Source organism: Kaistella treverensis (assembly GCF_900114045.1).
Classification (GTDB): domain Bacteria; phylum Bacteroidota; class Bacteroidia; order Flavobacteriales; family Weeksellaceae; genus Kaistella; species Kaistella treverensis.
On sequence record NZ_FORQ01000002.1, the window covers coordinates 173,015 to 230,545 of the forward strand.

Sequence of the window (57,531 nt, forward strand, 5' to 3'; positions counted from 1 at the left end):
ATTGAAAATCAATCTTACGTTCTTGGCGTAAACCGAATTGGAATTGATGGAAATAATCTGGAATATCCCGAAAGCAGCTATTGCTTTTTCGCGGATGGTGAAGAAATTTCTTCCGGCAAAAACGGCATTTTTTCTGCAAATTTAGACTCGGAAAAACTGCAAAAAAACCGGCAAAAATTTCCCTTTCTTTCGGATCGCGACGAATTTAAAATCCTGTAAATCAGGAGTATTGTTTAAGCAAATTGGTGAGCGTGTTCACATCGTGCACGCCACTTTCCTTCCAAAGCAGCTGACCATTTTTGAAAACCGCTAAAGTCGGAACCCCGCGTACACCGTATTGCGAGGCGATTGCCGGAAACTGGTCCACATCAATTTTCACGATTCTGGCATCGTTGCCAATGTTTTCTTTCACCGTTGTAAGCACCGAGGACTGTACTTTACACGGCCCGCACCATGTTGCAAAAAAATCAATGAGAACCGGGCGTTCAGAATTGATGAGTTCTTGAAATTTCTGTGACATAATTTTAAGTTTTATTTGGTCAAAAAAGGAAATAAAAATTACCCTTTATTTCACCTCTTTTTTTAAAGGAATCTCGCATGCTCCGCCGGCGCATCCTAATTTAAATAGTGCCATTACAGCAAAATACACTCCAAAAGGTATCATCCACCAAACTCTGTCATTCACCGCAATCAGGACAAAAAATAATCCCGCGCAGAAATAAAGCACTCTGCTCAGTGACCAGTTTTTGAAAATGTTATTCTTCATTTTAAAATTGAAAATTCATTTTTTGAAGCATTGAGAATTTCGGAAAATTTGCCCGAAAAGCGGCTAAAAAATTTATTTAAAAAATATCAGGCTTTGATGTCCTTTTTTTTCGATTTATCAAAAGTTGAAAACATCAGATACCCCATCAGCATTCCGTATGCCGAGGAATTAAATGGCTTTGAAGTTATCGCGCAAGTGCCCGTGTTGCAACCAATAAAATGATAGTACGCATAACCCAAAATTCCTCCTACAAAAATGCCGATAATGCCGAGTTTATATTTGTTAAAAAATTCCATTATCATTACAATTCCTGTGCGACGGTGAATAAATTTTCCTCGGAAAGGCCGGTAACTTCGTGTTCTACACCAACCGGAATTTCGTACACATCAAACTGGCGAAAATGAAACTGCTCATTTTCCATCACGAAATTTATTTCACCTTTTAATACCACCAAAGTTGACGGCACCGGAGCTGTATGCTTTTTCAAAACGCCGTTTTGACCTAAAGCAACCGCAAAATATTTCAGTTTGTCGGTCTTTTTTATCGAAAAAACATTTGCTTTTTCGCTGCTGTAAGTGATATTTTCTGATATATTCGTCATTTCTTTTCGTCTTTAATGGCTTCTACGTTGTTTAATGTTTTCGCGTTGTACACGGTGTTCACGCCGTTTTTCTTCAAAATTTCTACCGCTTCACCGGCTTGTCTCCCGGAATTGCAAAAAACCACCACGTTTTTACCTTTCAGCAAACCAAGGTTGTTTTGAAGTTCAGCTAAGGGAATATTTATTGCGCCCTCTGCGGTTTTCTTCTCGAACTGTTCCGGAACTCTTACATCTACCAAAACGGTTTCGGAGTCCAAAACCATTGGTTTAATTTCAGTTCTGTCGGCATTTGACACTACTGCTTTTTGAGTTTGACATGATGCCACAAATGCGGATATCATCATCAATAACACTAACTTTTTCATCTTCATTAAATTTTAGATTGGCAGACAAAATTGCTTTTCGGAACTTTGGTTTCTTTAATCTTGGAAAAACCACCTTCAATCTCGGTAAAATTGCGGATTCCGCGGAAATTTAAGATACTTGCGGCAATCATGCTCCGGTATCCGCCCGCGCAGTGAACGTAGAAATGTTCATTTGGATTAATGGTAAGCGCCCAGTCATTAATTTCAACCAATGGTTTACTGAAGGCTTCATTTACATGTTCCGCTTCATATTCCGATGGTTTTCTCACGTCTAAAACGACCGATTTTTCCGAAAATTCTTCTGCAAAAGTTTCTGCTGAAATCCTTTTAACCTTGTCTATTTCTTTCCCGGATTTCTCCCAGGATTCAAAACCACCTTGCAGATAACCAATTACATGATCAAAACCTACCCGCGCTAATCTGGTGATTGATTCTTCTTCGGCACCAACTTCGGTAACCAAAAGAATTGGCTGCGCAACATCAACGATCATGGCACCAACCCACGGCGCAAAATCGCCTTTTAAACCGATATTTATTGAGTTTGGCACATAACCTTTGTGGAAGTCTGCAGCACTTCTTGTATCCAAAATTAGAGCTCCGGAATCTTCAGCAACATTCTCAAATTCTTCCGGTGAAAGCGGCTGTTTTCCTTTTTCTAAAATGGAATCGAAATCTTCGTAACCACCTTTATTCATGGCGACATTCATCCCGAAATATTTTGGTGGCGCCGCCAGACCGTCTAAAACTTCGGCAATAAAAGCTTCTTTATTTGGCTGATTGAGCGCGTAGTTTGTTTTTTTCTGATTTCCCAGCGTGTCTACAGTTTCTTTCTGCATATTTTTTCCGCATGCAGAACCCGCACCATGCGCCGGATACACCAAAATATCGTCCGGAAGCGGAATAATTTTTTGCTGCAGACTTTCGTATAAAATTCCGGCTAAATCTTCCTGCGTGATGCTGCCGGCTTTTTGCGCCAGATCCGGTCTGCCTACATCGCCCAAAAACAACGTGTCACCACTGAAAATCGCGGTTTCTTTTCCATTTTCATCGATGAGCAGAAAAGTGGAACTTTCCATGGTGTGACCCGGAGTGTGCAAAACTTTAATTTTCACCTTTCCAACTTCAAAAATCTGTCCGTCGGTTGCAATTATAGCCTCGAAATCCGGTGTTGCGGTCGGTCCATAGATAATTGGCGCGCCAGTTTTCCTTGAAAGATCCACGTGACCGGAGACAAAATCTGCATGAAAATGCGTTTCAAAAATATATTTCAATTTCACTCCGTCTTTTTCCAAACGGTCAAGATATGGTTTCGTTTCGCGCAGCGGATCGAAGATCACCGCCTCTTTTTCGGAAACGATATAATATGCGCCCTGCGCCAGACAGCCTGTATAAATTTGTTCTACCTTCATCATTTTTGTTTTTAAAATTTGAGATTTTTACCCGAAATAATCGGTAATTTTTTAGTCGGTTTTCGGGATTTCAAGATATTCAATGCTGTTTCCTTCAGCATCAGACAATTTTCCACCTGTCCCGATCTTGCCTTCCCACATCCATTTCTCGTTGGTGAAAACAGGTTCACCTTTGCTGGATATTTTTTTCGCAACCAAAATCTGCTCCGGTTCACCTTCCTTTTCCATTTTCATGGCAACGTCGTTTCCTTGCGCAAAATACGTTACTTTCAATGTTTCGCCTTTGGAATTTTTCAACTCTACCGCGTCCTGCATAAGACTTTCCTCTTTCGGATCGCTGGCTGCAACGGTGGAATTATTTTCCGTGTTAATCTGCTCTTTTTTCTGGCACGCCGTGAAAAGTGTGAAAGCAACTACTGCAATTATTAGTTTTTTCATTTTAATATTTTAAAAAAATCATTTTTGGTTTAAAAGCAACAGAAAAAATTCGGCCTTAAAAGCAGGTTTTTTTTGATTTTTTTCCGTTTTAATGTTTTAGCTTTAATTTTTACAAATTTACTTAAAATTTGCCGCAATACTTTATGACCTTGCGCAGCTAAAGACTGAAGTTTAAATTCAAATAAAAGTTTCGTCCGGGGCGCGGCAAATGGTTCCAGTCCGCGTAAGAAGTGTAATATCGGTTGAGTAAATTTTCAACACCGGCTTTCGCAAATAATTTGGTTTTACCAAAGCTGAAATTGTAGCCCGCGTTTAGATTTACAATAAAATACGCCGGAGTTTCGCTTTCACCATAATTTGCGGCAAAATTTCTGTGTTTTGAGTTTCCAGAAACTGAAGCTTCGGTAGAAAATTTGTTTTGAGCAAACCTCAGCGAACTCTGATAACTGAGCGGGCTCATAAACGGAAGATTTTGCCCGTCGCTGTCTTTTCCGCGCAGATATACGATTTGCGAATTCCATCTTAAAAGTTCCAAAAGCTGAAAATCAGCGTTTAAACTGATATTAAAAACGTCCGCGCTTTCTAAAGCGGAATATTTTTTCAGACCGCGTGCACCAATTGTCATCGGAACCAAACCTTGCACAATATTTCCCACGATATAGTCGGAGATTTTGAAATAAGACGAAGCCAGTTTCAGTTTATAATTTTTCTGTTTTAAACCTAAAAAAGCGTTTGCTTCAAACGACGTTTCATTTTTTAAACCCGGACTTCCGATGTAGTCGAATTTTTCAAAACTGTTGAAAAGATAAAACCCGTAACCTTCGGAAACAGACGGCGCGCGGTCGCCATAACCCAAGCCAAAACCAGCTTCAAAGCCATTTTTTTCGAAATTGTAATTTGCAGCTAAACTTTTTAGAAAGCGGGTTTTTTCGGCATTCATTTCGGGATAAAAAATCTGCAGGCTGCTTAATCCAAAATCGCTTTCGACTTTGTTTTGATGCAAAGTTGCAGAAGCAGAAAATTTAACGTCAGAATGCTCATTTATTTGAATTTTATCTTCCAGAAAAACAGTATGTGCAAGCGTTCCGACTTCCGGCCAAGTCAGCATAAACATCAGTTTTTCAGTTTTATCATTCGGATACATCGTCATTTCCGCGCGTGATTTATTGTAATATCCGGTACCGTTTAACAGAAAATTGTGCTGTTTAGCAGCGAATTTTAGTTGCGAATAATAACCAACGGTGGTGCTCCAGCCCGGCATATCCATGTGAATTTGCGTGTCGGGTCTTTTTGTATCGTCCATGCGGTGGGTGATAGTATTATAATAAATTTTAGTTTCCCAACTTTTCAGAAAATCGTTTTGCGGTAAAACCTGAAATTTCAACGAAGTGATGAGCGCTTCCGCAAGCGAAACATCCATCGGCAGTGCGGGATAACCAACATCGGTGGCTTTGTCATAAATTATTGAAGCTTCAAGAAGTTTATTCTCCGCTATTTTTGCGCCTGAAATGGCAGAAATATTCATTTTTTTAAACTGCGAGTATGGAATTTCCTGGTTATTTCCGGCTTTATAATTTTCAGCATCGCGCAACATAAAATTTACGTCGCTGTAAAATTGCGCGGTTTTATATTTCGCGCCGGCACCGAAAATTTTCTGAAGATTTACGCTTTCGAAACCGGTGTTCAGGTTAAAATTCCACTGCTCTTTTCCAAAAACTGATTTATTTCGCTTTAAATCAATAGAGCCGCCGATGGTGTTTCCGTGGCACGCGCCTCCTTGCCCGGAACTGATTTCAGCTTCCTGCAAATTCGAAATTTCCACATAAGACGTGATCGGATCCATTTTGTCGGTACACGCACCGAAAATCCGCATTCCATCGATGGTTACCAAAGTTCTTTCTGTGGGCAAACCGTTAATCTGCGGTTCCCAGGCATAGGCGCCGCGCTTTATCATATCTACTTTCGCCGATTTCTGCAAATATTCATCAATAGAACCCAGAGGTTTATTTTCTTTAGCGGAAAGTTTCGCAGTGCCAATAACAATTACTTCCTGAATGTGGTGAAGATTGCCGGAATCAAGCTGCAGCTGCGCATTTATATTTAAAGAAAAAAGGGCAAAACAGGGCAAAAAAATTAAATTTTTCATAGGAAATGTCGTATAACTTTCCGCTGTAATTTTTGAAAAAAATGCTTCTAAAGCAGGGTATAAATTCCCGCGATTTAATTCAACGAAAAGATTAGTTTTGAAAAAGTGTGTGCTAAATTTTAGAAATCAAGTTCAAAAAATAGAGAGCTCGCAGGATTAGCGTCTGTCACATCTTCACCTTTTAGCACTACTCCACGTTGATTCAGCAACTGTAAATTAATTTTCCAGTAACCGGTCATTGTTAAGGACATTTTTCCTTTGTAAAGTCCGCCGGCGGCTGATTGCGTTGCTGCGACATTGTTCGGTGAACTGTGATTTCCCATTCCCGGCATGCGCGGATCGAGTTTCACGCTGAGACCTTCTGCCACAGGATAACTCATCATGTCCTGCATTTTCCAGACACCGATTGTTACGTCATTTGTCGCCACTTTTGGTGAAATTGGCTCAACGTAAGCCACGATATATTTCACATTATCACTTCCAACAATTACATTCACTGTTTTTTTGATTGAAGCTGGAACAGACAAATTTCCAGTTGCAGAAAAATCTGCAGTTCCAATCGAATAGTCGATTTTTAAATTCCAGAATTCCATATTATTTTCCGGCATTTGAAAAACCATATAACCGCCATAAATTGTCGCGTCTTTCAATGTATTCTGCAATTCAGATTTCGGACAAGAATGTGTCATATTCATCATGTTCATCAGCGGTGTCCATTTTACATTCGCCGGTGTTTCGTACTGATTAGTTGCTTTGTTTTTAAAGCGAAGTTTCAAATCATTATAGCCCAATTGCGTGGTTCCGGTTTTGGAATAGAGTTCTATAATATGTGTTTCGTTGGTGATTTCTTTGATTTTAAGAAAGCCGTTGAGCTCGGTGTTTGTGGTTGGAATTATTTCATCGGAATCTGAAGTCCGACACGAGATAACAAGGAAAGCCAATGCCAGAAAGGCAAAAATATTTTTAAGGGAAAATTTCATTTTGATAGTTTTAAATATAACATGAGGTAAGCCGTTTCTTTTTGATAAAAAGAAAATAGCTGCTTATTTAATAAGCATTGAAAAAACGGATGTTGATGTTATATTTGCGGCGGATGCGGCAGAATTCCTGGAATGTATTCCGCTAAAAACTGGTCTTGATACGAAAATGTGGAAATTTCAGCATCGAAGCGCGCCTCTTTAATTATTGAAAAATTTGCCACTTTAGCCGGTAAAATATTGAACTCAAAAGAGTATTTCACCAAACTGAAAAAATTAGCCGTTTTTTCGCCATTTTTTTTCATTTGACATTTTCCGTGACAATCCATTTCCGGCTTGGTTTTATTGACGCAATAAATTTCATAAAAATCCCGGTTGATTTTATAGTCCAGCATAAACAAACCATCGCCGAAACTTGCGCCGAAAATAATGATTGAAAGAAGTAAGCTTATTGCCGGTTTCATGATAGAGCAAATTTAAGACTAAATGCTCTGAATTAAAAAATGACTTTCATCAGCACTCTTACTCCTAGTTTTGGTAACTGACCGAATTAACTCTGTAATATTTTTTATCTTTAACAATTGAAAAATAAAAAAAATGGCAGATAAAGCGAAATTTATAGAAGATCTTTCCGCGCGCTACGCGCCCAAAGGCGAGTTTATCACCTTAGGCAAAGGAATGCTGGGCGGCGAAGTGGTTCCGGAGGTTAACGTTACTCTGCCGCTGAAAACCATAAACCGCCACGGTCTCATCGCGGGCGCCACCGGAACGGGAAAAACCAAAACTGTACAGGTTTTCGCGGAACAACTTTCACACGCCGGAATTCCTTCTTTGGTTTTGGACATTAAAGGTGATTTTTCCGGAATTGCGGTTCCCGGAAACCAAAATGACATTATCAAAGAGCGTTACGCAAAAACACAATTACCGTATGAGCCACAAGCTTTTCCGGTGGAATTAATGACTATTTCGGGAGCGCCGGGCGTAAAACTGCGGGCAACCGTCACAGAATTTGGGCCGATTTTGCTTTCGAAAATTTTAGAATTGAATGATACGCAACAAAGCATCATTTCCATCGTTTTTAAATATTGTGATGACAAAGGCTTGCCCCTCGTTGATTTGGATGACCTGAAAAAAGTACTGCAATATGTGACCGATAATCCGCAGGGAAAAGCGGATTTAACTAATAATTACGGTTCAATTTCTCCCGCCTCTTTGGGTGCAATTTTGCGTTCTATCGTAGCGATGGAACAGCAGGGAGCCACAACTTTTTTCGGTGAACCGAGTTTTGACATCCACGATTTAATTCAGCAAAAAAATGGCAAAGGAGTCGTGAATATTTTGAGGGTTGATAATATCCAGAGTAAACCGCAGTTATTTTCAACTTTCATGCTTTCGCTTTTTGCGGAAATTTATATGACTTTACCGGAAGAAGGCGATTCTGGAAAACCAAAACTGGTTTTATTCATCGATGAAGCGCATCTCATTTTTAAAGAAGCTTCGAAAACGCTTTTAAGCCAAATTGAAACGATGGTGAAATTAATCCGTTCCAAAGGAGTCGGAATTTATTTCATCACCCAAATTCCGGGCGACGTTCCGGAAAACGTACTTTCGCAATTGGGTTTAAAAATTCAGCACGCACTGCGCGGTTTTACGGCAAAAGACAGAAAGGAAATTTCAAAAGCGGTAGAAAACTATCCGATTACGGAATTTTACGAATCAAAAGAACTCATTCAAAATCTCGGAATTGGAGAAGCGTTTATCACCGCTCTAGACGAAAAAGGTATTCCGACGCCTTTGGTTCATACTTTTTTGATTTCGCCGGAATCAAGAATGGATATTTTAAATGCTGCTGAAATCGCGGATCTTACGAGTCGTTCGGCTTTGGTGGCGAAATACGAAAACGATCTGAACAAAGATTCTGCCTATGAAATGCTGTCCAGCAGAATGGAACAGGCAGTTAAAGAAGCACCGGCTACGGTAAAAACAAAGCCCGTGAAAGAAGAACCGGGAGTTTTTGAAAGTGTGATGAAATCGCGTGCGGGACGTACTTTTACCACCACGCTGGCTCGTGAAGGCGCAAAATTTGTTTTAGGAATGTTCGGTTTAGGCGGAAGAAAAAGATAATTTAAGACAGAAAAAAAATTGTATTCAGTAATCGATATAGAAAGTAACGGCGCAGGTTTCAGGCAGGAAAGCATTATTGAAATTGCAGTTTACAAATACGATGGTCATCAAATAGTTGATCAGTTTATTTCTTTGGTAAATCCCGATGGTCCGATTACACCTTTCGTGCAGAAACTCACCAAAATTTCGCCAAAAATGGTGCTTACAGCGCCGAAATTTCATGAAATTGCGAAGCGCGTGGTAGAAATTACGCAGAACACCACGTTGGTCGGTCATAATATTGAATTTGATTACCGAATGCTCAGACAGGAATTTCGCAGATTAGGTTACGAATTCAAAATCAATACTCTAGACACCATTCCGCTCGCTAAAAAACTGATTCCAACCGCGGAAAGTTATTCGCTCGGAAAACTTGTAAAATCGCTCGGAATTCCGCTCGTTGACCAGCACCGCGCTTCGGGCGACGCGCGCGCAACTTTGGAACTTTTCAAGCTTTTGATGATTAAAGATAAAGATTCGGAAATCATTCAGCAGCATCACGACGAGCTGAACGCGAAAACTTATCCGAATAAAATCCGCGATTTAACGCAGGATTTGCCCGGCGAAAAAGGAATCCTTTATTTTCAGGATGAAAAAGGAAAAATTATTTTCAGCGATTTTGTAGATGATCTGAATAAATCTGCGAAAATAATTTTTAATGCAACTTCAAAAAAATGGCGTCCTATACAGGAAAAGACCGTGCAGGTTCATTATGAATTTACCGGAAGCGATATTCTGGCGAAACTCATGATGCGCACGAAAGGTTTAAAAAAAACCGAGGCGCTGCCGTTCGGACTTTATCATAAAAACGGCCTATATTTCACCGATAAAATCACCAACCAACCGAATGTTGAACCATTTTTACAACTTAAATCTTTCACGCAAGGAAGCAAAGCCGTAAGTTTCATCAAAACAAAAGCAGAATTTTCAAATCCTGAAGAATTGAAAAATTTGCTTGAAATAGGGCGAAAAAATCCACTTTGGATTTCTGCGGGCCGCGTTTTGGGTGAAAAATCATTTTTGATTTTTGAAGAAGGAAAACTGGCAGCGTATGGTTTCTTCGAACTTTTCACCCAAATCGATTCTTTAGCAAAACTTTCAAGCAACAAAATTGCTATCGATTTCAAGGTGGAAGATTTGGAAAATGATTTAAAATTGGGCCTTTTAAGGGGAGATTTTGAAATAATTCCGCTTCCGGAAAAATAAATCGTTCAGAATTAAATTAAAAAATATATTTTTGTCAAAAATTTAGCAAAAATAAAAATGTTGATTCTTAAATCTTCCAAACAGGTTAGCGCAAAGGGAAAGAAGTTTTTCTCTAAGCAAATTTTGGTGGATTAAGAGCTCATGTTTTTTAACAATATTGTAAAGCAGACTCTTTTCGGGGTCTGCTTTTTTAATTCAAAAATTAATTTATGACTGATAAAATCTTACTGAAAATTGCGGAAGAATTCGGCACGCCGGTTTATGTTTACGATGCGGAAAGCATTAAAATGCAATACGAAAAGCTCACCTCGTCTTTTCATAAAAGCACGCGATTTTTTTATGCGGCGAAAGCGCTTACAAACATTAATATTTTAAAATATATTAAAAACCTCGGCGCAAATTTAGACTGTGTTTCCATTAACGAGGTAAAATTAGGATTAAAGGCCGGTTTTTCCAGCGACAAAATCCTCTTCACGCCGAACTGTGTTGATTTGAAGGAAATTGAAGAAGCCATGGCGCTGAAAGTTCACATCAACATCGATAATATTTCGATTCTGGAACAGTTTGGAAACAAGTTTGGCAATTCTTATCCGATTTTTGTCCGCATCAATCCGCATATTTACGCGGGCGGCAATCACAAAATTTCTACCGGCCATATCGACTCAAAATTCGGAATTTCCATTCACCAATTGCGTCACATCGAACGCGTAATGAAATCCACTAACCTTTTGGTAGAAGGACTTCACATGCATACTGGAAGCGAAATAAAAGATGCGGATGTTTTCTTACAAGGCCTCGAAATTATGTTTGAACTGGCGGAACATTTTCCGGATTTGAAATACGTCGACATGGGAAGCGGTTTCAAAGTTCCGTATCAGGACGGCGACCTGGAAACCGATGTGAAAGCTTTGGGCCGAAAAGTTGAAAAAGCTTTGACAGATTATCACAAAGAAACCGGCCGAAAATTTCAGCTTTGGTTTGAACCGGGAAAATATTTGGTGAGCACCAGCGGGCATTTCGTGGTGAAATCAAACGTGATTAAACAAACTACAGCCACCGTTTTTGTGGGAATTAATTCCGGTTTTAACCATTTGATCCGTCCGATGTTTTACGATTCTTACCACATCATCGAAAATCTTTCAAACCCGAAAGGCGCGGAACGAATTTACACCGTTGTGGGAAATATCTGTGAAACCGATACTTTCGCGTGGGACAGAAAATTGCATGAAGTTCGCGAAGGCGATATTTTGGTGTTTCGCAACGCGGGCGCGTATGGTTTTGAAATGAGCTCAAACTTCAATTCACGCCTAAAACCTGCGGAAGTAATGTATCTGGACGGAAAAGCACACCTTATTAGAAAACGTGAAGAATTCGATGATTTGCTGAAAAACCAGATTGAAGTTATTTAAAAAAATTCGGGGCAAAAACATGCTTTTTTTTAATTTTATTAAAGTGACGCGCCGTAATTGAAAATTAAAACTTTGCACTGCTGCAAAGTTTTTTTATATTTAAACCCAAAGCTAATTCATAAAAATTTGCCGTTAAAAGGCGCAATTTTTTAATTTTAAATTTAACAGCAAATACATTTTTCCTGTTCACTTAAATATATCGTCAATGAAAATAAAATTTCTACTTCTTTTTTCGCTTTTCATTTTTTCAAATGCTTATTCGCAGGACATTTACGAAAGTTATCCGGAAGGTCAGAAAAGCTACATCGGGGGCGATGTGCAGTTTTATAAAGACTTCCACCAGGTTTTGGTTGATAAAAAACTGGAGCCTTGCGCAAATAAAGATGAAGCATTTTTCTTTCGCTTCGTAGTTTATCCGGACAGCACGGTGAAATATTTAAAAACCGATGATGTGGACATGCAGGAGAAAAACAAATGTACTTTTGAATTAACAAAAACGGTGGCAAAACACCTGACTGGCTGGAATCCGCCTGTGGTTGACGGAAAAAAAGTGGGCGCAATATATGGTTTTTGGATTGTGCCGTCTCAGCTTTTTCAAAATTTACGACCCGGCTACGATCCGTTTTTTGATATGCAAGACGCAAGCTACCAAGGCGGTATCAATAATTTCAGAAAGAAAGTTTTCCAAAGTATTAATTTAAATGGTTTTAATGTTGAGAGAACGTTCAGACTCGTGGTGACTTTCAACATAGAAAGCGATGGAAAAATGAGCAATGTGGAATTGGCTGAATCGTCTGGTCTGAAAACTTTTGATGATATGGTAATTAAAAGCATTTCAACCATCAGAAGCAAATGGACACCTGCAAATATCAACGGTGTTCCCATCAGATCGAAATTCAAATTGCCTTTAGCCTTCGCAATACAATAAATTCGCTGCCATTCTGTCATAGAAATTCTTATCTTTGCACTTACATTTTGAATTTTAAATCCAAAATTCAAAACCAAAAATTTATACAAAAGTGCAGGAAAAATATATAGACGAAACCAAGCAGGGCGAAGCTTTCGCAATTGCGGAAAAACCGCAAAACACCAAGAAATTATTTCTGGAAAGTTACGGCTGTCAGATGAATTTCTCTGATTCAGAAATTGTTGCTTCCATTCTGAACGAGCAAGGTTATAACACCACTTTACAGGTGGAAGAAGCCGATTTAATTTTATTAAATACCTGTTCCATCCGCGAAAAAGCGGAACAAACCGTGCGCATGCGCCTTTCCCAGTTTAAAAACCTGAAAAAAGAAAAACCGAATTTAACTGTCGGAGTTTTAGGCTGCATGGCAGAACGTTTAAAAACCAAGTTTCTGGAAGAAGAACATCTTGTTGATTTGGTGGTCGGTCCCGATGCGTACAGAGATCTTCCAAATTTGTTGAAAGAAACCGAAGGCGGCCGCGATGCCATCAACGTGATTTTGTCCAAAGAAGAAACGTATGCCGACATCAGTCCGGTGCGTTTGGGCGGGAATGGCGTTACGGCTTTTGTTACCATTACGCGGGGTTGCGACAATATGTGTACGTTCTGCGTAGTTCCATTTACGCGTGGCCGTGAGCGCAGCCGCGATCCGCACTCGATTATCGAAGAATGTAAAGAACTTTGGAACAGTGGTTACAAAGAAGTTACGCTGCTGGGTCAAAACGTAGATTCTTATCTTTGGTTTGGTGGCGGCGCGAAAAAAGACTTTAAAAAAGCCAGCGAAATTCAGCAGTTAACCGCCATAAATTTTGCACAGCTCATGGAAATGGTTGCCCTGGCAGTTCCAAAAATGCGAATCCGTTTTTCAACTTCCAATCCGCATGATATGAGCACCGATGTTTTCCAGGTTATGGCGAAATACGACAATATCTGCAAATATGTTCATCTTCCGGTTCAAAGCGGCAGCGACAGGATGCTCGAAAAAATGAACCGTCAGCATACGCGCGCGGAATATCTGTCATTGATTAATACCGCTAAAGAGCTCATTCCGGAAGTTGCGTTTTCTCAGGATATGATCATCGGATTCTGTGGCGAAACTGAAGAAGACCACCAGCTCACTTTAAGCTTGATGCGTGAAGTGGAGTACGATTACGGATATATGTTCGCTTATTCTGAAAGACCGGGAACGCCGGCGGAAAAGAAAATGGAAGATGATGTTGCCGCCGATGTTAAGCAAAGAAGACTCGCGGAAGTTATTGCCTTGCAGGGCGAACTTTCCCGAAAAAGAATGCAGGGATATGTGGGAAAAACCCACGAAGTTTTGATTGAAGGAACGTCCCGAAAAAATGAAAACCAGTGGAAAGGCCGTAATTCGCAAAACGCTGTTTGCGTATTTGACAAACTGGTAGGTCAGAAATTAGGAGACTTTGTGACCGTTTTTGTTCACGGCAATACGCAGGGAACACTTTTGGGGACAACGGTTGTGGAATAATTTGGGCAGCTTTTTGACTTCGTCGAACGCTAAATTTTAATTTTTTTTAGAAAGCGTTTCCGCCTTCACTCTCTCCCAATTTTTAAGTCGGGATTCATTCAAGCAGGCTGCGGATTAAATTTTAGAAATAAAAATTTTGCCTATAAAGCAGCAAATTTTTAATTTTTAGCCGCTATTGAGCCAAATTTTCTTAAAACTGAACACAAGAAAAAAAATGACAGAATTACAATCTATAAAAACGCGTTTCGGCATTATCGGGAACTATCCTGTTTTAAACCGTGCGCTGCAAAAAGCCATTCAGGTTGCGCCAACCGATATTTCTGTTTTGGTGATGGGTGAAAGTGGTGTCGGGAAAGAATTTATCCCTAAAATCATTCACGGTGAATCGCGCAGAAAACATCAGCCATACATTGTGGTAAACTGTGGTGCAATTCCGGAAGGCACCATTGATTCTGAACTTTTCGGGCACGAAAAAGGCGCTTTTACAGGTGCAACTTCCACGCGGAAAGGTTATTTCGAAGTCGCCGACGGCGGAACTATTTTCCTGGATGAAGTCGGTGAATTGCCGGTACAGACGCAGGTTCGTTTGCTTCGTGTTTTGGAGAGCGGCGAATTTATGAAAGTCGGTTCTTCGCAAATTCAGAAAACCAACGTAAGAATTGTTGCGGCAACCAATGTAAATATGCTGAAAGCCATTCAAGACGGAAGATTTCGCGAAGATTTATATTACCGTCTCAACACGGTTCAAATTGATATGCCGGCTTTGCGCGAGAGAAAAGGTGACATTCACCTGCTTTTCCGAAAATTTGCCATTGATTTTGCGGAAAAATACCGCATGCCCGAACTGGTGCTTACCGACAGCGCCGTAAATTATTTAGAAAATTACGCTTTTCCGGGAAATGTGCGTCAGCTGCGGAATTTGGTGGAACAAATGACCGTGGTAGAAAAAGAACGTACGGTTGATGCTAAAAAACTGGAGGAATATATTCCGTTTCAGTCGCAGCTGCCGGCGGTGATTCAAAAAGGTGGCGGCGTTTCACCAAACGAATTTCATTCGGAGCGTGAAATTATGTACAAAATCCTTTTCGACATGCGAAATGACCTTAATGATTTAAAATCATTAACTTCAGAACTCATCAAAAACCGCGGAAACGGCGATTTAAGTCATCAGGAAAAAAACTTAATTAATCGTGTTTTTACGCCGGATAATTCATCGCAAAACCCGAATTCGCTGCTTTATTTTGAAAACAAAAATGCGAATTCTTACCAAAATTCGTCGATGATTTCAGATTCCGACGAAAATTATGATGATGTGGAAGACATTGAAATTGAGGAAACAAAAGCAGCTTCACTTTCTCTTCAAAACAACGAAAGAGAGCTGATTGTAAAAGCTTTGGAAAAACATAAAGGCAGAAGAAATAAAGCCGCAGATGAATTGGGGATTTCGCAGCGTACGCTTTACCGGAAAATTAAACAATACAATTTAGAAGACTGATGCATAACTTTCAAATCGAAAAAATTACTTCAAACAGCGGCCTAAAATTGTTCTGTTTTCTGCCACTTTTTTTATTGGCGAGCTGTTACAGTTTCACTGGTTCGTCTTTAAGCGCAGACACGAAAACCATCGAAATCCGTAATTTTCCAAATAATGCGCCGCTGATGAACGCCTCCCTATCGCAGGAATTTTCCACCGCGATACAAAACCGTTTTCTGCAGCGCACCACTTTAAAAGGAACTACCGACAAACCTGACATCTTAATTGAAGGAGAAATAACAGATTACTCCATCACTCCAACCACCATTTCAAGCTCCGTAAATGCACCGGGCGGAAACATTCAGGCGGCGCAAAACAAGCTGACAATCGTGGTAAAAGTGCATTATGAAAACAAAATCGAGCCTGAAAAAAGTTTTGACAGAACTTATTCCGACGAAGCGGTTTTCAGCAGCGATCTGGACATCAACGCAATCGAAGCATCGCAGGTAAAATTGGTGAATGAAAGAATCATCAATAAAATTTTTAATGACATTGTAGCGAACTGGTAAAATGAACGGACGAATATTAGAAATAGCAAGAAACCCAGAATTAATACAGCTTACCGACCTGGATTTGCTGAAAAAAGAAATTTCAACGCATCCATATTTGCAGAGTTTGCGCGCTTTACATTTGCTCGGCACGCACCGATTAAATCCGGAAAATTACTCGAACGAACTTTCAATAACCGCCGCTTACACCACCGATAAAAAAATTCTGTACCAGCTTATTAATTCAAAAAAAGAAGAAAGTTTAGATTCGGAATTACATTCAGTTGAAGAAAACGAAATTTCAGTAGAAAATCCACACGAAAAATATACTGCAGTTGCTTCGAAAGAAGTAGAACCGCTGGCGAAAGTTTATGTGAACGGTGAACTGAACCGCATTTTATTTCCTGGTGAAGAAGATTTCCTGACGCGTGAAAATCCGCACATTGATTTGGAAGCAACCTTGGAAGCGGGAAAAGTTGTAATGTTTGAAGAGGAAGAAACTTCTGAGCCGGTTTCAAATTTAGAGAATGAAGTTCCGGTTGAAGAAATTGAAACCGAAAAAATACCCGATTTAAAGGCCGAAAATTTTGAATCTTTGGATTTAGCTTCAAATTCAGAAACAAAAACCATTTCAGAAATAACGGAAAAAACAGCTGAAAAGCCGGATATTTTTGAAACTGAACAAGAACCCGAATTTAAAAGTCTGGACGCTGAAAATTTTACCAAAGAAAAAATTATCCACGAAGAAGATATTTCCCAGCAGAAAGAAGAGATTAAAGATGCCGAAAAACTCAGTTATCATGGTTTAGATGAATTTTTACCGGACGTAAAAATTGAAGCGTCCCAACCAAAAACTTTGATAACTGAAGCTCCGAAACCTGCGCGGAATAAGCATGAGGAAGAAATGCAAAAACTGATTGCGGAAGTTGAGGCCAAAATGAAAGCTTCGAAAAGACGCAAAACGGAAGAAGCGGAAGAAGTTTCTCAGAACACAGATTTAAATTATTCGGAAACACAATCGTTTGAAGTTTCAGCGGAAAAAATTTCTGATGAAGAAAATGAAAATTCCGAAAAAAATACGGATTTAACACCGAAAAATTCCACAGCGGAAGACGAAAAGCAGATTGCTGAGGTAAACTTTTCGGAAACACAGTCCTTCGAAGTTTCAGCGGAAAAAACTTCTGAAGATGAATTCAGGAATTCGGAAAAAAACACCGATTTAGCACCGAAAAATTCTATAACAGAAACGTTAGAGAAAGCGCCGGAAACTCCTTTAGATTGGAAACCAATGTCGTTTTCAAACAACACGCCGGATGCTTTAATTAAAAAAAGATTTGCGCAGAATATTCCTGTTGCTGAAGAAAAAGTTGAAGTTAAAGCTGAAAGTGCTCAGCAGGAAACGGAGGAAATTATTAAAGTTTCAGATGAAAAACCAGAGGTTGAAATTAAAATTGAGGAAACCAAAGCTGAAATAGAAAGCGAAGAAAATACAGGCGAAAAGCTGGTAGAAAGTAACGTTCCAAGTTTTATTAACACCTGGCAAAGCTGGCTGAAAATTGAGCGCAGCGATTTAAAACCGGAAAAAAACGACATTTCAATTACCGAAATCAAAAACAAGGTTATTGAAAATTTCATCGAAAAAGAGCCGAAAATTTCGAAGCTTAAAGAAGAATCGGATTTTGTCATCAAAGAACGCACGGATGACATTTCGCATCTGATGACCGAAACACTGGCAAACCTTTATGTAGAACAGAAACTGTACGCGAAAGCCATTAAAGCTTATTTTGTTCTCACCGAAAAACATCCGGATAAAACGGCCTATTTTGAGGAAAAAATTAACGAGATTAAAACTTTGAGACAAAAGTAAAAACAAAAAAAACCTGCAAATAGCAGGTTTTTTTTATTCCAGATGCTTTCGGTCAATCGCTTCGACATCAATGGTTGTGGCAGGCTGTTTCCGCTTGAAACCCTGAAGTTTTCGCCAAAGTTTTCTTCCTAAAATAATCACTGTAATAATCAGCAAAATGGTGATGATAAAGGCGATAATGGGTGCTGCCATTGCAAGAAAAGACATGACACCGGCGCCTGCGGTTTCCGTAGTTGCAACGACAGAATTTCCAAAGCCGCCCGTCGTTGCTGTTGATGCCGCGCGCGTTCCGGCAAAACCTGAACTTATCGCGGCCGCCGTTCCGCCACCCGCGATGAGCGCCAGAGCCCATTGCGGAAACGTGCCGACATCAGCAAACTGACTTGCAAACATAATGGAACCCGCGATGGTGGCCATCGGCACCGACATCGTATCTAAAATGTGGTCCACAAACGGTATGTAATATGCTAAAATTTCTACGACAGTGGCAATTGCGGTGGTAATTAAAACCGGCAGACCGCCGAGCCACGCAAAATTTTCGTTAACCGGAATCCAACCCATAAAGGAAGCTAAACTTACGGCGAACATCGGTAAAAAGACGCGAAAACCTGTTGCAGCCGCTAAGCCAATTCCCATAAAAGCGCTGAGAACATACGGTAAATACGGAATATTGTCTAACATTTGGGTGATTTTTGAATTTAGTGAAACTCAAATTTACAAAAATCGGGTGGTGAAAACGCTGATTATTTTGCGCTGCTGCACAACTTTAAAAAATTGTTTTCGAGCGTTTTGAAATTTTCAGGTTTTTTTGGGGAAATCCAGAAAATCATGGAGATGGAATTTTTGCCAAATTTCGCTACAAATTCTTCCTTGTTTAAGCGGTAGGCTTCGCGCAACAATCTTTTTACACGATTGCGGTCCACGGCTTTTTTGAAATATCTTTTAGAAACTGAAACACCGACTTTCTGCGTGGTATAAGCAAAACCTTCTTGTGGTCTTTGGTCAAAATTCAGGGTTATAATACGTAAATTTTCTGAAGTTGTCCACTTCCCTTTCTGAAAAAGAAGATCAATTTCTTTTTTCTGTTTTAATTTTTCGGCTCTCGGATAGCTAAATTCACTCATCTTTTTTAATCAGATATTTAATGACTTCAGCTGCGGCGTAAAGCCCGAAAAGTGCTGGAATATAAGAGATTGTACCATAAAATGAACGTTTGTAATTGGTACCGTCAGTTAATTTCAAGCTGTTTTCATCCTGAATTTCGGTTGAGAAAACGCATCGAACGCCTTTGTCGATATTTTCTTTTTTCAGGCGTTTGCGAACTTGTTTTGCCAAAAAGCAACTTTGCGTTTTGTGAATGTCGCGCACCAAAACTTTCGACGGGTCTAATTTTCCGCCGGCGCCCATACAGCTTACAATTTTCACTTTTTTTCGCCGCGCGCTTTTAATTAAATTGATTTTCGGTGAAACACTGTCGATGCAATCCAGAACATAATCGAAATCCTGATCATTGAAAATATTTTCCATGTCTCCCGGATTCAAAAACTGGTTTTTTCTGGTGAGTTTAAGTTCGGGATTGATGTCCAAAAGCCGGTCGCCGACCAATTCGACCTTAGATTTTCCAATCGTTGACTGTAAAGCAGGAAGTTGGCGGTTGATATTGGTAAGATCCACCACATCGCCGTCAACAATCGTCATTTTTCCGACACCGGCGCGCGCTAAAAATTCCGCCGCAAAGGAACCGACACCTCCCAAACCAACGACCAAACAATTGGCATTTTTCAGCTTTGTTATGCCGTCTTCGGTAATCAGGAGCTCGGTGCGCTCCAGCCAGTCTTTTTTCATAAAATCTCAGGAATATTAAAAATTTTTAGATTTTGGTAAATCTGATTTTTTAGGTCTTTTAAGGGCAAATTTTTCAGTTCAGCGACTTTTTTGTAAAGCATTTCGAGGTCAAAATCGGCTGAATCTGTTTCAAGAAAAGTTTTTTCGATCGGAAAATCTTCTACAAACTGCTGCAAATTTACATCATGCAAAACCGATTTACCAAAACTTAAATAAAATTCGTGTTTCAACAGCTCTTCGCCAATGCTTTTTTTCCGGTTAAATCCGTGAAAAATTACGGGAACTTCAGCATTTTTCAGCAGCGAAACCACTTGAGAATATCTACGGACACAATGTATAATTAATGGTTTGCGGATTTTATTAGCGAGCTGAATCTGAAATTTAAATATTTTTTCCTGGTTTTCACGCGGAATATTTATCAAACCGTCTAAACCACATTCGCCAATTGCTATGCAGTTCTGGTGTTGCGCTATTTCTTCTAACCAAAGAATATCTTCCTCCGAAACATTTTCGCTTCGGTTTGGATGAATTCCGGCCGAAAAATAATTTTCAGTGGTAGTTTCGAGAAAATTCAGGTTATAAATGCCGTTTTTTTTCTTCGGCTGATGGTGGTGAAAATCAAAAAATTCCATGTTTAAAAGTATAAATTTAGCTTAATTGTATTAAACGTTTGTTTTAAAATTTCCTAACTTTACTCAAAACTACATCTGATGAAAAAGAAATTTACTGATAAACAGATTCATATTCTGAACGTTGCGGAAAAACTCATCGCAAAAAAAGGATTTGAAGGAACCTCTGTTCGGGATATTTCCACGAGCGCGAACATTAATGTCGCGATGATTTCGTATTATTTTGGTTCGAAGGAAAAGATGATGTCTTATCTGTATCGCTACCGCGTTCAGAAAACCCGGGAAAGTTTTGCCGAATTTGCAGAAATCATCCGTGACGGAAAACCGGAAATGCAGATGAAAGAGCTTATAAAATATGTGGTAAATCAGCTATTTAAATTTAATTATTTTCATGGTTTCGTCACTCAGGAACTGCGTCATACCGAGCATTTGAAAGATGATTTATTGGAATTTTACAACACTTTTACGGCAAAAATTGATGGTGTCATAAAAAAAGGTGTTGCAAGCGGCGTATTTCACAATGCACCAAAACCGGAAGATATTTTAACATTAATTGTCGGTTCATCGCTGTTCGTCATCCGCAATAAAAATTTCTACGAAATGTATGTTACCGGCGACGAAGAAAATTACCTGGAAGATGCCGAAAAAAAAGTGCTGGCAAACTTGCTGGTAACGGTGTTTTCGCTTTTGGGCTATCAAACAACCAATTAATTAGTTAAATTATCATAAAAAAAAATCTATTGACAAAAAAGTTATATTTTTGCACACTGAACCGTGGAAATTAGAACTTATAATTTCTGCCATATTTTATTTATGAAAAAATACCTGATCCTGTTTTTTGCCTTTATCGCCTTATCTGCCTGTAATAAACAGCAGGAACTGGCGCTGAAAAGTGCAGATAAAGATTATATTCTAAAAGTAGCGAACGAAAACTTTGCCAACAAAAAGTGGGCAGACGCGCTGGTTTTATACGAAAGACTTTCGAATCTGGTTGCGGGTACAGACGACGCGCCGAATGTGGTTTATAATTCTGCTTACGCCAATTATTACGATAAAAATTACAAATTAGCTGGTCACCAGTTCAAGAATTTTGCTGTTACTTTCCCGCAGGATCCACGAGTAGAAGACGCTGCATATATGTCTGCGCTTTGCTATTATGAAGGAAGTCTGGATTATAATCTGGATCAAAGCAACACTGAACTCGCGATTAATGAAATGCAAAATTTCCTGAACAATTACCCAAATTCTGAAAAATCCAAAAACATCAACGAACTTATTGATGAGCTAACGTATAAACTAGAATTTAAAGCTTACGAAAACGCCAGACAATATTTTAAAATGGCGGATTATAAAGCATCTAGCACAGCTTTTGAAAATGTTTTAAATGATTTTCCAAGTACGAAGCTTCGCACAAAAATCTACGATTACATATTGAAATCGAAATATGAACTGGCTGTAAATTCTATCTACGACTTGAAAAAAGACCGTCTGGAAGAGGCCAGCACTTTTGCAAAACAGGTAGAACGCGAAATGCCGGACAGCGAACTTTCTAAAACAGCAGCTGACCTTCGCGCTAAACTTCAGAAAGAAAAAGAAAATTTTGCTGAAGTAGAGAAAAAAGTAGAAGCCAGAAAAATAGAACTCGCTGAGAAACAAAAAGAAGCCGAAGCACAGCAAAACGCAGAAAAAGACCGCCGCGACGCCGAAAAAAAAGCGCGTGAAATGAAAAAAGACAGCGCAACTGCCGCTAATCCCGTGGCCGCGCCATCTTTTTAAATTCAAAGATAATACGTATATTTGCAAACTCTAAATATAACAACCAACTGAAAATGAGCGTAAAAGATTCTAAAGCCGAACTAAGTACAATTACTTACGACCGGGATAAAATTGAACAAAATGTGGGTTCTATCTATGAAGCAATTGTGGTGATGGGCAAAAGAGCAGAACAAATCAACGCTGAAATCCGCTCTGAACTTCACAATAAACTGGATGAATTTGCAGTGCACAATTCTACTTTGGAAGAAGTTTTCGAAAATAAAGAACAGATTGAAATCTCCAAACATTATGAAAAGCTTCCAAAACCAACGTCAATTGCCATCAGAGAATGGTTAGATGACGAGATTTACTACAGAAAAACAGAAGACAGAAACTAATTATTTATTTCTTAATTATTATAAAGTCACAAGCCGCTTCGGTTTGTGGCTTTTTCTTTACGGCACTTCGGGCTGCCGCGGTTTGTTTGGCAAAATTTAAGTAAATTCGTTCCACCTAAAAATTTTTAATGACACTTCAGGGCAAAAATATTCTCATTTGCGTTTCCGGCGGGATTGCTGCCTATAAAATCACGTATCTCGTTCGGGATTTTATAAAAAAAGGCGCTGAAGTTCAGGTTGTGATGACGCCGTCGGCGGAAAATTTCGTTTCTAAACTTACACTTTCCACACTATCAAAAAAGCCGGTTTTCAGCGATTTTTATTGTGAAAACGGCACCTGGAACAATCATGTGGAACTGGCGCTGTGGGCGGATGTTATTTTAATGGCACCATGCACCGCGAACACTTTGGCTAAAATGGTGCACGGCATGTGCGACAACCTGGTTTTAGCAACGTATATGTCTGCAAAATGTCCTGTTTTCATCGCGCCTGCAATGGATTTGGATATGTATCAGCATCCATCAACAAAGCAGAATTTGGAATTGGCGGAAGATTTCGGGCATCACGTTATTCCTGCGGAATTTGGCGAATTGGCGAGCGGACTTTCCGGTCAGGGTAGAATGGCGGAACCGGAAACCATTTCACAAATTATTGAAGAATTCTTTAATGCTAAAAAAACTTTAGCCGGAAAAACTGTGCTGATTACGGCCGGACCGACGCATGAACAGATCGATCCCGTAAGGTTTATCGGCAATCATTCGTCGGGAAAAATGGGTTTTGCAATTGCCGAAGAAGCAGCGAAGCGTGGCGCAAAAGTCATTTTGATTTCCGGACCGAGCGCTGAAAATATAAATCACGAAAATATAGCCGTTTACCGGGTAAAATCCGCAAAAGAAATGTTTTCGAAAGTTTTTGAGTTTTACGAAAATGTGGACATTGCAATTGCAAGCGCAGCCGTGGCAGATTACGCGCCAAAAGACATCGCTTCCGAAAAAATAAAAAAGAAAGAAGATTTTTTAACGCTTGACCTGGTGAAAAATTCGGATATTCTGAAAACGATGGGCGAACAAAAAAAGCATCAGTTTTTGGTCGGCTTTGCTTTGGAAACCGAAAATGAAGAAGAAAATGCCAAAGGAAAACTGCTGAAAAAAAACCTGAATATGATTGTTTTAAACTCGCTGCGCGATGAAGGTGCAGGTTTTCAGGGAAGCACCAATAAAATTAAAATTTTAACCAGCGATTCGCTTTTGGAATTTCCATTAAAATCAAAAAAAGAAGTCGCTAAAGATCTCCTGAATTTCGTGGAAGAAAAAATGGTGAAATAATACACCGGAATTTCCGTTTTCAAATTTTACAAATGAAGAAATTTTTTACATTTTTAAGTCTTTTTTTTGCCTTTCACCTCAGCTTTTCGCAGGAAATTCTAGCGAACGTTCAGGTGAATTCCCAGCAAATTGCCGGCAGTAACACGCAGGTTTTTCAAACTTTAGAAAAAAGTCTGCGCGACTTCATCAACAATACCAGCTGGACCGGCAAAAAATTACAGAATTTCGAAAAGATTAAATGTAATTTTTCAATCGTGATTACGGAAAGACCCGGAAACAGTAATTTTAAAGGAAGCATCGTGGTACAGGCCGTTCGCCCGGTTTTTAACACAACTTACGAAACGCCGCTTTTAAACCTAAACGACACCAATTTCACATTCGATTATACCGAAAATGAAAACCTGGTTTTCAACGAACGACAGTTTTCCGGCAAAAACCTCATCGATGTGGTGAGCTTTTATGTTTACACGATTTTGGGTTACGACGGCGACAGTTTTCGTGCACGCGGCGGCCAGGAATGGTTTGAAAAAGCGCTGAAAATCTCCAACAATTCTCAGAACCAAAACTTTGCCGGCTGGTCGCTGCTTGAAGGTCCGAGGACACGCGCAACTTTAATTGACAATATTTTAAAGCCTGAGCAAAATACACTTCGAAATGTGTATTACACCTATCACCGCGCGGGTCTGGATAATTTGGGAAAACAAGACCAAACACCGGCGAAAAAAATTATTGCCGACGCTTTGCTACAGCTGAAAGTGTACGAAGATAATTTTCAGATGAACTATCCCGTGAGCATTTTTATCGACACTAAAACCCAGGAAATTTTCAATATTTTCAACACTGGCACAAACGCCGGAATTAATATGGCGGAGCTGAAAGCACTTTTCACCACCCTGTCTCCAAAAGATATCGACACTAAATGGAGCAAGTGGAAATAGCAAAAATTACCGCTTATTTGGCATTTTTTTTCCGTTTTACCCATTTTTCGGAATTGGCATTATTGTAGCTGTTTCGGTATTTTTTGCGGTTTGATGGTGTTTTTTAATATCGTAAATTCGCGTTCTGAACTTCAGATTTCAAATATTGCTTTTAAACTATGCTATCACGGATTTTCATTAAAAACTTTGCGCTTATCGATTCCCTTGAAATTACTTTAGACCAGGGTTTACAGGTAATTACGGGCGAAACCGGTGCGGGGAAATCCATTATTCTGGGTGCTTTACGCTTGATTTTAGGCGAAAGAACCGACGTAAAAGTCCTGCAGAATTCCGAAAGCAAAAGTATTGCAGAAGCAGAATTTGTAGTGACTGAAAATTTTCGGAATTTTTTCGAGGAAAACGACCTGGATTTTGAAAAAAATACGGTCATCCGACGGGAAATTTTACCAACCGGGAAATCGCGCGCTTTTGTAAACGATGTTCCGGTGACTTTGGAAACGCTGAAAAAACTTTCCGAAAAGCTCATCGATATTCATTCGCAGTTCGAAACTTCAAATCTCTTCGACCAGGAATATCAGTTCCAGATGATTGACGGACTTTCGAAAAATAAAGTGCTGATTTTCGAGTACCAAAAGGAATTTGAAATTTATAAAAAATGGGCAAAAGAGCTCGATATTTTTAAAAGCCAACTCGCGGAAGGCAATAAAGAAAACGATTACAAAGCATTTTTACTCACCGAGTTAAATGAGGTAAATCTGGATGAATTTGATTTGGAGGAAGTTCAAAACCAACTTTCAAAACAGGAAAACGCTGAAGCAATTGTGGAAAATCTGTCTTTGATCTTCAATAAAATGGATCAGGAAGAAATTGGTGTTCTGGATTCTTTGTTGGATGTGAAAAACAAGCTTGCAAAAGTGGCTTCCTTATCACACGAGTTTTCGAAAATAAGCCAGCGTTTTGCGGAAAATTTTGTTGAATTAAAAGATGTTGTTTTCGATTTGCAAAATCAGTCGGAACAGATGGAAACCGATCCTGAAGTTATTTTTGAACTGGGAAATCAACTGAACAAAATAAATTCGCTGTTCCTGAAACACAAAGTAAATTCTGTAGAAGAATTACAGGCAATTCGTGACCAGCTTTTCGCGGAACAAACCGGTTTCGCGGATTTGGAAGTGACAATTTCTACACTTGAAACCGAAATTTCAAAGAAGAAAATTCAGTTAGAAAAATTAGCTGCTGAATTGTCTAAAAATCGTAAAAAAGCAATTCCGGATTTCATTAATAAAATAGAAAAACTGTTGCATCAATTAGGTTTAGAAAAATCCAAAATCGAAGTACATTTAACTGGTTTAGAAAACTTTACACCGCGCGGAAAAGAAAGTATTCAGCTTTTATTCCAGGCAAATTCGGGTTTTCCTTTAAAACCGATTCAAACCGCAATTTCCGGTGGTGAAAGATCACGCGTTATGCTTTCCATTAAAAAATTAATGGCTGAAAACACAGAATTGCCAACATTGATTTTAGATGAAATAGATACTGGAGTTTCGGGAAAAGTTGCTGAAGAAATCGGCAATGTAATGAAAGAAATGTCGGAAAATATGCAGCTCATCATCATCAGCCACCTGGCGCAAGTCGCTGCAAAAGGAAACAGCAATTATAAGGTGATCAAGCGGGAAATTTCCGGGAAAACCCAATCGACAATAATTCGCCTCAACGACGAGGAAAAACTTCAGGAAATTGCGCAACTTCTTTCCGGCGCGCAAATTACCGAAGCTGCCGTTGCGCAGGCGCGCGAATTAATGAAGTAAAACTGTAACAAAACGCGGTTTTTGCGCACTTATTAGCAAACAATCGCCATGTATGGTAAACTTTTAAAATTAGAACTCCAAAGTTTTTTTAGAAATCCACAATTCGGCGCGAATCTCGCCATGAAAATCCTGATGGGTTTTACCTACATGTGGCTCGGTATTTCGCTGGTTGCAATGGCGTTTGGACTTTATTTCTACAGCCGCGAAGAACTCAATATAGACCCAGTGCGCATTTTCAGCAAATATTTCCTTTATTACGCCGTGGCAGATTTGGTGATCCGGTATTTCATGCAGCAAATGCCAACGCAGAATATTAAACCTTTTCTCAGCCAGAATATTTCTAAAAAAACCCTGGTGAACTACACGATTTTAAAAATATTTTTCAATTTTTTCAATTGGGGTTATCTGCTGTTTATGTTACCATTTTGCGGGTTGCTCATTTTTCATGGCGGATTTTCGGTGGTGAAAGTTCTGATGTTTTTAACCGGTATTATGTTCGTTTTCTACTTCAACAATTTCCTGAATATTTTGCTGAACAAGAAAAACGCGGTTTTATATGCTGTGGGAGCTATTGTCGCTGCAATTGGTGTTGCTGAATATTATGGTTATATAAAACTGTCCGAATATTCTGAGCAGATTTTTTACTCATTTTACCAAATTCCGGGAATGTTTTTAATTCCGGTTTTGCTTACTGGGTTAACAGCTTATTTAGCGTACCGAAATATTTTAGCTAATTTCTACCTGGACCGCGGTCTTGAAATGGAAAAAGAAGTCGGTAAAACAGAAAATATTGAATTTCTGAACCGTTTCGGCACCACCGGAACTTTCATTAATAATGATATTCGCCTTTTAAAAAGAAGCAAAGCCGCAAAATCCGCGCTTTTTGCCGGCATTATGTTTCTGTTTTACGGTTTGCTTTATTTTAGCGGAAAAGCCTACAGCACAGATTTTATGCGCATTTTTCTCGGAATATTTGTTACCGGCGGCTTTCTTTTTATGTTTGGTCAGCGGGTTCCGGCCTGGGACAGTTCTTATTACCAGCTGATGATGACGCAAAACGTTCCCTACAAAGATTACCTGAAAGCAAAATGGAGCGTGGTTGTTTTAGCGACAATTATTTCGATGGTTTTGGCCGTTTTTTATGTGTTTATCAGCTGGGAATTTTACCTCACTATTTTCGCGGCAGGGCTTTATAATTTGGGTGTAAATTCTTACCTCACGCTGCTGGCGGGCGCGTATAACAAAAAACCGATTGACCTGAATTCCCGGGCAAAATCTTTCGGTGGCGGGGCCAATAATATGAATATGAAAGTTGTGCTGATCATGGTTCCGCAAATGGTACTTCCGATGGCAGTTTTTGCAGCTGTGAAATACTTTTTCGGGTTGGAAATGGCAGTCGCGAGTTTAGCAGTTTTGGGCTTAACCGGTTTTTTATTACGTGACAAAATCTTTGACCTGATCGTTAAAACCTACAAAAGCCAAAAATATTCAACCATTAGCGCCTTTAAAAAAATATAATTATGATTACAATTAACAATATTTCTAAAGTTTACGGCAACAAAAAAGTGCTTCAAATCGATCTTCTGGAAATCCCGAAAGGTCAGAGTTTTGGTTTGGTTGGAAATAATGGCGCCGGGAAAACCACGCTTTTCAGCCTTCTTCTGGATTTAATTGAGCCTTCAAGCGGCTATATTGAAATTGAAGGAAATAAAGTAAACGAAAATGAACTCTGGAAAAAGCAGGTTTCAGCTTTCATTGACGAATCTTTTTTAATCGGTTATTTAACGCCTGAAGAATATTTTAATTTTTTAGGTGAACTGCGCGAACAAAATAAAGCGGACGTTGCGGAATTTTTGCAGCAATTTGCGGACTTTTTTAATGGTGAAATTTTAAATGCCGGAAAATACATCCGTGATCTCTCAAAAGGTAACCAGAAAAAAGTGGGAATTGTGGGCGCTTTAATCGGCAAACCTGAAATTATTGTTTTAGATGAACCTTTCGCAAATCTTGATCCGTCTACACAGATAAAACTAAAAAAACTCATCAAAAACTGGTCAGAAAATGAAAAAGTAACTTTTCTGATTTCCAGTCACGATCTGGCGCACACCACCGAAGTCAGCGACAGAATTGTGCTGCTTAACAAAGGCGAAGTCGCGAAAGACATCATCACGACACCGGAAACTTTGGAAGAGCTTGAAGAATTCTTTGCTACGTCGGTTGAAAGTGAAGTTTTAGCTTAATTTAAAAACAAAAATTCCGGGCAAAACACCCGGAATTTTTCAATTAATTAATAATCATTTCTATTACTTAAACCATATCGCCGGGTTTCACCCATTCATCAAATTGGTCTGCGGTTAATAGACCAAGGTTCACGGCTTCTTCTTTCAACGTTGTTCCGTTTTTATGAGCTGTTTTGGCAATTTTTGCGGCATTTTCATAACCGATATGCGTGTTCAGCGCAGTTACCAACATCAATGATTTATCCACAAGTTCGGTAATTCTTTCATTATTTGGCTCAATTCCTACCGCGCAATGGTCATTAAATGAAATACACGCATCGCCCAAAAGCTGCGCAGACTGTAAAAAGTTGTACGCCATCACTGGCTTGTAAACATTCAGTTCAAAATTTCCCTGTGTTCCGGCAAAAGAAATCGTGGTATCATTTCCTAAAACCTGCGCGCAAACCATGGTCATTGCTTCGTTTTGTGTCGGATTTACTTTTCCCGGCATGATTGAAGATCCCGGTTCGTTTTCCGGAATATAAATTTCACCAATTCCACTTCGCGGGCCGGAAGCTAAAAAGCGAATGTCTTGTGCAATTTTATAAAGCGAAACTGCGAGCTGTTTTAAAGCGCCGTGCGTTTCTACAATAGCATCGTGTGCGGCTAGTGCTTCAAATTTATTTGGTGCCGTTTCGAACGGAAGACCTGTAAATTCAGAAATATATTTCGCTACCAAAACGTCGTAACCTTTTGGTGTATTTAATCCGGTTCCCACTGCCGTTCCGCCCAAAGCGATTTCCTGCAAATGGTCCAAAGTATTGGTAATAGCTTTCATGGCGTAATCAAGCTGCGCCACGTAGCCTGAAAATTCCTGACCTAAAGTTAATGGTGTAGCATCCATTAAATGCGTACGTCCGATTTTCACGACAGACTGAAACTTTTCGGCCTTTTCGTGCAAAGTATTTCTTAATTTTTCTACCGCCGGTAAAGTGTGCTCTACCACTTTTTTATAAGCTGCAATGTGCATTGCGGTTGGATAAGTGTCGTTTGAACTTTGAGATTTGTTGACATCGTCATTCGGGTGAATTTCGGATTTATCGCCCAAAACACCGCCATTATTTACATGAGCCCTGTTCGAAACCACTTCATTCACATTCATGTTTGATTGCGTCCCGGAACCGGTTTGCCAGATAACGAGCGGAAACTGATCGTTCAGTTTGCCTTCCAAAATCTCATCGCAAACTTTTGCGATCATATCTCTTTTTTCGGTGGCCAAAACACCTAATTCTGCATTGGTATAAGCTGCAGCCTTTTTCAGATAAGCAAAAGCTTCGATGATTTCGTGCGGCATAGAAGCCTCGGGACCAATTTTAAAATTGTTGCGGGACCGTTCGGTTTGTGCGCCCCAAAATTTATCTGCAGGCACCTGAACATCGCCCATCGTATCTTTTTCTGTTCTGTAATTCATTCCTTTTATTTTATGCCTAAAATTAAGAATTTTAAAAATGTCGGGCAAAGTTTTTTGAATGATAAATATCTCACATTGCCGCGCATCTTAATTTAACCTCAAAAAAATTCCGCCTTATATTGGCAAAAAATTGCAAAACGTCCTTAGCGAATTTAAAATCAGTTTAAATAAGAAAAATCGGCGCAAAATCTTTGTACCAATCAAAATTTATCCTATTTTTGCCTAAAATCTACGAGATGATGTTATTATCAGCGTTTTGGCCTTTCTATCAGTTCCTTTGGACCGTGTATTTTGTAATCATGTTCCTGGTTGGGTTCTGGTGTATTTTTATGTTTTTCGGGTATGTAATTCCAATCTGGTTAACAGCCGGTTTAGCAGAATACTTCGGTAAAACAAAAGCTTTTGATCCGGAAGAAGTTCGCAGAAAAACTTTGCCCGAACAAGGCGCAGAAATTATTTTCAGCAATCCAAAAGGTCGTGGTCCATTTCTCCACACCGGCGACAGTCACGGTCATCACTAGTTGATGTCATTGCTTTCCCACATTAATTCCGGGAAAAGCAATCACAAAGCAAAACCATATATACCATCAGTTTCTATTTTTTAGAAGCTGATTTTTTTTTGCAAAAATTAGGAGCTTGAAGGGCATTTTTTTCGTACACGGCTACAACCCGCTCTGCGTTACAATTCCTCAGTGCGGCTTTGCAGCCGCGCTTGCGGGATTTCCACTGCGATCGGGGCTAGAATTCCTTTTCAGCATCTTCTGACGGGAGAATTCTTGCCGTTCTTTTGCCTCATTTTCGCTATCTTTGCAGACACAAAAATCCAGAAAATGTCTAAGTCTCTTATACCAAAACTACAAGCCATAAAGCAACGTTACAACGAAGTTGCTGACTTAATTATTCAGCCTGACATTATTTCTGACCAGAAAAAATACTCTGCTTTAAATAAAGAATACAGCGATTTAGGTAAAATCGTGACCGTTTTCGACAAATATCAGCAAGCTTTAAACACCATTGAAGAATCCGACGAGATCATTGCAGACGGTTCCGACAAGGAATTCGTGGAGATGGCAAAACTTGAAAAATATGAAATGCTGGATAAAATTCCGGCACTGGAAGAAGAACTGAAAATTTTGCTTATCCCAAAAGATCCTACCGATGACAAAAACGTCATCGTGGAACTCCGTGCAGGAACCGGCGGCGACGAAGCTGCAATTTTCGTGGAAGATGTTTACCGTGCGTACGCCATGTATTTCAAATCAAAAGGTTGGAAACACGAGATTACCGATGCCAGCGAAGCTGCAAAAGGTTACAAAGAGCTTATTTTGAAGGTTGAAGGTAACGACGGCGTTTACGGAATTATGAAGTTCGAATCCGGTGTGCACCGCGTTCAGCGTGTTCCGGAAACTGAATCTCAAGGACGCGTTCACACTTCAGCAATTACCGTCGCGGTTTTACCCGAAGCTGAAGAAGTTGATTTTGAACTAAATCCGGCAGATATCGAAATGCAGACTTCAAGATCCGGCGGTGCTGGTGGGCAGAACGTGAACAAGGTTGAAACCAAGGTTCAGCTTACGCACAAACCATCCGGAATGGTAGTTGTCTGTCAGCAGGCACGTTCTCAGTTGGCTAACCGCGAACTCGCGATGGAAATGCTCAGAACCAAACTATACGACATCGAACTTCAAAAAGCAGTTGGCGATATTGCGGCACAAAGAAAATCTATGGTTTCTACCGGCGACCGTTCCGCGAAGATTAAAACCTACAATTATTCTCAGGGAAGAGTTACGGATCACCGTATTAACAAGTCCATGTATAATCTTGATGCCTACATGAACGGGGATTTACAGGAAATGATCGATGCTGTAATTATGGCAGAAAATGCGGAAAAAATGAAAGGTGAAGAAGAAAATTATTAGGAGTATAATAATAATTTAATATATTAGCGGAAATATTTAAAACAAACGTATTATGAAAAAATCAATTTTTATTCTAGGAGCAGTTGGATTTCTTGCTTTGACATCTTGTAAAAAAACAGAAACTGTAGCTACTGATTCTGATATGGACACTACTGCATCAGTTGTTGTTGTAGATAACGATTCCATGCCAATCACCAATGATTCTACTGTAAATGAAGTAGACAACGCAGCAGAAAACGCTGTTGATGCTACAGGTGACGCCATCAATGACGGTGCAAACGCTGTAAAAGATGCTTCTAAAGACGCTACAGACGGAGATGGCGACATCACCAACTAATTAAATTTACTTTTTATATCGGAAACCCTGCACGAAAATTGCAGGGTTTCTGCTTTTACACCTTGCAAATTTTTATATTTGAAACACAAAAAAAAATTGAAATTATGAAAAAACTGATTTTTGGCTCCTTTATTTTGCTTTTGGCATTTACATCCTGCGAAAAAAAGGTCACAACAACAATTGAAGAAGATGGCGACCGCACCACGGTAGAAACCGTCGGCCTTGATAAAGAGAGAATTGATTCCACCGCCGAAAAAGTTGGTGATAAAATAGAAGTCGTAGCGGAACAAACCGGCGATGCATTACAGGAAACCGGTGAAAACATCAAAGAAGAAATTAATAAAGCCGATCACGAAATAAAAGTGAAAGAAGAAAGGCGCGAAACCAAGAAAATAGATCCTGACATTAAATAAAAAATATCCGTCAACACCAGACGGATTTTTTTTACTGGTTATTTGGGCAAATTTTTCGGTTTCCCCGCAAACTTCAAGTTTCCACCGAAAGCTTCTACTCCTGAAAAAATTGTAACTTTACCTCCATTAAAGTCAATACCAATGCGCCACGCCATTAAAAATACCAAGCCCGATTTCTCCATAAAATTACCGGGTAAAACGCCTTATTTTTTTGAAAAAGACGGTTTACAATTAAAATCTTCCTACACCGAAAAAGACTCTGAAAAACTTACCGAACAGCAATTTTCCGCCGGATTAGCGCCGTATTTACGCGGCCCCTATTCCACGATGTACGTTCAGAAACCCTGGACAATCCGCCAGTATGCGGGTTTTTCTACCGCTGAAGAATCCAATGCTTTTTACAGAAGAAATTTAGCAGCGGGACAAAAAGGTTTGTCTGTAGCTTTTGATTTAGCAACGCACCGCGGTTACGATTCCGATCATCCCCGAGTAAAGGGAGACGTGGGAAAAGCCGGAGTTGCCATCGATTCTGTGGAAGACATGAAGATTTTGTTCAATGAAATCCCGTTGGATGAAATTTCTGTTTCGATGACCATGAACGGTGCGGTTTTGCCCGTTTTGGCCTTTTACATTGTGGCTGCAGAAGAGCAAGGCGTATCTCAGGAAAAACTTTCCGGAACCATTCAGAACGATATTTTAAAGGAATTTATGGTGCGCAATACCTACATTTATCCGCCGACTCCGTCGATGAAAATCATCGCGGATATTTTTGAATATACCTCGAAAAATATCCCGAAGTTCAACTCGATTTCCATCTCGGGTTATCATATGCAGGAAGCTGGCGCGACGCCGGTTCTCGAGATGGCTTACACTTTAGCTGACGGTTTGGAATACGTAAGAACCGGCATAAAAGCCGGCATGAACATCGATGATTTTGCGCCACGTCTCTCGTTTTTCTGGGCGGTCGGCATGAACCATTTTATGGAAATTGCTAAAATGCGCGCTGCACGGTATATTTGGGCAAATCTTTTAACGCAGTTCAATCCGCAAAACCAAAAATCTTTAGCACTTCGCACGCATTCGCAAACGTCGGGCTGGAGTTTGACTGAACAGGAACCTTTCAACAATATCACCAGAACTACGATTGAAGCGCTGTCTGCAGCTTTGGGTGGAACACAATCTTTGCACACCAACGCGCTGGATGAAGCCATCGCTTTGCCAACGGATTATTCCGCGAAAATTGCCCGAAACACCCAGATAATTTTACAACAGGAAAGCGGCATCTGCGACGTCGTAGATCCGATGGGCGGCAGTCATTTGGTCGAAAGCCTGACTCAACAGATGATCGACGAAGCCATGAAATTCATAGAAGAAGTGGAAAAAGAAGGCGGCATGACCAAAGCCATTGAAGCCGGAATCCCAAAAATGAGAATTGAAGAAGCTGCAGCGAAAAAGCAGGCAAAAATCGATAGTGGCGAAGAGTTTATTATTGGTGTAAATTCTTTTAAGTCCACGCAAAAGCAAATGGAACTGGAGATTTTAGACATTGATAACTCTGAAGTGCGCCGTAAACAAATCGAAAGGTTAAATCACATAAAAGCCGCGAGAAACCCGGAAAAAACGGCAGAAATACTCGAAAAAATTAAAGAATGCGCGAAATCAGGGGAAGGAAATCTTTTGGAAATCTGCATCGAAGCTGCGCGCCGACGCGTAACTTTAGGTGAAATGAGCGACGCGATGGAAGAAAGTTTCGGGCGTTATAAAGCCAACATTAGAACTATTGAAGGAATTTATGCCATGAACGCAAGCAAAAATGAATATTTCGGAAAAGCATTTTCTTTAGCGGAGAAATTTGAGGAAAATGAAGGCCGCAGACCGAGAATTATGGTGGTGAAAATGGGTCAGGACGGTCACGATCGCGGTGCAAAAGTAGTCGCAACTGCATTTGCAGACATGGGTTTTGACGTTGATGTGGCTCCGCTTTTCCAGACTCCGGAAGAAGTGGCAAAACAGGCGGTGGAAAACGACATTCATATTTTGGGTGTTTCGTCTTTGGCTGCAGGACACAAATATTTGGTTCCGGAAGTGGTGGCAGAATTGAAGAAACTTGGCGCTGATGACATTACGATTGTTGTTGGTGGTGTAATTCCGAAGCAGGATTACGATTTTCTTTACGAAAACGGTGCTGATTTTATTTTCGGGCCGGGCACGAATTTACCGAAATCTGCGTGCGAGATTTTGGAAGGTTTTCTTAAAAACGAATAAAGAATTACTTTTTAAAATAATTTTTGTAAAACGAAAAAAAACGGTCTTTTAGCCCGTTTTTTTTATTTCTGATATTGGTTAGAACGTTTGGTTTCCTTTAAGGACGTATTCGCGACCCGGCTTGAACGGAGCTCTTTTTGCGAAGCGAAGCGGAGCAAAAAAGCGGGAGTGGAGGACGGAAAAAGTCGCCCGAAAAAAATGCTCTTGAAACGGCCAAAAAATATTATTTGGCGAAATAGAAAAATTAGACCTTTTAGCGGCAAATTTTCCTGAATAGCAAAGTTGAACTTTACAGATCGTTTCTGCAAAACAAAAAAAAATGCCGTTAAACGGCAAATTTTTCTTTTTAAAATATATCTTCGAACGCCATATCGACTTCCAGTTTTTCGGCTAGAAGTTTTGATATTTTTACGCGAAGTGGTTCAATATCAATATTTTCCATAGCGTCATTAGCGAAAGCGAAAAGTAACATGGCCTGCGCTTCTTTGTGTGAAATGCCGCGCGCGCGCAGGTAAAACAGCGCATCTTCATTGAGCTGACCGACGGTACAGCCGTGGGAACATTTCACATCATCAGCGAAAATTTCAAGCTGCGGTTTACTGTCAACCAAAGCGCCTTCGTTCAGCAAAATATTGTTGTTTTGCTGATAAGCATTGGTTTTCTGCGCGATTTTGTCCACGTAAACTTTCCCGTTGAAAACGCCGTGAGATTTGCCTTTGTAAATTCCCTTGTAGTTCTGGTAACTTTCGCAGTTCGGTGTTTTGTGGTGCACCGCGGTGTGATGATCCACCAGTTGCTCGTTGTCGATAATCGTAATTCCGTTCATAAACGAGTTGATATTTTCGCCGTTATGAATGAAATCCAGGTTGTTTCTCACGAGTTTTCCGCCGAAGGAAAAAGTGTTGACGGTGGTTAAACTGTCGCGCTCCTGTTTTGCAAAAGTGTGGTCCACGAGGTAAGACGTGTCGCTGTCGTTCTGCACTTTGTGCCAGTCTGCCTTCGCGTTCTGGTAAGTGAAAATTTCGGTAACCGTGTTGGTGAAAACGTAGGTTTCATCAAAGTTATGGTGACTTTCAATCACCTCGATTTTGGAACCATCTTCTGCAATCAGCAAATTTCTGGTGTTGTAAAAGGTATTTTCGTCCTGATTCTGAGAGATATAAAAAACGTGAATGGGTTTTTCAATGACCACATTTTTCGGTACTTTCAGGAAAAATCCCTGCTTGCAATATGCGGTATTCAAATTGGTGAAAGCCAAATTTTGGTCGGCAATCGTATTGAAATAATGTTCGAAAACATCTTTATGTTTCGGATCGTTCAGCGCGAAATTAAAGGATAATAATTCCACGTTTTCGATGGAAATTTTTGAAAATTCCTTGTGGAGCCTGCCGTTAATAAAGACTATCCAGTCGAAATTTTCTTCGCCCAAATGCAGTTCCGCGATTTTTTCTTTGGAAATGGTGTGCGCTTCTGTCGGGAAAAAATTATAATTTTTCTCGGTTATTTCGCGCAAATTTGTGTATTTATATTCTTCATCTTTCTTTGTCGGAAAGCCAAAATGGAAGAATTTTTGCAGCGCAGCCTTTCGGTTTTCGTCCAGAAAACTGTGCTGAAGCGTGTCTAAAAAAGCCGCGTGGTTATTATGTATATTTTCTAATAAAGCCATTATTTAGTTTGATATTTGAAGTTTGATATTTTAAAAGAAATCAGCGTAGTTCAAATCTCAAATTAATTCAAAAGCCAATCGTATCCTTTATCTTCAAGTTCCAAAGCCAGCGATTTGTCGCCTGTTTTAATGATTTTTCCGTCAGCCAGAACGTGTACAAAATCTGGTTCGATATAATCTAAAAGTCTCTGGTAATGGGTAATCAATAGAACAGCGTTTCCGGCGTTACGGAAAGAATTTACACCATCTGCTACAATTCGAAGCGCGTCAATATCAAGACCAGAATCGGTTTCATCCAGAATCGCTAATTTCGGGTTGAGCATCATCATCTGGAAGATTTCGTTACGTTTTTTCTCACCTCCGGAGAAACCCTGGTTTAAAGAACGTGACAGGAAATCTCTTTTAATGTTGAGTTTCTCGGAATTTTCTTTAACCAAAGCCAACATTTCCTTTGCGGTCATATTTTCCAAACCTTTTGCTTTTCGGTTTTCGTTGATGGCAGCTTTGATGAAATTGGTCACGGTAACTCCGGGAATTTCCACAGGATATTGAAAAGAAAGGAAAATGCCTTCGTGTGCGCGCTCTTCCGGCGCATCTTCCACGATGTCTCTTCCTTCGAAAAGAATTTCGCCGTCGGTGACTTCATATTCTTCTTTTCCGGCGATCACCGAAGCTAAAGTTGATTTTCCGGCACCGTTTGGTCCCATAATCGCGTGAACTTCACCCCGATTTATTTGAAGATTAATTCCTTTCAGAATTTCTGCTCCGTCTTCGATCTTTGCGTGTAAGTTGTTAATTTTTAACATAATATGAAATGAGGTAATTAGATAATTAAAGGTTAATTACTTCCTGTTTTTTATTTTAAATATTTAATGAAATTTTCTGGCAGGTATTTGGGCAAATTTTTTGCTTTTGTCCAATTAACCGACGCTACCTTCCAAAGAAATTTCTAATAATTTTTGTGCTTCGATGGCAAATTCCATCGGTAATTTGTTCAGTACTTCTTTTCCGAAACCGTTTACAATCAGCGCAATTGCCTTTTCGGTACTGATTCCTCTTTGGTTACAGTAAAAAATCTGGTCTTCACCAATTTTTGATGTGGTGGCTTCGTGCTCAAGCTGCGCTGTCGGATTTTTTACTTCAATATATGGGAAGGTATGTGCGCCGCAATCGTTGCCCATCAATAAAGAGTCACACTGTGAAAAGTTCCGCGCACCTTTTGCAGTCGGCATTACTTTCACCAAACCACGGTAAGAATTGTTCGATTTACCGGCTGAAATTCCTTTCGAGATAATTGTTGATTTCGTATTTTTTCCGATGTGGATCATCTTCGTTCCCGTATCGGCGTATTGGTGATGATTGGTTACCGCGATGGAATAAAATTCCCCGATTGAATTATCACCTTTTAATATACAGCTCGGATATTTCCAGGTTACGGCAGAGCCAGTTTCGACCTGAGTCCAGGAAATTTTTGCATTTTTCTCACAAATTCCGCGTTTTGTTACGAAATTGAAAACGCCACCTTTTCCTTCAGCATCTCCGGGATACCAGTTTTGAACGGTTGAATATTTAATTTCAGCATCGTCCATGGCGAATAATTCCACCACAGCTGCGTGCAGTTGGTTTTCGTCTCTTGACGGCGCTGTACAGCCTTCGAGGTAAGAAACGTAGCTTCCTTCATCAGCGATAAGCAGCGTTCTTTCGAACTGCCCACTACCCGACTGGTTAATACGGAAATACGTGGAAAGTTCCATTGGGCACTTTACACCTTTCGGAATATAGCAGAAACTTCCGTCGGAAAATACCGCCGAATTTAAAGCTGCATAAAAATTATCGCCTCTTGGGACGACTTTTCCGATATATTTACGAACCAATTCCGGATAATCGCGGATCGCTTCGGAAATAGCGCAGAAAATAATGCCTTTCTCCTTTAATGTTTTCTGAAACGTGGTTTTTACTGAAACTGAATCAACCACGATATCCATCGCAACGCCGGTCAGCCGCTTCTGCTCATTAATATTGATGCCGAGCTTTTCGAAAGTCTTCAATAATTCCGGATCAACTTCATCTAAACTCGCCAATTCCGGTTTTTTCTTTGGTGCCGCGTAATATTGAATCGATTGAAAATCAACCTTTTCATATTTCACATTCGCCCAATCCGGTTCTTCCATTTTTTGCCAGATGCGGAAAGCTTCAAGGCGCCATTCCGTCATCCATTCCGGTTCTTCTTTTTTTGCCGAAATCATGCGTACGATTTCTTCGCTTAGACCAATCGGAAAATCATCGTACTCGATGTCTGTGGTAAAACCGTATTCGTATTTCTGATTTTCAAGATCAACCCGAAGGTCGTCTTCTGTATATTTTGCCATTTTCTTAAAAATTATAGGAATTTACAGGGAAAAACTTTCACCACAACCGCAAGTTCTGTTTGCGTTTGGGTTATTGAATATGAATCCCTTTCCGTTCAGACCTCCTGAATATTCCAGAGTGGTTCCCGCAAGGTAAAGTATCGATTTTTTATCGATGATAATTTTAATACCATTATCCTCAAAAACCTGGTCAGCGTCGTCTTTTTGGTTATCAAATCTCAGTACATATTCCAATCCCGAACAACCGCCGCTTTTTACACCGACTCTTATATAATCTTCAAAAGGCCTAAAACCCTCTTCAGTCATTAACTGAATGGCTTTTTCTTTTGCGTGATCGCTAACTTTTATCATTGTTTTTATTTAGAATCATTTTAGATTGCAAAATTACTAATAATAAAATGAAAATCAAATTAGGACGTATATATTTGTCTATAACTTCAATAGCTTTAAAAATTTAACTATTGCAGGCGAATTTCATCCAAAACCAAATTAAAATAATGAAAAAATTAGGACTGTTTTTTTTGGCCTTAACGAGCCAATTTTTTTTCGCACAAGCCACCCGTTTTGTTTATCAGGTTTCAATGAAACCGGATTCTACTAACCGAAACGATATTAAAACCGAAAACGCTTACCTTGATATTACTCCGGAAAAATCGATTTTTTATGCCGAAAACCGGCTAAAAAGAGATTCCATCTTTGGCAGAGCGCGCCAGACCGGAACATTTAATTTTGACAGAAGTCAGATGCAGGGTCTTAGAACCAACCTGGATTTCCTTGTCGAAAAAGATTATAAAACCGGTAAAAAATTGTACAACGCCAGAATTTTGCGCGATCAATACTCTTACGAAGAAGACCGCCAGATGGACTGGAAAATTTTGCCAGAAACTGCCACAATTGGTGAATATAAAACCCAAAAAGCGCAAACAGATTTTGCAGGAAGAACCTGGTACGCCTGGTTTACGACGGAAGTCCCTTTCCAGGACGGACCGTATAAATTTTCCGGCTTGCCGGGTTTAATTGTTAAAGTGGAAGATGCAAAGGGTGATTATTCCTTTGACTTGAAAGAAACCAAAAAAATTGCTGAAATGCAGGATTTTAACCAACGTGGAAACTTAGTGAAAGTAAAAAGGAGAGATTTTGAAAAGCAAGAAGCGCAGTTCCGCAAAGATCCCGCAGCTTTTGTCCAGGCAGCAATGGGTTCCCGAGGCGGCTCCGGAATCAGCGCACCGCAAAGCCGTGGTTCCATGAGAAGCCCGGACCCCAATCAGCGCCGGCAAATGGAAACCAGAATGGCCGAGGAGCAAAAGAAAAACAACAACCCGATTGAACTGAAATAAAAAAATAACCCGCTATTTGCGGGTTTTTTTGTGTTTTACTTTATGAATTTATTTCTGGTTTCAGCCATTTCGAGCTCGAAAGATATTGCTGGTCGGGATAATAAATAAAAAGGCAGTTGTTATTTTTTATGGTATTGATAATCGGCTGTGCCAATTCACGCGGCACCGCCGGGCAACCCCAACTTCTACCCAAACGTTTCTGGCTCTTCATAAAATCTTCACTCACATAATCTGCGCCGTGCATTACAATTGCGCGCTGCAGCGCCGCATCATTGTAACCCGCATCCATACCGATGAGTTTCATCGAATATCCGTTTGAACCGTTATAAGATCCTTCAGTGATATAAAAACCCAAACTGCTTTGGTAAGAACTTTCGATATTCGAAAATTTCTGCGCAAACTCTTCACCAGTATTTTTTCCGTGCGCAACAAGAGAATTAAACAGAACTTTCTTTTCAGCAAGATCAATTACCCACAATCTTTTTTCGGTGGAAGAAAGTGAAAAATCGCAGATGCTTAAAAGATTGGAATTTTCGGGCATTTTTCCGGCTTTTTTTAAGTTTTCAAAACCAAGGAAAGCTTTTTCAAAAACTTCGGGATTAAGTTTTTTCATATCGGAAAAAGAAATGCTGTTATAAATTTCTGCCGCCTTTTCGGCCGAATTTTTTGCTTTTGACTTCAGCGGAATATTTGTGGTTTCAGCTTTAATAATATTTGCTGTGTGCTTTTCGCTTTTGCTTTTAATGGTGTAGAAAGAAGTGCTGAAAAACAGAACAGAAACTAAGATTAAAAGGAATTTTTGCATAGGTAATGTTTGGTAATTTGGAGGCGCAAAAATACAATTATTTAATTATCAAGCCTTTAAATGAGAAATTTTTAACTTTTTCTTATGAAGGTTTAACAGTGTTCGTAGATCGGAAATTAATTAGTAATTTTGCATCAGCATGTTGAAAACTTTAAAAATACTTTTTATCGTCTTGGGTCTTGGAATTTTTATTCTGCCCAAACAAATGGTATTTGCACAAAGCCCCGTTGAACATTGCGACAAAAAAATGAATGACGCAAAGAATTGCTGCGACACTAAAAAGTCCACCGACTGTCATTCGAAAACCACAAAAGATTCACCTAAAAAAGACGACTGTAACCACGATTGCAACGACTGTAAATCCTGCACGGTTCAGTTTACCGTAAATTTCCTTTCAGCAGAATTCAAATCACCTTTTGAAAAGCATTTTTTTGCTTCAAAGGCAAATTTTGATTACCAAACGCTGCACTTTACTTCTGCTCTTCAGAACATTTGGCAACCGCCAAAAATTGGTTAACATACCTCGTACAGCCGAAAGTTTGTACTTTCGGTAATTTCTATGTTAACTAATTTATTTTAAAAAATGAAAACTTTATTAAGAAGTCTCTTAGTATTTATATTCTTAATTTCCTCTTTTATTTCCGCTCAAACCCTTACAAAATCTACTTTTACCGTAAAAGGAGAATGCGGAATGTGTGAAGAAAGAATTGAAACCTCAGCCAAAAAATCCGGTGCTAAAACCGCCGTTTGGAACGCAGAAACCCAAAAACTTGAAGTAGAATTTGATCCAGCAAAAACATCTGCGGATTTAATTTTAAAAAATATCGCCGATGTTGGTCACGACAATGAAAAATATCGTGCTTCAGATGCAATTTATGACAAATTACCAAGCTGCTGTCATTATGAACGAAGCCCAGATTTATTGTCAGCAACTACAGAAACTGCAGTTGCAGCACCAACTCAGGAATACTTTGTGCGTGGCAATTGCGATATGTGTAAAGCCAGAATTGAAACTGCAGCAAAAAGCGCCGGCGCCACAGATGCAAACTGGAGCGCTGAAACGCAAAAAGTTTCTCTGGAATTCGATCCTGCAAAAACGTCTGCTGAAGCTATTTTGAAAAAAATCGCTGATGTTGGGCACGATAATGAAAAGTTTTTAACCACCGATACGGTTTATAAAAAGTTGCCTGGCTGTTGTCTTTATGACCGCGACGCAGAATTTGGTGTGCAGGGCGAAGGCGTGCATTCCGATGCGCCAAAACCTAAAAAAGATTTCAGCAACTTCGATGACCATTTTCAAAAATCCATCGACGAAGTTCGGCTTATAAAAACGGCTGATGCAACGGCTCTAAGCAAGAAGGAAACCGGATTAACCTTTAATATCGGAACAAAAGAATTGCTGAAAGCGGCATGTTGTAACCTTTCTGAAAGTTTTGAAACCAACGCGACTGTGGACGTTTCCTTCAGCAATGCCGTGACGGGAACAAAACAACTGAAAATGTTGGGTTTGGACCAAAAATATACGTCCTTAACTAAAGAACTTTTGCCATCTGTCCGCGGTTTGGCGGCGCCGTATGGTTTGAATTTAATTCCCGGCAGATGGATTGGCGGGATTCAACTGACCAAAGGTGGCAGCACCGTGGTGAACGGCTACGAAAGTATTACCGGCCAGATCAATACCGAGCTTTTAAAATTCAACGAAACTCCGGAAACTGCCTTAAATGTTTTCGCTGACGCGAACGGCCGCCTGGAAACCAACATCACTTCTACTACTCCTTTGAACGAAAAATGGAACCAAACGGTTTTGCTTCATGGCAACGCCACTTTAGGTGAAATTGATTCTAATGACGATGGATTTCTGGATCAACCGACCGGGAACCAAATTAATGCTGCTTACTTGCTGAATTATAACGATTTAGAAAATTCCGGCTGGGGAACGCATTTCGGAATAAGTTTTGTGAAAGACGAGCGTTTCGGTGGACAAACTGCATTTGACAAAAAAATTGATCAGTCTCAGCAGAACGCTTATGGTGTGGGAATCGATCTTTCGCGCTTCGAAATATGGAACAAAACCGGCTATATTTTTAAAGATAAACCCTACCAAAGTATCGGTTGGATGAACCAGTTCACCACGCACCTGCAGGACAGTTTTTTCGGAAACCGAAATTATTGGGGCAAACAGAACACTTTTTATTCAAATTTGGTTTTTGAAAGTATAATCGGCAACACCAATAATAAATTTAAAACCGGCGCAAGCTTTCTGTATGACAATTACGACGAAGATTATTTAACGCAAAATTACCAAAGAACTGAAACGGTTCCCGGTTTATTTTTCGAGTACACGCTTTCAGGTTTGAAATATACTTTGGTTGCAGGTGTCCGAACAGATTTCCACAACTTAGCCGGAACTCAGTTTACACCGCGTTTGAACTTCAAATATGATCTTTCACCGAAAACCATTTTGAGACTTTCTGCTGGACGAGGTTTCCGTACAGCGAATGTTTTTGCGGAAAATCAGCAGTATTTAGCTTCAAACCGTGAGATTGAAATCTTAGGAAATGGCGGAAAAATATATGATTTAGAGCCGGAAATTGCCTGGAATTACGGTGCAAGTCTTCAGCAGGAATTCAAGTTATTTAATCGTAAAGCAAGTTTAGTTGCTGATTTCTTCAGAACAGATTTTCAAAATGAGGTCCTTACGGATTTAGACGTTTCACCGCAGAAAATCGTGTTTTACAACTTAGACGGAAATTCGTTTGCAAACAGTTTCCAAACACAGGTTGATTTTTCACCAGCCAGAAATCTGGAAATGAGATTGGCGTATAAATATTACGATGTACAAGCTGATTTTAAAGATGGAAAAAGAGAAATTCCGTTTATGGCAAAAAACCGTGGATTCTTTAATGCTTCTTACTCCACAACTAAAAATGAAAAAGAAGCTTTCTGGAATTTCGATACCACTTTGCAATTGGTGGGACAGCAAAAACTTCCAAATTTAGATTCAAACCCGGCAGAATATAGACTTCCCGACTATTCGAAAAGTTATGCGACGTTAAACGCACAGATTTCACGAAACTTTAATAAAAATTTCCGTGCTTATATTGGTGGTGAAAATTTAACAAGTACAATGCAAGCCAACCCGATTTTGGATGCTGAGAATCCGTTTGGAAATTATTTCGATGCCGGAATGGTATACGCACCGATTATGCCCGCAAATGTTTACGTGGGTGTAGATTTTAAATTTTAATTAATATTTTTGATAAAAACAGAAAATATGCGAAAAATACCGCTAATAATTGCAGGCACTGCGCTTTTGTATTCCTGCGACAAAAATGCGCCGGCGGCGCAAAATATCGAGCCGCTGAACACGCCACAAAAAGATGCGATGGTCGTCGCTGACACTACATCTGCAAACACAACTTTAAGCGAAAATACTGCTGCTACAGCGCAGAAACCGACTTTAAATCCGGAACACGGGCAGCCGTATCACCGATGCGACATTCAGGTTGGTGCACCGCTAGACAGTGCGCCGCAAAATGTACAGTCGCTACCGACGCCGGGCAGTATTGCACCTGGCTTTAATACCAGTCCGATTGCACCGGCAGTGTCATCTTCGGCAGCGCCCGTTCAGGTTAGCGGACCAAAACCGGCTTTCAATCCGGCTCATGGTGAACCGCACCACCGTTGTGATATTCAGGTTGGCGCACCTTTGATTTAAACATTAAAAGCTAAAATAAAAAAATGCAGCAATAAGCTGCATTTTTTTTATTTGTTATTTTCTGTTTTCGAGTCGGGAATAAAATCCAGACTTACGGAATTCATACAGAAACGTGTGCCTGTAGGTGGCGGACCGTCGTTAAAAACGTGTCCTAAATGAGAGTCGCAGCGTTTGCATAAAACTTCGGTTCTTTCCATGCCGTAGGTTGAATCTCTTTTATAGATGACGCCTTCTTTATCAGCTTCAAAAAAACTTGGCCAGCCACAGGTTGAGGAAAATTTAGAATCTGAGCGGAAAAGATGGTTTCCGCAAACAACGCAGTAATATTCACCTAATTCGTCGAACTGGTTATATTTTCCCGTGCCCGGTCTTTCCGTTGCCGCTTCTCTCGCAACTGCGTAAACTTCCGGCGAAAGTATTTTTTCCCATTCCGAGTTGGGAACATTCAGTTTGGTGCGGTCTGTACGGGAATAATAAGGGTTTTCTTTTTGAGTGGTGGAATTTTCCATTGAAATTGAATTTTTATTCTGTTGAGAAATTTCGGGTTTTTGAACTTGCGAGCACATCTGTAACGAAATACAGAAGGCAAAAAAAAGAAAGTATTTCATAGATTGATAAACTGATTTTTGCGTAAAATCGTATGAAGTAAAAATTGTAAAACTCAAATTTAGTACATTTGAAACAATGAACGATTCTGAAAAAAAAGCGCAACTGCGTAAGTACAAAATGTTTGCCACCGGGCTTTTCGTGCTGATGGCGCTTATTTTTGTCACTACAACAATATTAGCAAAAGAAAATCCGGCGCACTGGATTGGTTACCTCAAAGCATTTTCAGAAGCTGCGATGGTCGGCGCTCTGGCAGATTGGTTCGCGGTTACCGCACTTTTCAATTATCCTCTCGGGCTGAAAATTCCGCATACAAATCTCATCGAAAACAGCAAAGAGCGCATCGGTGACAATTTGGGAAATTTCGTGGTTGATAATTTTCTTTCGCCACAAAATATCCGGCCTTACATCCAAAAAATTAAGATTTCCCATTTTGTAGGCGAATGGCTTTCCGCTTCTCGAAATCAGGAAAAGCTGATTAAAGAAGTTTCGAACATTGTTTTGGATATTTTAAATAAACTGGATGACACCGAAGTTGTAAATTTTATTGAAAAGAAAGCCAAAGAAATGACCGACGATGTGAAAATCAACCAAATCATCGGCAATGGACTGGAATATATTTTAGATAAAAATGACCACCAACGCCTGATAACCAATCTTTCAAAACAGATTAAGGAATATGTTCTGAAAAATCAGCAAATGGTGAAAGAACGGGTAAAAAGCGAAAGTTTTTTTCTGGTTCCCAGATTTGTCGAAGATAATATTGCAGACAAAATCACCATTGGTCTTTCAAAGTATTTTGAAGAGGTGGAACATGATGAAAACCACTCGTTGCGACACGAAATTTCGGGCAAATTATACACTTTTTCAAATGAAATAAAAACCGAAAACCAATGGGCTGAAGAATTTCGAAACATTAAAGATGATTTTCTGACATCCGAAAAAATCACGCAATATTCTACGGATATCTGGAACTCCATTAAACAATCGCTCAGCAAAGAACTGGAAGATGAGACTTCGGCACTGAAAAATTATCTGCAAAAGAACCTTACGGAGCTGGCAAAAAATTTAAAAACCGACGAAAAGTTTCAGAATAAAATCGACCATTGGGTGCGCGTTACGGCGTATAAATACATTTTAAAAAACACGCATCAAGCCGGAAATCTCATCAGCTCCACAGTTGGTAACTGGCAGGGAAAAGAGTTGAGCGAAAAACTGGAACTTGAAGTAGGGAAAGATTTACAATTTATCCGCGTGAACGGCACGCTCGTCGGCGGTTTAGTTGGTTTGATTATTTATACGGTGACGAATTTCTTCCTCTAAAAACTACATTTTTTCCAGAATTTTCTCGTTGATTTTTCGAATCAATTCCGGTCCTTCATAGATAAATCCGGTATAAAGCTGAATTAAACTTGCGCCTGCTTCAAGTTTTTCCAGCGCATCTTCCGCTGTATGAATTCCGCCCACCCCAACAATCGGAAATGCTTTTTCACTTTTTTCAGAAAGAAACCTAATGACTTCCGTAGAACGTTTTGTTAAAGGTTTCCCGGAGAGTCCGCCTGTTTCGGTTTTATTTTCTGAATTTAAATTTTCGCGCGAAAGCGTGGTGTTCGTCGCAATTACGCCGGCAATTTTCGTGTCTTTTACAATATCGATGATGTCTAGAAGTTGATCATCAGAAAGATCTGGTGCGATTTTCAGCAGAATTGGCTTTGGTTTCTCTTTTTCCGAATTGAGCTCTTGTAATGTTCCGAGCAGTTTTGTTAAAGGTTCCTTGTCTTGTAGTTCGCGCAGATTCGGCGTGTTTGGCGAACTTACATTCACCACAAAATAATCGACGACGGGAAACAGTTTTTCAAAACAGATGATATAATCGTTCACCGCGTCTTCATTTGGTGTAATTTTATTTTTACCAATATTACCGCCTATAAGCACGTTTTTTTTCGATTTTAACCGAGCGACAGCGGCATCTACTCCACCATTATTAAAACCCATTCGGTTGATAATTGCGGAATCTTCTTTCAGTCGGAATAATCTTTTCTTCGGATTTCCCTCCTGAGCTTTTGGTGTTAAAGTGCCGATTTCTATAAAACCAAAACCCAGATCCGAAAGTTCGCTGAACATCTTCGCGTCTTTATCAAAACCTGCGGCTAAACCGACAGGATTTTTAAATTTTAAACCGAAAACTTCGCGCTCCAGACGTGGATCTTCGAGTGGTTTTGGCAGAAAAATTTGCGGTAAAAAGGGCAGATTTTTTAGAACTGAAAAAGTAAAATAATGAACTTTTTCGGGATCGAAATTGAAAAGAATCGGGCGGATAATGCTTTTGTACATGGAAGAAAAGTTTAGCAAATTTACGGATTTCTCCTGGGTGGTAAAGTGAAAAAGAATGCCTTTTTTGCACCAAAAATTTACAGAATGGAAATTCTCTTTCTTCGCGGAATCTCTTTCTTTTGAAACAAATATTTAAGCAAACACAAATCCCTAGCCCTGATTGGAGCGGCATCCTTTTGCGGAGCGCAGCATAGCAAAAGATACAGCGGAAACCTAGCGAAGTGGTTCGGCGTAGCCAAAGCAGCTCCCCGGCTCCTGAAAAGAGAATTAAATTCCCTATTTTTGCACAAATTCAAAAAAAATGGCCAAACAGGAAGATATATTTAAAAAACTGATTTCGCACGCGAAAGAATATGGTTTTATTTTTCCTTCGAGTGAGATATATGACGGATTATCAGCAATTTACGATTACGGACAGAACGGTGCGGAGCTGAAAAACAACATCAAACAGTATTGGTGGAAAGCGATGGTGCAGATGAATGAAAATATTGTGGGAATTGATTCTGCGATTTTCATGCACCCCACGATCTGGAAAGCTTCCGGCCATGTTGACGCCTTTAATGATCCTTTGATCGACAATAAAGATTCGAAAAAACGCTTCCGCGCCGATGTTTTGTTGGAAGATTACTGCGCAAAATTAGAAGATAAAGCGCAAAAAGAGATCGAAAAAGCGGCGAAAAGATTTGGTGATGCCTTCGATAAAAACGAGTTTGAAACCACCAACGGACGCGTTATAGAATATCGCGAAAAGCAAAAAACGATTTTGTCGCGAATGGCGAAATCTCTGGAAAACGAAGACTTGGGCGATGTAAAAGCACTTATTGAAGAGCTGGAAATCGCTGATCCGGATACCGGTTCTAAAAACTGGACGGATGTTCGTCAGTTTAACCTCATGTTTGGAACGAAACTCGGTGCTTCTGCAGACTCGGCGACAGATTTATATTTGAGACCGGAAACGGCGCAGGGAATTTTTGTGAACTTTTTGAATGTGCAGAAAACTTCGAGACAGAAATTGCCATTTGGAATTGCACAAATTGGGAAAGCTTTTAGAAATGAGATCGTTGCACGACAGTTTATTTTCCGTATGCGCGAATTTGAGCAGATGGAAATGCAGTTTTTTGTACCGCCGGGAACTGAACTTGGCTTTTATGAGGAATGGAAAGAAAAACGCTTGAACTGGCATTTGGCCTTAGGTTTGGGCGAGGAAAACTATAAATTTCATGACCACGAAAAATTGGCGCATTATGCGAATGCTGCTGCTGATATTGAATTTAAATTCCCGTTTGGTTTCAAAGAACTGGAAGGAATTCACTCGCGAACTGATTTTGATTTAAGCGCTCACGAAAAACATTCCGGCAGAAAACTGCAATATTTTGATGCGGAAAGAAATGAAAATTATGTTCCGTATGTCGTAGAAACTTCGGTTGGTTTGGATCGGCTATTTTTGGCGATATTCTCGAGTTGTCTGAAAGACGAAGTTTTAGAAGACGGCTCAGAACGCACCGTTCTTTCGCTTCCGCCGGCTTTAGCACCGGTAAAAGCCGCGATTTTACCTTTGATGAAAAAAGACGGTTTGGGCGAATATGGCGAAAAAATCTTCAATGAATTGAAATACGATTTCAACATGATTTACGAAGATAAAGACAGCATCGGGAAACGTTACCGCCGCCAGGACGCCATCGGTACGCCATTCTGTATTACCATCGACCACGACTCTTTAACCGACAACACGGTGACCTTGCGCGACCGCGACACGATGAAGCAGGAAAGAGTTGCTGTTGCAGATCTCCGCAGAATTATCGACGAGAAAACGAATTTCAGAAACCTGCTTTCTAAGATTTAAGCACTTTTATATTTTTAAAAAATTTCCGGTTTTAGGCCGGAATTTTTTTTATCTAAAAATGCCGATTATAATTCTAAATTTGTAAAAAAGGTTAAAATATGGCGCAAAAAATACTTCAGGGTTTTCTGGTGGCGGTGGCAGCAGCAATTGCGTTGTCGTACACTTTTGGCTACAGCTATCTTTTCAAAGGAATCCGCGAAACTTATCTGCGCGGCACCACCGGATCTTCAATCGACGACGGAACGTATTTTCCCTCGCACACCATTGCGAAAGGCGTTCCGATCCCGTGGAAAAAAGATTCAACTTATAACAAAAAGTCTTTACCGAAAGATTTCGTTGAGGATTTGAAAAATGCAAAAACAGCTTCTTTTTTGGTTATTAAAAACGGAAAATTAGTTCACGAAGAATATTGGGACGGCTACATGCAGACTTCGAAAACCAATTCATTTTCAATGGCAAAAGCTGTGACTGTCATGCTTGTGGGAAAAGCCATCGAAGAGAAAAAAATTATCGGCTTTAATGCCAAATTTTCTGACTTCTTCGAAAATTATAAAAATATAGAGTTTGGTAAAAATTTAACCTTACGAAATCTTGCTGAAATGGAAGCGGGTTTAAATTGGGACGAAGATTACAACAATCCTTTTTTGCCAAATGCCAAAGCGTATTACGGCAAATCGCTGGAAGAAGCAGTTTTGCTTCGCGGTTTTAAAGCGGCACCTGGAACGAAGTTCGAATATCAATCCGGTGCGACACAACTTTTGGGATTTGCTTTGCGAAAGTCATTAAATAAAAATATTGCGGAATATGCTTCCGAAAAATTATGGCAGCCGCTCGGAATGGAGCAAAACGCGGAATGGAACACCGATGATTTCGGAATGGAAAAAACATTTTGCTGCATCAATGCAACGTCGCGCGATTTTGCAAAATTGGGACAATTATTTCTGCAGGGCGGAATTTTTAATGGTGAACAGATTTTAAATAAATGTTTTATTGAGGAAATGCGCAGGCCCACGAAATTATCAAATGGGGCTTATGGAATGGGGCTTTGGATTAATAACAATTCGGCTATCAAGCATTATTATTTTCGTGGTTTGTATGGGCAATACATCATCATTATTCCAGAAAAAAATATGGTGATTGTGCGCACCGGAATGAATAAAAATGAAAATCTGGACCAAAAAGGCCGCCCGAAAGAAGTGGAAAAATATGTTCACGAAGCCGTTAAAATTTTCGGTTAAACTCTTTTTTAGCCGCTCGGATTGTACGGATTATTCAATTAAAAATTGCTTAAATTTGAAGCATTCTAAATAAGCAAAATGTTTGACATTCAAAATATACGTTCTCAGTTTCCAATTCTTACGCAAACCACGAACGGAAAACCGTTGGTATATCTGGACAACGGCGCGACTTCGCAAAAACCAATTTCAGTTTTAGATTCCTGGCAGAAATATTATACCGAAATCAACGCTAATGTTCACCGCGGAATACACACTTTGAGCCAACTGGCGACCGAAGAAATGGAAGTCGCCCGTAAAAAGGTGCAAAAATTCATTAATGCTAAAAATGATTTTGAAGTAATTTTCACCAAAGGAACGACTGAAGGTTTGAACCTCATCGCCTATTCGATGACGAATTTCATTAAAGAAGATGATGAAATTATCATTTCCTATCTCGAACACCATTCAAATATTGTCCCGTGGCAGCTGCTTTGCGAAAGAACGGGCGCTAAACTAAAAGTCATCCCGATGGATGAAAACGGTGTTCTTCGGCTAGATTTTTTAGAAAATAATTTAAGCGAAAAAACTAAAGTTGTTTCTTTTAACCAGGTTTCAAACGCGCTTGGAGTCATCAACCCGATCGAAAAAATCATCGAAATAACCCGGAGAAATTCCAGCGCGCTGATTGTAATTGATGGTGCGCAGTCCGTGCCGCATTTTAAAATCGATGTACAGAAAATGGATTGTGATTTTTTTGTTTTCAGCGGTCACAAAATGTACGCGCCGATGGGAACCGGAATTCTTTACGGAAAAGAGGAGATTTTAAGAAAAATACAGCCTTTTCATGGCGGCGGAGAAATGATTGCCACGTGTTCTTTCGAAAAAACAACGTACGCGGATTTGCCTTTTAAATTCGAAGCAGGGACACCGAATGTTGGCGGAAATATCGCGCTCGGCGCAGCGGTTGATTTTATGGAAAATATCGGTCACGAAAATATTCAAAAGCATGAAAATGCTTTGCTGGAATACGCTCAGAAAAAACTGCTTGAAATTGAAGGTTTGAAAATTTATGGTGAAAAGGCGAAACGCACCGGTGTGGTTTCCTTTAACCTCGAAGGAATTGGTATTGCGTCGGATGTCGGGATGATTCTGGACAAACTTGGTATCGCCGTGAGAACCGGACACCACTGCACGCAACCGATTATGGAATTTTTCAATATCGCCGGAACCGTGCGTGCAAGTTTCGCTGTCTACAATACCTTCGACGAAATAGATGTTTTAGCAGAAGGTGTAAAAAAAGCGCAAAAAATGCTGGGCTAAAATCAGGTATTTTTCAGGATTTGCTTTGCGGCATTTTTAGTGTTTACTTTTTCGATGACGCGCGTACACACGCCGTTTTCATCAAAAATAAAAGTGGTACGCACGATTCCCATGTATTCTTTACCCATGAACTTTTTTAGCTGCCAAACACCGAATTTTTCTAAAATTTCTTTGGATTCATCAGCGATTAAATCATATTGAAAACCAAATTTTTCATGAAATTTTTTCTGTGCTGAAACCGAATCTGCGGAAATTCCGAGAATTTCGTAACCTTCTTTTTTCAGTAACGAAATATTGTCATTAAGGTCACAGGCTTCGGCTGTACAACCCGGCGTATTGGCTTTTGGATAAAAGAATATAACCAGTTTTTTACCGGCAAAATCGGCAGATTTTACGGTTTTACCATCTTGGTTTACACTTTCGAATTCCGGTAAATGATCGCCTACTTGTAACATAATGTTTAATTTTGATCAAATTTAGTTTTAAAATGTTGAAAAAACAAAGAGCGGAAATTGTAAGAACGGAACTTGAAAAATTATATCCAAACGTCGGAATTCCGCTCGATCACACGGATCCTTTTACTTTACTGGTGGCAGTAGCACTTTCCGCGCAAACTACCGACAAAAAAGTAAACCAAATTACACCGAAACTTTTCGAAGTCGCCGGTGATCCGTTTAAAATGAAGGAGCTTGAAGTTGACGAAATTAAATATTTAATTAAGGAAATCGGACTCAGCAATACAAAAGCAAAAAATCTGCGCAGAATGGCGGAAATTTTAGTGGAAAAACATCAGGGAATTGTACCGCAGAGTTTTGAAGAACTGGAAGCGCTGCCGGGTGTGGGCCACAAAACTGCATCTGTCGTGATGAGCCAGGCATTTGGAGTTCCGGCTTTTCCGGTTGATACGCACATTCACCGGCTGATGATCCAGTGGAAACTGACGTCGGGAAAAAATGTGGTGGAAACTGAAAAAGATGCTAAAAAATTATTTCCGAGAGACAGCTGGAATAAACTTCACCTGCAAATTATTTACTACGGCAGAGAATTTTCGCCGGCGCGGGGAAATAAAGTGAGAGACTTTATAACAAAAATGCTATTTGAATAGCATTATTCTGCCTTTAATTCCGGGTTTTTTGCTAAAAGATTTTGAACCTTATCTACTAAATCATCAATTTCAAAAGGTTTTGCAAGAAAGTCATCAGCACCGATTTCTTCACAAATCCTGCCGGCATCCGGATGCGCAGACATCAGCATCACTTTTACATCAGCAGTCGCCTCGTTTTTTTTCACGTCTTTGGTTAAAGTCCGTCCGTCGAAACCCGACATCAGCATATCTGTAATAATAAGTTCCGGTTTGGATTTTGCAAGCTTTTCCTTGTATTCTGCAGGGTTGCAGCATGATTCTACATCATAGCCATCAGCAAGCAAAATACTTTCGATGAGCATACAAATATCTTTGTTGTCATCAACAACCAATATTTTCATATTTTCTTATAAATTTTCTATCAACGGCAGTGAGAAACAGAACTTGCTGCCTTTACTTTTCTGGCTTTCAACCCATATTTTTCCGTTATGGCGATCCATAATATCTTTAACAATGAAAAGCCCGATACCGAATCCCGGGAAGGTCATTTCATCTTTACCCGAAACGCGGTAGAAACGGTCGAAGATTTTGGTAAGCTCTTCTGCATCCATTCCAATTCCGTAGTCGCGCACAGATACAATTGCACAATTTTCTTCTACGAGAAGCTCCACATCCACCTTTGTGGCATTTGGTGAATATTTAATGGCGTTGGTTAGCAAATTATTTAGCACCTGGTTTATGCGGTGCTTATCTGCTAACACCTCAATATCTGAAATGTGGCGCAGCTCAAAATTTATTTTGTGCGTGTGGTGCGCTGCTTTTATGTCTTCGATTGTTTCTGTGACAAGTTTGACAAGGGAGAACACATTTTTATGAAGCGGCAACTGCCCGGATTCAATTCTGGAAATATCCAAAAGATCGCCTATCAAACCGTTTAGTTTATTGATTTGGTTTTCGATGGTATTTAAGGTATTTACCAAAAATTTGTCTTCGGAATCACCACGCATTTTTTTCAGCAGCTGCACATAACCTTTAATGGTTGTTACCGGCGTTTTCAGCTCGTGGTTAGCGATTTTTATGAAATCGTTTTTATGCTGATCCTGGCGTTTCATATCATTAATGTCCGTACTTGTGCCTACCCACTTATCAACATTGCCGGATTCATCGAAGTGCGGAATCGCGCGACTGAGAAACCAGCGAAACTCTCCATTTTTATTCCGGAAACGGTGTTCGTTGAAATAGGGTATTTTTTGGGAAACACTTTTTAACCATCGGCGTTTGTTTTCCCAGCGTTCATCCGGATGAATTAAATCCAGCCAGCCATCGACCTCCAACATATTTTTATAGTTGAGGCCTGAATAATCCATAGTCGCCTGGTTGAAATATGTAAGACGGCCATCGCTTTCTCCGATCCAGACGATTTGAGGAATAGCATCCGCTAAAAAGCGATATTTTTCTTCGCTTTCTTTGATGCTTTTTTCGTATTCTTTTACAGTCGTAATATCGCGGATCGTTCCTGAGATATATGGCCTTGTTTCACCCAAATTCTTCATCAAGCGCCCGTAAATTTCAACCCATTTTATTTCGCCACTTCGCAAGATCATTTTGCACTGGTAAAAAAGGTCGCCGGTTTCTTTTGCCTTTTTTAAAGCTTCGCTGCGCGCCTCCGCAAAGTCCGGGTGAATATGTTTTTCAAAAACATTTGAAGGAATGGTTTCAGTTTCCGGGTCATATCCCAAAATCGCCAGCGAGCGCGCAGAAAAATTATATTTTCTTTGTGTCTCATAATCCATATCAAACCGTCCGAGTTTGGTCGCTTCCAGCGCGGTATTTAACTGATGGTGACTTTTCTGAAGGAGAATTTCATTGTTTTTTCTTGAAGTGATATTCTGCATGACGCCTAACATCCTGGTCGGTTCATCTTTCGAGTCACGGAAAATTTTACCGTTGGTAAAAATCCATTTTAGCTCACCATTTTTGTCGATTATCCGGGCTTCGTATTTGTAAATTCCCGTTTTTAAAGCTTTAGCAAATGCTTTTTCCACGATATTTACACGGTCAAAATCTATTAGATGACTTTTTAACTGTTCATGCGTGAGCTTTTCATCTTCTTCGTAACCGAAAATTTTGGTTAAATACGGCGAATGGATGATGTCGCTGTTTTTCAGGTTGAGATCCCAGGTCGCGGTGTGGGAGCTTTCGGTTGCTAAACGAAGTCTTTCTTCTTCGTCGCGAATTTTGCTGCGAATCCCCACCAAATCAGTAACTTCAATAACAACGGTAGCAAAATACTGCAACTGGCCACTGTCACCGTAAATCGGCTGATATACAAAATTGAAATACACGTCCTGAAGCACGCCGTCTCTTTTGAGACGCACGCTGTGTTCCGGCGCATAAAAGGGTTGCCCGGTACGTTTTACATTTTCAAAAATAGACAGAAGCTGATCTTCAGTCTCCGGGAAGAGTTCAAACATATTTTTCCCAATAACCTCTTCACTGGTTTTCTGAACAATGTCTAGCCATGCAGTGTTCGCATATTCGAAAATATAATCCTCGTTAACGAGTGAAAAACCAAACGGTGTTTTCTGCATTACATTTTCTAAAACATGTTCTTTCAGTGAAAGCTGATTATGAGGAAAGTTTGCCTCCATAAACAAAAATTGTTTTTTTAACAGGTAAAAATACGCTTTTATTTTAATCTATTCCTAAAATAATTTCGGAATGGTAAATAAAAAAACATTCATAAGTACATTGCATTGTACTTTATCCTAATATAATATAGTGTTTGGTAATTATAACAGAATAAAATAAATCACTTTATACATTTCCGCGAAATACAGATATAAAAATTTGCCGCTTTATCACTGTTTTTTTGCCCAAAAACTCATTTTGCGGTCCAGAACATCGAGCGGCAGACATCCTTGGTTGAGGATTTCCTGGTGAAATTTCGCCAGGTTGAATTTGCTGCCTAACTGCTTCTCATACAGCGTGCGCAGTTCGCGCATTTTCAATGAGCCAATTTTGTAACTCACCGCCTGTCCGGGCATCGCCATATATCTTTCAACTTCTGCTGTGGCGCTGCCTTCATCGTAGGAAATATTGCTAAGGAAATATTTGATGGCTTCTTCCCTGTTCATCGTTCCGGTGTGCAATCCGGTGTCGATGACAAGGCGCACCGCACGCAACATCTGGTCGCTTAAATACCCCATTTTCTGGTACGGATCGGTGTACAGACCAAACTCAGGTCCTAAAGTTTCGCAGTAATGCGCCCAACCTTCGCCATAAGCACCAAACCAGCCAAACCGCATAAATTTCGGCAGCTGCAGATTTTCCTGCTGAAGCGAGATTTGATAATGATGTCCGGGAATTGCTTCATGTAAAAACAAGGATTCCATACCGGAAGTCACGTTAAATTTCGTCGGATCAGGAATTGGGATATAGAAAATCCCGGGTCTTTTTCCGTCTGGTGTTCCCTGAATGTATTCGGCGCTCGCGGTGGCTTCACGGAATTTTTCAGTTTGCCGGATTTCAAAAGGTGTTTTGGGATTTACGCCAAACATTGCACCGAGTTTAGGTTTAATTTTCTCTAAAATGCCGTTAAAAGCAGCCAAAATTTCTTTTTCATTATTGTACGGCATCGCTTTCGGATCCGCTTTCACGAAAGTGATGAACTCTTCTAAAGTTCCTTCGAAACCAACTTCTTTTTTTACTTTTTCCATTTCACCACGCAGCATCGCCACCTGCTCCAAGCCCAATTTGTTGATTTCTTCAGGAGTTTTTCCGGTGGTGCTCCAGCTTTTTACGTAATAAGCGTAGATTTCATTTCCTTTCGGCAAAGCATTAATTCCGTCTGTAGTTCTGGCTTTCGGGAGGTATTCCTGTTCTAAAAAAGTTCCCATTTGGGTATAAGCCGGAATAATTTTTTTGGTAACTACATCAGTGTAAGCTTTTGTAAATTTCTCTTTTTCAGCAGCTGAAAACTTCTTCGGAAAATTACGGATCGGGCCGAAAAAAATATTCTTTTCTAAAGACGGATCTGTTAATTCGGCGGCGTTCATCTGAACAATCATTTTTGCCACCAA

57 protein-coding genes (2 of these 57 only partly in view) are annotated in these 57,531 nt (G+C 39.9%); 31 read left to right on the forward strand and 26 right to left on the reverse strand.

Features of this window, described 5'->3' with window-relative positions:
- Positions 1-219 carry the 3' end of an amidohydrolase gene (locus tag BMZ55_RS06205; RefSeq protein WP_089819582.1) on the forward strand. The gene continues 540 nt to the left of window position 1, outside the view, so only the last 219 of its 759 coding nucleotides appear in the window; the start codon falls outside the window, past its left edge; the stop codon is at positions 217-219.
- A 1-nt stretch (position 220) separates the two neighbouring features.
- On the opposite strand, the gene trxA is transcribed toward BMZ55_RS06205, so the two are convergent.
- The 10 genes from trxA to BMZ55_RS06255 form a co-directional block, all read right to left on the reverse strand.
- Positions 221-520 carry a thioredoxin gene (gene trxA / locus BMZ55_RS06210; RefSeq protein WP_089819583.1) on the reverse strand — a complete coding sequence of 100 codons (300 nt, stop codon included), beginning with the start codon at positions 518-520 and terminating at the stop codon, positions 221-223.
- Between the two features lie 45 nt (positions 521-565).
- Positions 566-766 carry a hypothetical protein gene (locus tag BMZ55_RS11320; protein ID WP_089819584.1) on the reverse strand — a complete coding sequence of 67 codons (201 nt, stop codon included), beginning with the start codon at positions 764-766 and terminating at the stop codon, positions 566-568.
- An 86-nt stretch (positions 767-852) separates the two neighbouring features.
- A complete protein-coding gene (locus BMZ55_RS06220) occupies positions 853-1,062 on the reverse strand; it encodes a DUF6132 family protein (RefSeq protein ID WP_089819916.1) in 210 nt (69 codons plus the stop codon).
- A gap of 5 nt (positions 1,063-1,067) precedes the next feature.
- Positions 1,068-1,367 carry a cupin domain-containing protein gene (locus BMZ55_RS06225; RefSeq protein WP_089819585.1) on the reverse strand — a complete coding sequence of 100 codons (300 nt, stop codon included), beginning with the start codon at positions 1,365-1,367 and terminating at the stop codon, positions 1,068-1,070.
- Complete coding sequence (locus tag BMZ55_RS06230; protein WP_177179787.1) at positions 1,364-1,732, reverse strand: rhodanese-like domain-containing protein; 369 nt, start codon at positions 1,730-1,732, stop codon at positions 1,364-1,366. The genes BMZ55_RS06225 and BMZ55_RS06230 overlap by 4 nt, the downstream gene beginning before the upstream one ends.
- A 5-nt stretch (positions 1,733-1,737) precedes the next feature.
- Positions 1,738-3,141 (reverse strand): MBL fold metallo-hydrolase, encoded by a 1,404-nt coding sequence (locus BMZ55_RS06235; protein ID WP_089819587.1) that lies wholly within the window; start codon positions 3,139-3,141, stop codon positions 1,738-1,740.
- A 51-nt stretch (positions 3,142-3,192) separates the two neighbouring features.
- Entirely contained in the window at positions 3,193-3,579 is a 387-nt protein-coding gene (locus BMZ55_RS06240) for a putative periplasmic lipoprotein (RefSeq protein ID WP_089819588.1), read from the reverse strand.
- A 157-nt stretch (positions 3,580-3,736) separates the two neighbouring features.
- Positions 3,737-5,725 (reverse strand): TonB-dependent receptor plug domain-containing protein, encoded by a 1,989-nt coding sequence (locus BMZ55_RS06245; RefSeq protein ID WP_089819589.1) that lies wholly within the window; start codon positions 5,723-5,725, stop codon positions 3,737-3,739.
- Positions 5,726-5,844: 119 nt separating this feature from the next.
- Positions 5,845-6,705, reverse strand: a complete 861-nt coding sequence (locus tag BMZ55_RS06250) for a FixH family protein (RefSeq protein WP_089819590.1) — start codon at positions 6,703-6,705, stop codon at positions 5,845-5,847.
- Positions 6,706-6,803: 98 nt separating this feature from the next.
- Entirely contained in the window at positions 6,804-7,166 is a 363-nt protein-coding gene (locus BMZ55_RS06255) for a hypothetical protein (RefSeq protein ID WP_089819591.1), read from the reverse strand.
- Between the two features lie 133 nt (positions 7,167-7,299).
- Here BMZ55_RS06255 and BMZ55_RS06260 point away from each other — a divergent pair, with 133 nt between their 5' ends.
- From BMZ55_RS06260 to BMZ55_RS06295, 8 genes are all read left to right on the forward strand, one after another.
- Positions 7,300-8,826 carry a helicase HerA-like domain-containing protein gene (locus BMZ55_RS06260; RefSeq protein WP_089819592.1) on the forward strand — a complete coding sequence of 509 codons (1,527 nt, stop codon included), beginning with the start codon at positions 7,300-7,302 and terminating at the stop codon, positions 8,824-8,826.
- Positions 8,827-8,844: 18 nt separating this feature from the next.
- A complete protein-coding gene (locus BMZ55_RS06265) occupies positions 8,845-10,071 on the forward strand; it encodes a 3'-5' exonuclease (RefSeq protein WP_089819593.1) in 1,227 nt (408 codons plus the stop codon).
- A 209-nt stretch (positions 10,072-10,280) separates the two neighbouring features.
- A complete protein-coding gene (gene lysA / locus BMZ55_RS06270; protein WP_089819594.1) occupies positions 10,281-11,480 on the forward strand; it encodes a diaminopimelate decarboxylase in 1,200 nt (399 codons plus the stop codon).
- A 205-nt stretch (positions 11,481-11,685) separates the two neighbouring features.
- On the forward strand, positions 11,686-12,408 hold the full coding sequence (locus BMZ55_RS06275; protein WP_089819595.1) for an energy transducer TonB: 723 nt from the start codon (positions 11,686-11,688) through the stop codon (positions 12,406-12,408).
- A 91-nt stretch (positions 12,409-12,499) separates the two neighbouring features.
- Entirely contained in the window at positions 12,500-13,939 is a 1,440-nt protein-coding gene (miaB, locus tag BMZ55_RS06280) for a tRNA (N6-isopentenyl adenosine(37)-C2)-methylthiotransferase MiaB (protein ID WP_089819596.1), read from the forward strand.
- 214 nt (positions 13,940-14,153) lie between these two features.
- Complete coding sequence (locus BMZ55_RS06285) at positions 14,154-15,434, forward strand: sigma-54 interaction domain-containing protein (protein ID WP_089819917.1); 1,281 nt, start codon at positions 14,154-14,156, stop codon at positions 15,432-15,434.
- Entirely contained in the window at positions 15,434-15,982 is a 549-nt protein-coding gene (locus BMZ55_RS06290; protein WP_089819597.1) for an LptE family protein, read from the forward strand. The genes BMZ55_RS06285 and BMZ55_RS06290 overlap by 1 nt, the downstream gene beginning before the upstream one ends.
- A 1-nt stretch (position 15,983) precedes the next feature.
- A complete protein-coding gene (locus BMZ55_RS06295) occupies positions 15,984-17,828 on the forward strand; it encodes a hypothetical protein (RefSeq protein ID WP_089819598.1) in 1,845 nt (614 codons plus the stop codon).
- A gap of 33 nt (positions 17,829-17,861) precedes the next feature.
- Here the strand turns inward: BMZ55_RS06295 and BMZ55_RS06300 are convergent, their stop codons facing one another.
- The 4 genes from BMZ55_RS06300 to BMZ55_RS06315 form a co-directional block, all read right to left on the reverse strand.
- Positions 17,862-18,509, reverse strand: a complete 648-nt coding sequence (locus BMZ55_RS06300) for a DUF4126 domain-containing protein (protein WP_089819599.1) — start codon at positions 18,507-18,509, stop codon at positions 17,862-17,864.
- A 62-nt stretch (positions 18,510-18,571) separates the two neighbouring features.
- Positions 18,572-18,952, reverse strand: coding sequence for a ribonuclease P protein component (rnpA, locus tag BMZ55_RS06305; protein ID WP_089819600.1), 381 nt, complete (start codon positions 18,950-18,952; stop codon positions 18,572-18,574).
- The gene (locus BMZ55_RS06310) at positions 18,945-19,673 is read right to left on the reverse strand and encodes a tRNA threonylcarbamoyladenosine dehydratase (protein ID WP_089819601.1); all 729 of its coding nucleotides are present in this window, start codon (positions 19,671-19,673) and stop codon (positions 18,945-18,947) included. Before BMZ55_RS06310 ends, rnpA begins: the two co-directional genes overlap by 8 nt.
- Positions 19,670-20,305, reverse strand: a complete 636-nt coding sequence (locus BMZ55_RS06315; protein ID WP_089819602.1) for a TatD family hydrolase — start codon at positions 20,303-20,305, stop codon at positions 19,670-19,672. The genes BMZ55_RS06310 and BMZ55_RS06315 overlap by 4 nt, the downstream gene beginning before the upstream one ends.
- 78 nt (positions 20,306-20,383) lie before the next feature.
- On the opposite strand from BMZ55_RS06315, the gene BMZ55_RS06320 reads away from it, so the two are divergent.
- The 8 genes from BMZ55_RS06320 (at position 20,384) to BMZ55_RS06355 (ending at position 28,766) form a co-directional block, all read left to right on the forward strand.
- A complete protein-coding gene (locus BMZ55_RS06320; RefSeq protein WP_089819603.1) occupies positions 20,384-21,013 on the forward strand; it encodes a TetR/AcrR family transcriptional regulator in 630 nt (209 codons plus the stop codon).
- A 102-nt stretch (positions 21,014-21,115) separates the two neighbouring features.
- Complete coding sequence (bamD, locus tag BMZ55_RS06325; RefSeq protein WP_089819604.1) at positions 21,116-22,078, forward strand: outer membrane protein assembly factor BamD; 963 nt, start codon at positions 21,116-21,118, stop codon at positions 22,076-22,078.
- Between the two features lie 53 nt (positions 22,079-22,131).
- Complete coding sequence (locus BMZ55_RS06330) at positions 22,132-22,455, forward strand: DNA-directed RNA polymerase subunit omega (RefSeq protein ID WP_039342126.1); 324 nt, start codon at positions 22,132-22,134, stop codon at positions 22,453-22,455.
- A gap of 128 nt (positions 22,456-22,583) precedes the next feature.
- A complete protein-coding gene (gene coaBC / locus BMZ55_RS06335; protein WP_089819605.1) occupies positions 22,584-23,780 on the forward strand; it encodes a bifunctional phosphopantothenoylcysteine decarboxylase/phosphopantothenate--cysteine ligase CoaBC in 1,197 nt (398 codons plus the stop codon).
- 32 nt (positions 23,781-23,812) lie between these two features.
- A complete protein-coding gene (gene porD, locus BMZ55_RS06340) occupies positions 23,813-24,718 on the forward strand; it encodes a type IX secretion system protein PorD (RefSeq protein ID WP_089819606.1) in 906 nt (301 codons plus the stop codon).
- A gap of 158 nt (positions 24,719-24,876) precedes the next feature.
- The gene (locus BMZ55_RS06345; RefSeq protein ID WP_089819607.1) at positions 24,877-26,526 is read left to right on the forward strand and encodes a DNA repair protein RecN; all 1,650 of its coding nucleotides are present in this window, start codon (positions 24,877-24,879) and stop codon (positions 26,524-26,526) included.
- Positions 26,527-26,574: 48 nt separating this feature from the next.
- Positions 26,575-28,044 (forward strand): DUF5687 family protein, encoded by a 1,470-nt coding sequence (locus BMZ55_RS06350; protein ID WP_089819608.1) that lies wholly within the window; start codon positions 26,575-26,577, stop codon positions 28,042-28,044.
- Between the two features lie 2 nt (positions 28,045-28,046).
- Positions 28,047-28,766, forward strand: a complete 720-nt coding sequence (locus BMZ55_RS06355; RefSeq protein WP_089819609.1) for an ABC transporter ATP-binding protein — start codon at positions 28,047-28,049, stop codon at positions 28,764-28,766.
- Positions 28,767-28,833: 67 nt separating this feature from the next.
- Here BMZ55_RS06355 and fumC read toward each other — a convergent pair whose 3' ends face one another.
- On the reverse strand, positions 28,834-30,216 hold the full coding sequence (fumC, locus tag BMZ55_RS06360; RefSeq protein ID WP_089819610.1) for a class II fumarate hydratase: 1,383 nt from the start codon (positions 30,214-30,216) through the stop codon (positions 28,834-28,836).
- A 239-nt stretch (positions 30,217-30,455) separates the two neighbouring features.
- Here fumC and BMZ55_RS06365 point away from each other — a divergent pair, with 239 nt between their 5' ends.
- The 5 genes from BMZ55_RS06365 to scpA all read left to right on the forward strand — a co-directional run bounded on the left by BMZ55_RS06365 (position 30,456) and on the right by scpA (position 35,150).
- Positions 30,456-30,737 carry a hypothetical protein gene (locus BMZ55_RS06365; protein ID WP_177179797.1) on the forward strand — a complete coding sequence of 94 codons (282 nt, stop codon included), beginning with the start codon at positions 30,456-30,458 and terminating at the stop codon, positions 30,735-30,737.
- A gap of 309 nt (positions 30,738-31,046) precedes the next feature.
- Entirely contained in the window at positions 31,047-32,135 is a 1,089-nt protein-coding gene (prfA, locus tag BMZ55_RS06370) for a peptide chain release factor 1 (RefSeq protein ID WP_089819612.1), read from the forward strand.
- A gap of 142 nt (positions 32,136-32,277) precedes the next feature.
- The gene (locus BMZ55_RS06375) at positions 32,278-32,472 is read left to right on the forward strand and encodes a hypothetical protein (RefSeq protein ID WP_177179788.1); all 195 of its coding nucleotides are present in this window, start codon (positions 32,278-32,280) and stop codon (positions 32,470-32,472) included.
- Positions 32,473-32,576: 104 nt separating this feature from the next.
- Positions 32,577-32,885 carry a hypothetical protein gene (locus BMZ55_RS06380; RefSeq protein ID WP_143068756.1) on the forward strand — a complete coding sequence of 103 codons (309 nt, stop codon included), beginning with the start codon at positions 32,577-32,579 and terminating at the stop codon, positions 32,883-32,885.
- A gap of 141 nt (positions 32,886-33,026) precedes the next feature.
- Entirely contained in the window at positions 33,027-35,150 is a 2,124-nt protein-coding gene (gene scpA / locus BMZ55_RS06385; RefSeq protein ID WP_089819615.1) for a methylmalonyl-CoA mutase, read from the forward strand.
- Positions 35,151-35,496: 346 nt separating this feature from the next.
- Here the strand turns inward: scpA and sufD are convergent, their stop codons facing one another.
- The 4 genes from sufD to BMZ55_RS06410 all read right to left on the reverse strand — a co-directional run bounded on the left by sufD (position 35,497) and on the right by BMZ55_RS06410 (position 39,536).
- Entirely contained in the window at positions 35,497-36,816 is a 1,320-nt protein-coding gene (gene sufD, locus BMZ55_RS06395; RefSeq protein ID WP_089819617.1) for a Fe-S cluster assembly protein SufD, read from the reverse strand.
- 62 nt (positions 36,817-36,878) lie between these two features.
- Positions 36,879-37,622: a Fe-S cluster assembly ATPase SufC gene (gene sufC / locus BMZ55_RS06400; RefSeq protein WP_089819618.1), complete on the reverse strand. Its 744-nt coding sequence runs from the start codon at positions 37,620-37,622 to the stop codon at positions 36,879-36,881.
- 114 nt (positions 37,623-37,736) lie between these two features.
- A complete protein-coding gene (gene sufB / locus BMZ55_RS06405) occupies positions 37,737-39,185 on the reverse strand; it encodes a Fe-S cluster assembly protein SufB (protein ID WP_089819619.1) in 1,449 nt (482 codons plus the stop codon).
- A gap of 21 nt (positions 39,186-39,206) precedes the next feature.
- Positions 39,207-39,536: a HesB/IscA family protein gene (locus tag BMZ55_RS06410; protein WP_089819620.1), complete on the reverse strand. Its 330-nt coding sequence runs from the start codon at positions 39,534-39,536 to the stop codon at positions 39,207-39,209.
- A 146-nt stretch (positions 39,537-39,682) separates the two neighbouring features.
- Between BMZ55_RS06410 and BMZ55_RS06415 the strand changes: the two genes are divergently transcribed.
- Complete coding sequence (locus tag BMZ55_RS06415) at positions 39,683-40,522, forward strand: GLPGLI family protein (protein ID WP_089819918.1); 840 nt, start codon at positions 39,683-39,685, stop codon at positions 40,520-40,522.
- A 40-nt stretch (positions 40,523-40,562) separates the two neighbouring features.
- Here BMZ55_RS06415 and BMZ55_RS06420 read toward each other — a convergent pair whose 3' ends face one another.
- On the reverse strand, positions 40,563-41,327 hold the full coding sequence (locus BMZ55_RS06420) for a murein L,D-transpeptidase catalytic domain family protein (RefSeq protein ID WP_089819621.1): 765 nt from the start codon (positions 41,325-41,327) through the stop codon (positions 40,563-40,565).
- Between the two features lie 247 nt (positions 41,328-41,574).
- On the opposite strand from BMZ55_RS06420, the gene BMZ55_RS06425 reads away from it, so the two are divergent.
- The 3 genes from BMZ55_RS06425 (at position 41,575) to BMZ55_RS06435 (ending at position 45,045) form a co-directional block, all read left to right on the forward strand.
- Positions 41,575-41,844 (forward strand): hypothetical protein, encoded by a 270-nt coding sequence (locus BMZ55_RS06425; RefSeq protein ID WP_143068757.1) that lies wholly within the window; start codon positions 41,575-41,577, stop codon positions 41,842-41,844.
- Between the two features lie 66 nt (positions 41,845-41,910).
- Positions 41,911-44,574 (forward strand): TonB-dependent receptor domain-containing protein, encoded by a 2,664-nt coding sequence (locus BMZ55_RS06430; protein WP_089819623.1) that lies wholly within the window; start codon positions 41,911-41,913, stop codon positions 44,572-44,574.
- A gap of 27 nt (positions 44,575-44,601) precedes the next feature.
- Positions 44,602-45,045: a hypothetical protein gene (locus tag BMZ55_RS06435; protein WP_089819624.1), complete on the forward strand. Its 444-nt coding sequence runs from the start codon at positions 44,602-44,604 to the stop codon at positions 45,043-45,045.
- A 47-nt stretch (positions 45,046-45,092) separates the two neighbouring features.
- On the opposite strand, the gene msrB is transcribed toward BMZ55_RS06435, so the two are convergent.
- Positions 45,093-45,611, reverse strand: a complete 519-nt coding sequence (gene msrB / locus BMZ55_RS06440) for a peptide-methionine (R)-S-oxide reductase MsrB (protein WP_089819625.1) — start codon at positions 45,609-45,611, stop codon at positions 45,093-45,095.
- Between the two features lie 118 nt (positions 45,612-45,729).
- Between msrB and BMZ55_RS06445 the strand changes: the two genes are divergently transcribed.
- A complete protein-coding gene (locus tag BMZ55_RS06445; RefSeq protein ID WP_089819626.1) occupies positions 45,730-46,974 on the forward strand; it encodes a DUF445 domain-containing protein in 1,245 nt (414 codons plus the stop codon).
- A 3-nt stretch (positions 46,975-46,977) separates the two neighbouring features.
- Here BMZ55_RS06445 and BMZ55_RS06450 read toward each other — a convergent pair whose 3' ends face one another.
- Positions 46,978-47,985: a quinone-dependent dihydroorotate dehydrogenase gene (locus BMZ55_RS06450; RefSeq protein WP_089819627.1), complete on the reverse strand. Its 1,008-nt coding sequence runs from the start codon at positions 47,983-47,985 to the stop codon at positions 46,978-46,980.
- Between the two features lie 301 nt (positions 47,986-48,286).
- Between BMZ55_RS06450 and BMZ55_RS06455 the strand changes: the two genes are divergently transcribed.
- The 3 genes from BMZ55_RS06455 (at position 48,287) to BMZ55_RS06465 (ending at position 52,365) form a co-directional block, all read left to right on the forward strand.
- Positions 48,287-49,828: a glycine--tRNA ligase gene (locus tag BMZ55_RS06455; RefSeq protein ID WP_089819628.1), complete on the forward strand. Its 1,542-nt coding sequence runs from the start codon at positions 48,287-48,289 to the stop codon at positions 49,826-49,828.
- Positions 49,829-49,926: 98 nt separating this feature from the next.
- A complete protein-coding gene (locus tag BMZ55_RS06460; RefSeq protein WP_089819629.1) occupies positions 49,927-51,066 on the forward strand; it encodes a serine hydrolase domain-containing protein in 1,140 nt (379 codons plus the stop codon).
- Between the two features lie 78 nt (positions 51,067-51,144).
- Positions 51,145-52,365: an aminotransferase class V-fold PLP-dependent enzyme gene (locus BMZ55_RS06465; protein WP_089819630.1), complete on the forward strand. Its 1,221-nt coding sequence runs from the start codon at positions 51,145-51,147 to the stop codon at positions 52,363-52,365.
- Positions 52,366-52,367: 2 nt separating this feature from the next.
- On the opposite strand, the gene bcp is transcribed toward BMZ55_RS06465, so the two are convergent.
- Entirely contained in the window at positions 52,368-52,820 is a 453-nt protein-coding gene (gene bcp / locus BMZ55_RS06470; protein WP_089819631.1) for a thioredoxin-dependent thiol peroxidase, read from the reverse strand.
- Between the two features lie 32 nt (positions 52,821-52,852).
- On the opposite strand from bcp, the gene nth reads away from it, so the two are divergent.
- Entirely contained in the window at positions 52,853-53,470 is a 618-nt protein-coding gene (nth, locus tag BMZ55_RS06475) for an endonuclease III (RefSeq protein ID WP_089819632.1), read from the forward strand.
- Positions 53,471-53,472: 2 nt separating this feature from the next.
- Here nth and BMZ55_RS06480 read toward each other — a convergent pair whose 3' ends face one another.
- The 3 genes from BMZ55_RS06480 to BMZ55_RS06490 all read right to left on the reverse strand — a co-directional run.
- On the reverse strand, positions 53,473-53,850 hold the full coding sequence (locus BMZ55_RS06480) for a response regulator (RefSeq protein ID WP_089819633.1): 378 nt from the start codon (positions 53,848-53,850) through the stop codon (positions 53,473-53,475).
- 6 nt (positions 53,851-53,856) lie between these two features.
- On the reverse strand, positions 53,857-56,100 hold the full coding sequence (locus BMZ55_RS06485) for a PAS domain S-box protein (protein WP_089819634.1): 2,244 nt from the start codon (positions 56,098-56,100) through the stop codon (positions 53,857-53,859).
- A 210-nt stretch (positions 56,101-56,310) separates the two neighbouring features.
- On the reverse strand, positions 56,311-57,531 hold the 3' portion of the coding sequence (locus BMZ55_RS06490; protein ID WP_089819635.1) for a DUF885 domain-containing protein. The gene runs 573 nt beyond the window's last position; the window shows 1,221 of its 1,794 coding nt (coding positions 574-1,794); its start codon lies beyond the right edge, outside the window; its stop codon occupies positions 56,311-56,313.

Excerpts from the sequence above, each read along its gene's own strand:
- trxA (WP_089819583.1), bottom strand. The coding sequence starts at position 520 with ATGTCACAGAAATTTCAAGAACTCATCAATTCTGAACGCCCGGTTCTC.
- BMZ55_RS11320 (WP_089819584.1), bottom strand. The coding sequence starts at position 766 with ATGAAGAATAACATTTTCAAAAACTGGTCACTGAGCAGAGTGCTTTAT.
- BMZ55_RS06220 (WP_089819916.1), bottom strand. The coding sequence starts at position 1,062 with ATGGAATTTTTTAACAAATATAAACTCGGCATTATCGGCATTTTTGTA.
- BMZ55_RS06225 (WP_089819585.1), bottom strand. The coding sequence starts at position 1,367 with ATGACGAATATATCAGAAAATATCACTTACAGCAGCGAAAAAGCAAAT.
- BMZ55_RS06230 (WP_177179787.1), bottom strand. The coding sequence starts at position 1,732 with ATGAAAAAGTTAGTGTTATTGATGATGATATCCGCATTTGTGGCATCA.
- BMZ55_RS06235 (WP_089819587.1), bottom strand. The coding sequence starts at position 3,141 with ATGAAGGTAGAACAAATTTATACAGGCTGTCTGGCGCAGGGCGCATAT.
- BMZ55_RS06240 (WP_089819588.1), bottom strand. The coding sequence starts at position 3,579 with ATGAAAAAACTAATAATTGCAGTAGTTGCTTTCACACTTTTCACGGCG.
- BMZ55_RS06245 (WP_089819589.1), bottom strand. The coding sequence starts at position 5,725 with ATGAAAAATTTAATTTTTTTGCCCTGTTTTGCCCTTTTTTCTTTAAAT.
- BMZ55_RS06250 (WP_089819590.1), bottom strand. The coding sequence starts at position 6,705 with ATGAAATTTTCCCTTAAAAATATTTTTGCCTTTCTGGCATTGGCTTTC.
- BMZ55_RS06255 (WP_089819591.1), bottom strand. The coding sequence starts at position 7,166 with ATGAAACCGGCAATAAGCTTACTTCTTTCAATCATTATTTTCGGCGCA.
- BMZ55_RS06260 (WP_089819592.1), top strand. The coding sequence starts at position 7,300 with ATGGCAGATAAAGCGAAATTTATAGAAGATCTTTCCGCGCGCTACGCG.
- lysA (WP_089819594.1), top strand. The coding sequence starts at position 10,281 with ATGACTGATAAAATCTTACTGAAAATTGCGGAAGAATTCGGCACGCCG.
- BMZ55_RS06275 (WP_089819595.1), top strand. The coding sequence starts at position 11,686 with ATGAAAATAAAATTTCTACTTCTTTTTTCGCTTTTCATTTTTTCAAAT.
- BMZ55_RS06285 (WP_089819917.1), top strand. The coding sequence starts at position 14,154 with ATGACAGAATTACAATCTATAAAAACGCGTTTCGGCATTATCGGGAAC.
- BMZ55_RS06290 (WP_089819597.1), top strand. The coding sequence starts at position 15,434 with ATGCATAACTTTCAAATCGAAAAAATTACTTCAAACAGCGGCCTAAAA.
- BMZ55_RS06295 (WP_089819598.1), top strand. The coding sequence starts at position 15,984 with ATGAACGGACGAATATTAGAAATAGCAAGAAACCCAGAATTAATACAG.
- BMZ55_RS06300 (WP_089819599.1), bottom strand. The coding sequence starts at position 18,509 with ATGTTAGACAATATTCCGTATTTACCGTATGTTCTCAGCGCTTTTATG.
- rnpA (WP_089819600.1), bottom strand. The coding sequence starts at position 18,952 with ATGAGTGAATTTAGCTATCCGAGAGCCGAAAAATTAAAACAGAAAAAA.
- BMZ55_RS06310 (WP_089819601.1), bottom strand. The coding sequence starts at position 19,673 with ATGAAAAAAGACTGGCTGGAGCGCACCGAGCTCCTGATTACCGAAGAC.
- BMZ55_RS06315 (WP_089819602.1), bottom strand. The coding sequence starts at position 20,305 with ATGGAATTTTTTGATTTTCACCACCATCAGCCGAAGAAAAAAAACGGC.
- BMZ55_RS06320 (WP_089819603.1), top strand. The coding sequence starts at position 20,384 with ATGAAAAAGAAATTTACTGATAAACAGATTCATATTCTGAACGTTGCG.
- bamD (WP_089819604.1), top strand. The coding sequence starts at position 21,116 with ATGAAAAAATACCTGATCCTGTTTTTTGCCTTTATCGCCTTATCTGCC.
- BMZ55_RS06330 (WP_039342126.1), top strand. The coding sequence starts at position 22,132 with ATGAGCGTAAAAGATTCTAAAGCCGAACTAAGTACAATTACTTACGAC.
- coaBC (WP_089819605.1), top strand. The coding sequence starts at position 22,584 with ATGACACTTCAGGGCAAAAATATTCTCATTTGCGTTTCCGGCGGGATT.
- porD (WP_089819606.1), top strand. The coding sequence starts at position 23,813 with ATGAAGAAATTTTTTACATTTTTAAGTCTTTTTTTTGCCTTTCACCTC.
- BMZ55_RS06345 (WP_089819607.1), top strand. The coding sequence starts at position 24,877 with ATGCTATCACGGATTTTCATTAAAAACTTTGCGCTTATCGATTCCCTT.
- BMZ55_RS06350 (WP_089819608.1), top strand. The coding sequence starts at position 26,575 with ATGTATGGTAAACTTTTAAAATTAGAACTCCAAAGTTTTTTTAGAAAT.
- BMZ55_RS06355 (WP_089819609.1), top strand. The coding sequence starts at position 28,047 with ATGATTACAATTAACAATATTTCTAAAGTTTACGGCAACAAAAAAGTG.
- fumC (WP_089819610.1), bottom strand. The coding sequence starts at position 30,216 with ATGAATTACAGAACAGAAAAAGATACGATGGGCGATGTTCAGGTGCCT.
- BMZ55_RS06365 (WP_177179797.1), top strand. The coding sequence starts at position 30,456 with ATGTTATTATCAGCGTTTTGGCCTTTCTATCAGTTCCTTTGGACCGTG.
- prfA (WP_089819612.1), top strand. The coding sequence starts at position 31,047 with ATGTCTAAGTCTCTTATACCAAAACTACAAGCCATAAAGCAACGTTAC.
- BMZ55_RS06375 (WP_177179788.1), top strand. The coding sequence starts at position 32,278 with ATGGACACTACTGCATCAGTTGTTGTTGTAGATAACGATTCCATGCCA.
- BMZ55_RS06380 (WP_143068756.1), top strand. The coding sequence starts at position 32,577 with ATGAAAAAACTGATTTTTGGCTCCTTTATTTTGCTTTTGGCATTTACA.
- scpA (WP_089819615.1), top strand. The coding sequence starts at position 33,027 with ATGCGCCACGCCATTAAAAATACCAAGCCCGATTTCTCCATAAAATTA.
- sufD (WP_089819617.1), bottom strand. The coding sequence starts at position 36,816 with ATGGCTTTATTAGAAAATATACATAATAACCACGCGGCTTTTTTAGAC.
- sufC (WP_089819618.1), bottom strand. The coding sequence starts at position 37,622 with ATGTTAAAAATTAACAACTTACACGCAAAGATCGAAGACGGAGCAGAA.
- sufB (WP_089819619.1), bottom strand. The coding sequence starts at position 39,185 with ATGGCAAAATATACAGAAGACGACCTTCGGGTTGATCTTGAAAATCAG.
- BMZ55_RS06410 (WP_089819620.1), bottom strand. The coding sequence starts at position 39,536 with ATGATAAAAGTTAGCGATCACGCAAAAGAAAAAGCCATTCAGTTAATG.
- BMZ55_RS06415 (WP_089819918.1), top strand. The coding sequence starts at position 39,683 with ATGAAAAAATTAGGACTGTTTTTTTTGGCCTTAACGAGCCAATTTTTT.
- BMZ55_RS06420 (WP_089819621.1), bottom strand. The coding sequence starts at position 41,327 with ATGCAAAAATTCCTTTTAATCTTAGTTTCTGTTCTGTTTTTCAGCACT.
- BMZ55_RS06425 (WP_143068757.1), top strand. The coding sequence starts at position 41,575 with ATGAATGACGCAAAGAATTGCTGCGACACTAAAAAGTCCACCGACTGT.
- BMZ55_RS06430 (WP_089819623.1), top strand. The coding sequence starts at position 41,911 with ATGAAAACTTTATTAAGAAGTCTCTTAGTATTTATATTCTTAATTTCC.
- BMZ55_RS06435 (WP_089819624.1), top strand. The coding sequence starts at position 44,602 with ATGCGAAAAATACCGCTAATAATTGCAGGCACTGCGCTTTTGTATTCC.
- msrB (WP_089819625.1), bottom strand. The coding sequence starts at position 45,611 with ATGTGCTCGCAAGTTCAAAAACCCGAAATTTCTCAACAGAATAAAAAT.
- BMZ55_RS06445 (WP_089819626.1), top strand. The coding sequence starts at position 45,730 with ATGAACGATTCTGAAAAAAAAGCGCAACTGCGTAAGTACAAAATGTTT.
- BMZ55_RS06450 (WP_089819627.1), bottom strand. The coding sequence starts at position 47,985 with ATGTACAAAAGCATTATCCGCCCGATTCTTTTCAATTTCGATCCCGAA.
- BMZ55_RS06455 (WP_089819628.1), top strand. The coding sequence starts at position 48,287 with ATGGCCAAACAGGAAGATATATTTAAAAAACTGATTTCGCACGCGAAA.
- BMZ55_RS06460 (WP_089819629.1), top strand. The coding sequence starts at position 49,927 with ATGGCGCAAAAAATACTTCAGGGTTTTCTGGTGGCGGTGGCAGCAGCA.
- BMZ55_RS06465 (WP_089819630.1), top strand. The coding sequence starts at position 51,145 with ATGTTTGACATTCAAAATATACGTTCTCAGTTTCCAATTCTTACGCAA.
- bcp (WP_089819631.1), bottom strand. The coding sequence starts at position 52,820 with ATGTTACAAGTAGGCGATCATTTACCGGAATTCGAAAGTGTAAACCAA.
- nth (WP_089819632.1), top strand. The coding sequence starts at position 52,853 with ATGTTGAAAAAACAAAGAGCGGAAATTGTAAGAACGGAACTTGAAAAA.
- BMZ55_RS06480 (WP_089819633.1), bottom strand. The coding sequence starts at position 53,850 with ATGAAAATATTGGTTGTTGATGACAACAAAGATATTTGTATGCTCATC.
- BMZ55_RS06485 (WP_089819634.1), bottom strand. The coding sequence starts at position 56,100 with ATGGAGGCAAACTTTCCTCATAATCAGCTTTCACTGAAAGAACATGTT.